Annotated in this window: 46 protein-coding genes and 2 pseudogenes; 24 read left to right on the top strand and 24 right to left on the bottom strand. The window is 65.2% G+C overall.

The window, feature by feature from the left end; genetic code table 11:
- Window positions 1-20 precede the first annotated feature (20 nt).
- The 3 genes from ACPZMI_RS12890 to ACPZMI_RS12880 all read left to right on the top strand — a co-directional run bounded on the left by ACPZMI_RS12890 (window position 21) and on the right by ACPZMI_RS12880 (window position 3,225).
- A complete protein-coding gene (locus tag ACPZMI_RS12890) occupies window positions 21-707 on the top strand; it encodes an SDR family oxidoreductase (RefSeq protein WP_426352360.1) in 687 nt (228 codons plus the stop codon).
- Window positions 708-827: 120 nt separating this feature from the next.
- Window positions 828-2,183 (top strand): 8-oxoguanine deaminase, encoded by a 1,356-nt coding sequence (locus ACPZMI_RS12885; RefSeq protein WP_426352359.1) that lies wholly within the window; start codon window positions 828-830, stop codon window positions 2,181-2,183.
- Window positions 2,184-2,277: 94 nt separating this feature from the next.
- Entirely contained in the window at window positions 2,278-3,225 is a 948-nt protein-coding gene (locus ACPZMI_RS12880) for an adenosine deaminase (RefSeq protein WP_186666079.1), read from the top strand.
- 32 nt (window positions 3,226-3,257) lie between these two features.
- Here the strand turns inward: ACPZMI_RS12880 and ACPZMI_RS12875 are convergent, their stop codons facing one another.
- On the bottom strand, window positions 3,258-3,971 hold the full coding sequence (locus ACPZMI_RS12875) for an ArsR/SmtB family transcription factor (protein WP_186666077.1): 714 nt from the start codon (window positions 3,969-3,971) through the stop codon (window positions 3,258-3,260).
- A 526-nt stretch (window positions 3,972-4,497) separates the two neighbouring features.
- Here ACPZMI_RS12875 and ACPZMI_RS12870 point away from each other — a divergent pair.
- Window positions 4,498-4,695, top strand: coding sequence for a hypothetical protein (locus tag ACPZMI_RS12870; protein ID WP_238343432.1), 198 nt, complete (start codon window positions 4,498-4,500; stop codon window positions 4,693-4,695).
- Here the strand turns inward: ACPZMI_RS12870 and ACPZMI_RS12865 are convergent.
- Together ACPZMI_RS12865 and ACPZMI_RS12860 are read right to left on the bottom strand one after the other, a co-directional pair.
- Window positions 4,646-5,827: a multidrug effflux MFS transporter gene (locus tag ACPZMI_RS12865; RefSeq protein ID WP_288376637.1), complete on the bottom strand. Its 1,182-nt coding sequence runs from the start codon at window positions 5,825-5,827 to the stop codon at window positions 4,646-4,648. The two genes, ACPZMI_RS12870 and ACPZMI_RS12865, sit on opposite strands and share 50 nt — an antisense overlap.
- Before the next feature lie 125 nt (window positions 5,828-5,952).
- Window positions 5,953-6,150: a heavy-metal-associated domain-containing protein gene (locus ACPZMI_RS12860; protein WP_186666072.1), complete on the bottom strand. Its 198-nt coding sequence runs from the start codon at window positions 6,148-6,150 to the stop codon at window positions 5,953-5,955.
- A gap of 147 nt (window positions 6,151-6,297) precedes the next feature.
- Between ACPZMI_RS12860 and ACPZMI_RS12855 the strand changes: the two genes are divergently transcribed.
- From ACPZMI_RS12855 to ACPZMI_RS12835, 5 genes and pseudogenes are all read left to right on the top strand, one after another.
- Window positions 6,298-6,684: a hypothetical protein gene (locus ACPZMI_RS12855; RefSeq protein WP_186666071.1), complete on the top strand. Its 387-nt coding sequence runs from the start codon at window positions 6,298-6,300 to the stop codon at window positions 6,682-6,684.
- A gap of 53 nt (window positions 6,685-6,737) precedes the next feature.
- Window positions 6,738-9,140, top strand: a complete 2,403-nt coding sequence (locus tag ACPZMI_RS12850) for a heavy metal translocating P-type ATPase (RefSeq protein WP_426352358.1) — start codon at window positions 6,738-6,740, stop codon at window positions 9,138-9,140.
- Window positions 9,137-9,541 carry a Cu(I)-responsive transcriptional regulator gene (gene cueR, locus ACPZMI_RS12845; protein ID WP_186666067.1) on the top strand — a complete coding sequence of 135 codons (405 nt, stop codon included), beginning with the start codon at window positions 9,137-9,139 and terminating at the stop codon, window positions 9,539-9,541. The genes ACPZMI_RS12850 and cueR overlap by 4 nt, the downstream gene beginning before the upstream one ends.
- A gap of 190 nt (window positions 9,542-9,731) precedes the next feature.
- Window positions 9,732-10,820 (top strand): annotated as a pseudogene (locus tag ACPZMI_RS12840) (HAMP domain-containing protein); the annotation flags it as partial.
- A 90-nt stretch (window positions 10,821-10,910) separates the two neighbouring features.
- Window positions 10,911-11,678 carry a methyl-accepting chemotaxis protein gene (locus ACPZMI_RS12835; RefSeq protein ID WP_370671049.1) on the top strand — a complete coding sequence of 256 codons (768 nt, stop codon included), beginning with the start codon at window positions 10,911-10,913 and terminating at the stop codon, window positions 11,676-11,678.
- 43 nt (window positions 11,679-11,721) lie between these two features.
- On the opposite strand, the gene ACPZMI_RS12830 is transcribed toward ACPZMI_RS12835, so the two are convergent.
- The 3 genes from ACPZMI_RS12830 to ACPZMI_RS12820 all read right to left on the bottom strand — a co-directional run bounded on the left by ACPZMI_RS12830 (window position 11,722) and on the right by ACPZMI_RS12820 (window position 16,113).
- Window positions 11,722-13,857 carry an autotransporter outer membrane beta-barrel domain-containing protein gene (locus ACPZMI_RS12830; protein WP_426352357.1) on the bottom strand — a complete coding sequence of 712 codons (2,136 nt, stop codon included), beginning with the start codon at window positions 13,855-13,857 and terminating at the stop codon, window positions 11,722-11,724.
- A gap of 150 nt (window positions 13,858-14,007) precedes the next feature.
- A complete protein-coding gene (locus tag ACPZMI_RS12825) occupies window positions 14,008-14,796 on the bottom strand; it encodes an AraC family transcriptional regulator (RefSeq protein ID WP_153774057.1) in 789 nt (262 codons plus the stop codon).
- A 39-nt stretch (window positions 14,797-14,835) separates the two neighbouring features.
- Window positions 14,836-16,113 (bottom strand): acetyl-CoA C-acetyltransferase, encoded by a 1,278-nt coding sequence (locus ACPZMI_RS12820; protein WP_186708565.1) that lies wholly within the window; start codon window positions 16,111-16,113, stop codon window positions 14,836-14,838.
- Between the two features lie 120 nt (window positions 16,114-16,233).
- On the opposite strand from ACPZMI_RS12820, the gene ACPZMI_RS12815 reads away from it, so the two are divergent.
- The 7 genes from ACPZMI_RS12815 to ACPZMI_RS12785 all read left to right on the top strand — a co-directional run bounded on the left by ACPZMI_RS12815 (window position 16,234) and on the right by ACPZMI_RS12785 (window position 23,061).
- Window positions 16,234-17,628: a 3-oxoacyl-ACP reductase gene (locus ACPZMI_RS12815; RefSeq protein WP_426352356.1), complete on the top strand. Its 1,395-nt coding sequence runs from the start codon at window positions 16,234-16,236 to the stop codon at window positions 17,626-17,628.
- A 2-nt stretch (window positions 17,629-17,630) separates the two neighbouring features.
- Window positions 17,631-18,482, top strand: a complete 852-nt coding sequence (locus tag ACPZMI_RS12810) for a MaoC family dehydratase (protein ID WP_411383321.1) — start codon at window positions 17,631-17,633, stop codon at window positions 18,480-18,482.
- Window positions 18,483-18,591: 109 nt separating this feature from the next.
- Window positions 18,592-18,897 (top strand): MazG-like family protein, encoded by a 306-nt coding sequence (locus ACPZMI_RS12805; RefSeq protein WP_186666055.1) that lies wholly within the window; start codon window positions 18,592-18,594, stop codon window positions 18,895-18,897.
- Window positions 18,894-19,643 (top strand): methyltransferase domain-containing protein, encoded by a 750-nt coding sequence (locus tag ACPZMI_RS12800; RefSeq protein ID WP_186666053.1) that lies wholly within the window; start codon window positions 18,894-18,896, stop codon window positions 19,641-19,643. The genes ACPZMI_RS12805 and ACPZMI_RS12800 overlap by 4 nt, the downstream gene beginning before the upstream one ends.
- Before the next feature lie 22 nt (window positions 19,644-19,665).
- Window positions 19,666-20,298 carry a DUF4136 domain-containing protein gene (locus ACPZMI_RS12795; RefSeq protein WP_186666051.1) on the top strand — a complete coding sequence of 211 codons (633 nt, stop codon included), beginning with the start codon at window positions 19,666-19,668 and terminating at the stop codon, window positions 20,296-20,298.
- Between the two features lie 18 nt (window positions 20,299-20,316).
- Window positions 20,317-20,877 carry a DUF4136 domain-containing protein gene (locus tag ACPZMI_RS12790; protein WP_426352355.1) on the top strand — a complete coding sequence of 187 codons (561 nt, stop codon included), beginning with the start codon at window positions 20,317-20,319 and terminating at the stop codon, window positions 20,875-20,877.
- A 219-nt stretch (window positions 20,878-21,096) separates the two neighbouring features.
- The gene (locus ACPZMI_RS12785; protein WP_426352354.1) at window positions 21,097-23,061 is read left to right on the top strand and encodes a pilus assembly protein TadG-related protein; all 1,965 of its coding nucleotides are present in this window, start codon (window positions 21,097-21,099) and stop codon (window positions 23,059-23,061) included.
- On the opposite strand, the gene ACPZMI_RS12780 is transcribed toward ACPZMI_RS12785, so the two are convergent.
- Window positions 23,046-25,685 (bottom strand): ATP-binding protein, encoded by a 2,640-nt coding sequence (locus tag ACPZMI_RS12780; protein ID WP_426352353.1) that lies wholly within the window; start codon window positions 25,683-25,685, stop codon window positions 23,046-23,048. The genes ACPZMI_RS12785 and ACPZMI_RS12780 overlap by 16 nt on opposite strands.
- Entirely contained in the window at window positions 25,682-26,125 is a 444-nt protein-coding gene (locus tag ACPZMI_RS12775; protein ID WP_186708559.1) for a TadE/TadG family type IV pilus assembly protein, read from the bottom strand. The genes ACPZMI_RS12780 and ACPZMI_RS12775 overlap by 4 nt, the downstream gene beginning before the upstream one ends.
- Before the next feature lie 76 nt (window positions 26,126-26,201).
- On the opposite strand from ACPZMI_RS12775, the gene ACPZMI_RS12770 reads away from it, so the two are divergent.
- Window positions 26,202-26,672, top strand: a complete 471-nt coding sequence (locus ACPZMI_RS12770) for an A24 family peptidase (protein ID WP_426352352.1) — start codon at window positions 26,202-26,204, stop codon at window positions 26,670-26,672.
- 122 nt (window positions 26,673-26,794) lie between these two features.
- On the top strand, window positions 26,795-27,571 hold the full coding sequence (locus ACPZMI_RS12765; protein ID WP_426352351.1) for a response regulator transcription factor: 777 nt from the start codon (window positions 26,795-26,797) through the stop codon (window positions 27,569-27,571).
- A 51-nt stretch (window positions 27,572-27,622) separates the two neighbouring features.
- Here the strand turns inward: ACPZMI_RS12765 and ACPZMI_RS12760 are convergent, their stop codons facing one another.
- The 8 genes from ACPZMI_RS12760 to cpaB are packed head-to-tail and all read right to left on the bottom strand — an operon-like array spanning window position 27,623 to window position 35,072.
- Complete coding sequence (locus ACPZMI_RS12760; RefSeq protein ID WP_186666045.1) at window positions 27,623-27,883, bottom strand: DUF3613 domain-containing protein; 261 nt, start codon at window positions 27,881-27,883, stop codon at window positions 27,623-27,625.
- A 17-nt stretch (window positions 27,884-27,900) separates the two neighbouring features.
- Window positions 27,901-28,602: a tetratricopeptide repeat protein gene (locus tag ACPZMI_RS12755; protein ID WP_186721874.1), complete on the bottom strand. Its 702-nt coding sequence runs from the start codon at window positions 28,600-28,602 to the stop codon at window positions 27,901-27,903.
- Window positions 28,603-28,612: 10 nt separating this feature from the next.
- Window positions 28,613-29,500, bottom strand: coding sequence for a type II secretion system F family protein (locus tag ACPZMI_RS12750; protein WP_411383327.1), 888 nt, complete (start codon window positions 29,498-29,500; stop codon window positions 28,613-28,615).
- Between the two features lies 1 nt (window position 29,501).
- Window positions 29,502-30,383, bottom strand: a complete 882-nt coding sequence (locus tag ACPZMI_RS12745; RefSeq protein WP_186708553.1) for a type II secretion system F family protein — start codon at window positions 30,381-30,383, stop codon at window positions 29,502-29,504.
- The gene (locus ACPZMI_RS12740) at window positions 30,380-31,636 is read right to left on the bottom strand and encodes a TadA family conjugal transfer-associated ATPase (protein WP_411383328.1); all 1,257 of its coding nucleotides are present in this window, start codon (window positions 31,634-31,636) and stop codon (window positions 30,380-30,382) included. The genes ACPZMI_RS12745 and ACPZMI_RS12740 overlap by 4 nt, the downstream gene beginning before the upstream one ends.
- On the bottom strand, window positions 31,633-32,823 hold the full coding sequence (locus tag ACPZMI_RS12735) for a CpaE/TadZ family protein (protein WP_186666039.1): 1,191 nt from the start codon (window positions 32,821-32,823) through the stop codon (window positions 31,633-31,635). Before ACPZMI_RS12735 ends, ACPZMI_RS12740 begins: the two co-directional genes overlap by 4 nt.
- Window positions 32,820-34,106 (bottom strand): type II and III secretion system protein family protein, encoded by a 1,287-nt coding sequence (locus tag ACPZMI_RS12730; RefSeq protein ID WP_426352350.1) that lies wholly within the window; start codon window positions 34,104-34,106, stop codon window positions 32,820-32,822. Before ACPZMI_RS12730 ends, ACPZMI_RS12735 begins: the two co-directional genes overlap by 4 nt.
- Before the next feature lie 18 nt (window positions 34,107-34,124).
- Window positions 34,125-35,072, bottom strand: coding sequence for a Flp pilus assembly protein CpaB (cpaB, locus tag ACPZMI_RS12725; RefSeq protein ID WP_426352349.1), 948 nt, complete (start codon window positions 35,070-35,072; stop codon window positions 34,125-34,127).
- A gap of 283 nt (window positions 35,073-35,355) precedes the next feature.
- On the opposite strand from cpaB, the gene ACPZMI_RS12720 reads away from it, so the two are divergent.
- A complete protein-coding gene (locus tag ACPZMI_RS12720) occupies window positions 35,356-35,532 on the top strand; it encodes a Flp family type IVb pilin (RefSeq protein ID WP_065861672.1) in 177 nt (58 codons plus the stop codon).
- A 48-nt stretch (window positions 35,533-35,580) separates the two neighbouring features.
- A complete protein-coding gene (locus tag ACPZMI_RS12715; RefSeq protein ID WP_186708547.1) occupies window positions 35,581-35,991 on the top strand; it encodes a response regulator in 411 nt (136 codons plus the stop codon).
- A 19-nt stretch (window positions 35,992-36,010) separates the two neighbouring features.
- Here the strand turns inward: ACPZMI_RS12715 and ACPZMI_RS12710 are convergent, their stop codons facing one another.
- The 3 genes from ACPZMI_RS12710 to pbpC form a co-directional block, all read right to left on the bottom strand.
- Window positions 36,011-37,681 (bottom strand): ShlB/FhaC/HecB family hemolysin secretion/activation protein, encoded by a 1,671-nt coding sequence (locus ACPZMI_RS12710; RefSeq protein ID WP_426352348.1) that lies wholly within the window; start codon window positions 37,679-37,681, stop codon window positions 36,011-36,013.
- 137 nt (window positions 37,682-37,818) lie between these two features.
- Window positions 37,819-39,387 (bottom strand): collagen-like triple helix repeat-containing protein, encoded by a 1,569-nt coding sequence (locus ACPZMI_RS12705; RefSeq protein ID WP_426352347.1) that lies wholly within the window; start codon window positions 39,385-39,387, stop codon window positions 37,819-37,821.
- Between the two features lie 252 nt (window positions 39,388-39,639).
- Window positions 39,640-42,000, bottom strand: coding sequence for a peptidoglycan glycosyltransferase PbpC (pbpC, locus tag ACPZMI_RS12700; RefSeq protein WP_426352346.1), 2,361 nt, complete (start codon window positions 41,998-42,000; stop codon window positions 39,640-39,642).
- Between the two features lie 59 nt (window positions 42,001-42,059).
- On the opposite strand from pbpC, the gene ACPZMI_RS12695 reads away from it, so the two are divergent.
- Window positions 42,060-42,353 carry a hypothetical protein gene (locus tag ACPZMI_RS12695; RefSeq protein ID WP_054894193.1) on the top strand — a complete coding sequence of 98 codons (294 nt, stop codon included), beginning with the start codon at window positions 42,060-42,062 and terminating at the stop codon, window positions 42,351-42,353.
- Window positions 42,354-42,411: 58 nt separating this feature from the next.
- Here the strand turns inward: ACPZMI_RS12695 and ACPZMI_RS12690 are convergent, their stop codons facing one another.
- Window positions 42,412-47,313 carry an alpha-2-macroglobulin family protein gene (locus ACPZMI_RS12690; protein ID WP_426352345.1) on the bottom strand — a complete coding sequence of 1,634 codons (4,902 nt, stop codon included), beginning with the start codon at window positions 47,311-47,313 and terminating at the stop codon, window positions 42,412-42,414.
- A 204-nt stretch (window positions 47,314-47,517) separates the two neighbouring features.
- Here ACPZMI_RS12690 and ACPZMI_RS12685 point away from each other — a divergent pair, with 204 nt between their 5' ends.
- Window positions 47,518-48,855: an MATE family efflux transporter gene (locus tag ACPZMI_RS12685; protein ID WP_426352344.1), complete on the top strand. Its 1,338-nt coding sequence runs from the start codon at window positions 47,518-47,520 to the stop codon at window positions 48,853-48,855.
- A 42-nt stretch (window positions 48,856-48,897) separates the two neighbouring features.
- Here ACPZMI_RS12685 and speA read toward each other — a convergent pair whose 3' ends face one another.
- The 4 genes from speA to ACPZMI_RS12665 all read right to left on the bottom strand — a co-directional run bounded on the left by speA (window position 48,898) and on the right by ACPZMI_RS12665 (window position 53,142).
- On the bottom strand, window positions 48,898-50,811 hold the full coding sequence (gene speA, locus ACPZMI_RS12680; protein WP_153774079.1) for an arginine decarboxylase: 1,914 nt from the start codon (window positions 50,809-50,811) through the stop codon (window positions 48,898-48,900).
- A 152-nt stretch (window positions 50,812-50,963) separates the two neighbouring features.
- On the bottom strand, window positions 50,964-51,335 hold the full coding sequence (locus ACPZMI_RS12675) for a translation initiation factor Sui1 (protein ID WP_186666026.1): 372 nt from the start codon (window positions 51,333-51,335) through the stop codon (window positions 50,964-50,966).
- A gap of 209 nt (window positions 51,336-51,544) precedes the next feature.
- Window positions 51,545-52,078 (bottom strand): NUDIX hydrolase, encoded by a 534-nt coding sequence (locus tag ACPZMI_RS12670; RefSeq protein ID WP_186666024.1) that lies wholly within the window; start codon window positions 52,076-52,078, stop codon window positions 51,545-51,547.
- A complete protein-coding gene (locus ACPZMI_RS12665; protein ID WP_186666022.1) occupies window positions 52,075-53,142 on the bottom strand; it encodes a DUF2333 family protein in 1,068 nt (355 codons plus the stop codon). The genes ACPZMI_RS12670 and ACPZMI_RS12665 overlap by 4 nt, the downstream gene beginning before the upstream one ends.
- A 250-nt stretch (window positions 53,143-53,392) precedes the next feature.
- On the opposite strand from ACPZMI_RS12665, the gene ACPZMI_RS12660 reads away from it, so the two are divergent.
- Entirely contained in the window at window positions 53,393-55,009 is a 1,617-nt protein-coding gene (locus ACPZMI_RS12660) for a diguanylate cyclase (RefSeq protein ID WP_426352343.1), read from the top strand.
- 1,550 nt (window positions 55,010-56,559) lie between these two features.
- Window positions 56,560-57,084 (top strand): annotated as a pseudogene (locus tag ACPZMI_RS25430) (methyl-accepting chemotaxis protein); the annotation flags it as partial.
- Window positions 57,085-57,257: the final 173 nt, after the last annotated feature.

Here is a 57,257-nt window from a genome sequence, read left to right as displayed (position 1 = left end):
AGCGACTTCGGAGCGTCCACATGTCCACAAGCAAAAACGCCCTCATCATCGGCGCCTCCCGCGGATTGGGACTGGGCTTGGTACAACGCCTGCGTGAAGACGGCTGGAACGTCACGGCTACCGTGCGCGATGCGAGCAAGCCCAGCGCCCTCAACGATGTCGCAGGTGTGCGCATCGAATCTTTGGAAATGAACGATACCGCTTTGCTCGACCGCCTCAAGCAGCGTGTGCAGGGCGAAATCTTCGACCTGGTGTTCGTCAACGCCGGGGTCATGGGGCCGTTGCCGCAAGATCTGGAAACCGTACAAGAATCGCAGATCGGCGACCTGTTCATGACCAATGCCGTAGCGCCCATCCGCGTGGCACGTCGGCTGGTCGGACAGATCCGCGAAAACACCGGGGTGCTGGCGTTCATGAGCTCGGGCCTGGGTAGCGTGACCAGCCCGGATGGCAACGAGATCTGCCTGTACAAGGCCAGCAAGGCTGCACTCAACTCGATGATCAACAGCTTCGTGGTGGAGTTGCAACGCTCCGACCTGAGCGTGCTGGCCATGCACCCAGGCTGGGTGAAAACCGACATGGGCGGCGAGAACGCGGAAATCGACGTGTTCACCAGCACACGCGGCATGCTCGACCGGATCAACGAGCAAAGCGGCCAGGGCGGCCTGCGCTTTATCAACTACAAGGGCGACGCCCTGACCTGGTGAATTGAAAGCCGCGTGGCGAGGCAGTAGACTCGATGCCTCGCCTCGCGGCGGACCTGGATCAGCAGACAGGACAACACTGAGCTGGCTAACCCTGAACCCACTTTCAGAGGAGCCGGCACCATGCCTGCGACCCGTATCTGGTTGAAATCCCCCCTTGCCATCTTCACTGCCAATGACACCGATGCCCGCGGTGGCCTGGTCATCGAAAACGGCCGCATCAGCCAACTGCTCGCCCTCGGCGAACAACCCAACACCCCCTGTGACCAAGTGTTCGATGCCCGTGAGCACGTGGTGCTGCCCGGTCTGATCAACACCCACCACCACTTCTACCAGACCCTGACCCGCGCATGGGCTCCGGTGGTCAACCAACCATTGTTTCCCTGGCTCAAGACCCTTTACCCGGTGTGGGCACGGCTGACCCCGACCAAACTGGCGCTTGCCAGCGAGGTTGCATTGGCCGAGTTGCTGCTGTCAGGTTGCACCACTGCCGCCGATCACCATTACCTGTTCCCCGAAGGCCTGGACCACGCCATCGACGTACAGGTCGAAGCCGTGCGCAAGCTCGGCATGCGCGCCATGCTGACCCGCGGCTCGATGAGCCTGGGTGAAGCAGATGGCGGCTTGCCCCCGCAGCAGACAGTGCAACAAGGTGAGGTGATCCTGGCCGACAGTCAGCGACTTATCCACAGTTACCATGAGCGTGGCGAAGGCGCGCGCATCCAGATCGCCCTGGCGCCCTGCTCACCCTTCTCGGTCACGCCAGAGATCATGCGTGCCAGCGCCGCCTTGGCCGAAGAGCTGGACGTGCGCCTGCATACCCACCTGGCCGAAACACTCGATGAGGAAGACTTCTGCCTACAGCGGTTCGGCCTGCGCACCGTGGACTACCTCGACAGTGTCGGCTGGCTCGGCCCGCGCACCTGGCTGGCCCACGGCATCCACTTCAACCCCGACGAAATCACGCGCCTGGGTGCTGCCGGTACCGGCATCTGCCATTGCCCGAGTTCGAACATGCGCCTGGCCTCGGGGATCTGCCCAACCGTCGAGCTCGAAGCTGCCGGAGCCGCAGTCGGCCTGGGTGTAGACGGCTCAGCGTCCAACGATGCCTCGAACATGATCCTCGAAGCACGCCAGGCCCTCTACCTGCAACGCCTGCGCTACGGCGCCGAGCAGATCACGCCCGAGCGCGCGCTGGGCTGGGCAACCCGCGGCTCGGCACAACTGCTGGGCCGTGGCGATATCGGCGAGCTGGCGGTGGGTAAGCAGGCGGACCTGGCCCTGTTCAAGCTCGACGAGCTGCGTTTCTCCGGCAGCCACGATCCGCTGTCCGCGCTGCTGCTGTGCGCGGCGGACCGGGCTGACCGAGTCATGGTCGGCGGCCACTGGCGCGTGATCGATGGCCAGATCGAGGGACTCGATGTCCAGGGCCTGATCGCCGACCATCGTCAGGCGGCAGCCGCACTGATTGCCGGTTGAAGCACAGCGGGGCTGCTGGGCAGCCCCGCCCTACCGAATAGCGCGTAGCCCTGTAGAATGTCGGCCAACCGTACCTGATTCGAGATCACACCCCATGTATGACTGGCTCAATGCCTTGCCCAAGGCCGAACTGCATATGCACCTGGAAGGTTCGCTGGAGCCGGAACTGCTGTTCGCCCTGGCCGAACGCAACAAGGTCGCCCTGCCCTGGGCCGACGTGGAGACGCTGCGCAGCGCCTACGCCTTCAACAACCTGCAGGAGTTTCTCGACCTGTACTACCAGGGCGCCGACGTGCTGCGCACCGAGCAGGACTTCTACGACCTGACCTGGGCCTACCTGCAACGCTGCAAGGCACAGAACGTCATTCACACCGAACCCTTCTTCGACCCGCAGACCCATACCGACCGGGGTATCTCCTTCGAGGTGGTGCTCAGCGGTATCAACCAGGCGCTCAAGGATGGTCGCGAGCAACTGGGCATCAGCAGCGGCCTGATCCTGAGCTTCCTGCGTCACCTCAGCGAGGAGGAAGCCGAGAAGACCCTGGACCAGGCCCTGCCGTTCCGCGATGCCTTCATTGCCGTGGGCCTGGACAGCTCGGAGAAAGGTCATCCACCAAGCAAGTTCCAGCGCGTCTTCGACCGCGCCCGCAGCGAAGGCCTGGTCGCCGTTGCCCACGCCGGCGAGGAGGGCCCACCCGAATACATCTGGGAAGCCCTCGACCTGCTGAAGATCAAGCGCATCGACCACGGCGTACGCGCCATCGAGGATGAGCGGCTGATGCAACGCATCATCGACGAGCAGATTCCGCTGACCGTCTGCCCACTGTCGAACACCAAGCTCTGTGTGTTCGACCATATGAGCCAGCACAACATCCTCGACATGCTCGAACGTGGGGTCAAGGTCACGGTGAACTCCGACGATCCGGCCTACTTCGGCGGCTATGTCACAGAAAACTTCCACGCTTTGCACCAGCATCTGGGCATGACCCAGGAACAGGCAACCCGCCTGGCGCAGAACAGCCTGGATGCACGCCTGGTCTGAGTCGCGAGCACAACCGGTGTTACAGGGGCACTTCAGCCCACCTGTAATGCCGGCACCCTCGCGATACGGTTGATCTCCTGAATACCCAAGGTGGAAATCTGCATCACGCGCGATCCCTCCTGCTCGCGTATCCAGCCAGACTGCATGAACAACCTGAGCATCGCCTGCCCGACACCGCCGCCCAGGTGGGGGCCGTTGTCACTCCACTCACTGCTGTGACAGACCACACATCCACCGCGCTGGCGGGGCGCCAGCGCATCGATATAGACGCCAATTGCAGCCAATTGCACACGCCCTTCCAGGCTCACGGTAGGATGCAGGTCATTGCCCTCCAACCAGCCGGCGGCCACCATGCGTCGATAAAGATCGACCGCAATCTCGCCCCCCAGGTGGTCACCACAACGTCGCGCCCTGCGCAACGACAGCGGCACCTGCAGGGGCCTGACCGATGTTTGGCATTCGGCACGGCCACCAAGCTGCACGCTGGCCAGTGCCTCGACCGCGGCGATCACCTCGGGGGTGGCCAGTCGAAAATAGCGCTTGCGCCCACGCGCCTCGAGGCGCAGCAAGCCAGCAGCCGACAATAAAGACAGGTGGGCGCAGGCCGATGATGGAGTGACGCCGATCATGAGCGCCAACTCATCAGCGTGCCGGGACGAACCATCGATCAAGGCCCAGAGCATGGCACTGCGCTTGGGCTCGGCCATCAGACCGGCGATCTGACTGATACTGCTGACTGCTTTCATGCTCCATCAACTCCATGCAAAGTCACGTTTCTTGTCCAATGGCCATCCATGGCAGTAGGAATCGCCAGAGGTTGCGGCATATAGGTGTAGGTGCAGCCTGTCAGGCTGTATGGGAAGCCCCGCCTGATGGGGAAACCGCTCTCGCTGCAAGGGCCTGCGGGGACAAGTATAAGCCGCCGAAAGCCCTGTACTAGGTGGGTTTGGCCACCGGTTTGCGGCACAAGGCCGAGGGTAGCGGCACCCTTGGCGATATAGGGAAATGCCAGTGAATGACGAGCGCTACCAGCATCCCCTCTAGCATCCCGGACATAGCCACATCCACTGCCAGGTAAAGGCCACAAGAGCGGAACATTGCCGACATTAGGGTTCCACAAGTAGGGCAAGGAAAAGCGAAGGTTCGTATATTGATTGAGTCAGCCCATCGCCCCGGGGGTGACCGTCAGTCAGGACGTCGTCGCGGCACATGGCGGGCAATCGGTACAGCGCTACACTGGATTCGCTCTCACCCCGACAGGAGGATGCCGCGATGAAGATTGTCGTCAGTACATCGAACCGCCACCCCAACTGCCCCTGGCAGGTACAGCTCGATCAACATGTGGTGAGTTTTCGCAGCGAGGCGGAGGCCCGGGCATTCGTCGCCGTTCTGGAGACACGCCTGAAGGCCCCTCACCCCCTCATGCAGCCTGCCTGGACTGAAGGCGTCGAGTCAGCATCGCGACATTGACCACCAACACACCGCACAAGCTGATCACCAAGGCCATCGGCACTGCGCTGCCATCATGCAGGACACCCACCAGCGCCGCGGCCCCTGCGGCGACGCTGAACTGCAGGCTGCCCATCAATGCCGACGCGCTGCCGGCCCTGGCACCCTGCCCGTTCATAGCACAAGCCGAGGCGTTGGGAATGATGCAGCCCAGACTGGCGATGCACACGAACAGTGGCACCAACAATGGCCACAACTGCGTCGGATGCAGCAGCGCCACCCCCAGCAGCACTACCCCTGCAGCCAGGTAGAGCCATACCGCTCGGGCCAGCAGGAAGGCTGGGCCGCGCTTGGCCAGCAGCCGGGCGTTGACCTGGGCACAGAGGATGAAACCGGCAGCATTGGTGCCAAACAGCCAGCCGTAATGCTCGGCCGGCACGCCATAGAGCTTGATGAACACGAACGGTGAACCGGCGATATAGGCGAACATGCCGGCGATGGCGATGCCACCCGTCAGCGCATGCCCCAGGAACACCCGATCGCCCAGCAGCCGCAGGTACTGGCGCAAGGCACCCGACAGCGGCTGGCGCGGCACGTGGGCTGGCAGGCTTTCCGGCAGCCCCAGGCTCACCGCCAGCAGGCAGGCGGCGCTGAACAGGCTGAGCACCAGGAAGATCGACTGCCAGCCGGACACATTGATCAGGACGCCGCCGAGCATCGGCGCGAGAATCGGCGCGAGCCCCATCACCAGCATCAATTGCGAGAAGGCTTTGGCGGCCCCCACGGCGTCGCATTTGTCGACGACGATGGCCCGCGACAACACCATTCCCGCACACCCACCCAGTGCCTGGATGAAACGCGCCACGACCAGCGTGTCGAGGTCAGGGGCGTAGGCGCAGGCGAGCGACGCCAGGGTGAAAAGGCTGATACCGAACAACAGTGGCTTGCGTCGGCCGAAACGGTCGGCGATCGGACCGTAGGCCAGTTGGCCAAGCGACAAGCCAAGGAAATAGGCCGCCAGGGTCGTCTGGACGTGCTGTTCATCAGTGCCGAAGGCCTGGGCCATGGCAGGGAAGGCGGGGAGATAGAAGTCGATCGCCAATGGCGCGAAGGCCGAAAGAGCGCCGAGGATCAATAGGGTGCGCAGATTCATCGGAAATCCATAGCAGGCTAAGCAACGGACTAGTCTAACTGCACTGGAGGCGGCCTGGTATGAAAAGCTTTGTAACAGTTACACCTGAAAACGGTGGTCCCTGGAGCAGGCACCACCGCGAGTCGTCAGGCCGGCTCGGCCTGGTAACCCTCTTCACGGATCGCCTCCAGGATCTGCTGCACCCCGAGCTGGCTCTGAACCCGCACCTGCCTGGCCCCCAGGTCGACCTCCACCTGCGCTGTCGCATCCTGCTCCTGAACCGCACGGGTCACCGCCTTGACGCAATGACCGCAGCTCATGCCCTGCACATTGAAGACTTGCATCGGAACTACCTCCATCTGGGTTTTGCAGAGAGTTTCAAGCTTGCCATCATGGCAAGGTCAAGTTCTGCACAAAACGGCCGGGCTGGAAATCCGCGTGCGGCTCGGCCAAGCTGCGCTTTTGACGACTCGCCAACCAGGAGAAGTTTCATGATCAGGGCAGCATTGGGCCTCGTCGGACTGCTGAGTGCCGTGGCCGTCGTGCCACCGGTCAGCGCCGAGGGCAATTCGGACTACAGCGTGCTGATCATTTCCCGGGAGCGCCTGGAGGTAGCCACCAACTGCGAAATCGGTGTCTACCTCAACGACCAGCTCTCCGGGCGGGTGTTCCAGGAACAATCGACCTCGTTCAACCTGCCGCCAGGGCCGGTGGACGTGCGCCTGCGCCTGCTGCCCGGGCAGGTGCCCGGTTGTGCACCCGGCGTGGAGGACCAGCGCAGCACCCGCCTCAACCTGCAGGCGGGCCAGATCAACAAATACCGGATCGCCGTGGGCCAGAATGGGCTGGAATTGAAGCGAGCCGGCCTGGGGTATTGACCTTACCAACATGGCAAGCTTGATGCTGCAGGCTCGATCACGGAGGAAAGCCCATGCCCGCATCAACCACCTTCGACCTGCCGATCGCCGGCATGACCTGCGCCAGTTGCGTGGGTCGCGTCGAGCGCGCGCTGCGTAAAGTCAACGGCGCCGAACAGGTCAGCGTCAACCTTGCTACCGAACAGGCCAGGGTCCAGGCCCCGGCCGAAAGCCTGCCGGAGCTGCTCGAAGCGGTGCGCAAGGCCGGCTACAGCGTGCCGAGCCGCACCCTTGAACTTCAGGTAGGCGGCATGACCTGCGCCAGTTGTGTCGGCCGCGTCGAACGCGCCCTGGGCAAGGTGTCCGGGGTCGAGCAGGTCAGCGTGAACCTGGCCAGCGAACGCGCGCACCTCAGGGTACTCGAAGGCGTCAGCGACGACGCCTTGATCGGCGCCGTGGAAAAGGCCGGCTACAGCGCCAGCCTGCCACGTACCGCCCATGACGATCGCCACGATGCGCAGCGACGCCTGCGCAACGAACGCCTGGCGGTGATCGCCGCCCTGCTGCTGGCCCTGCCCCTGGTTCTGCCAATGCTGGTGCAGCCGTTCGGCTTGCACTGGATGTTACCGGCCTGGGCGCAATTCGTGCTGGCAACCCCGGTGCAGTTCATCCTCGGGGCACGGTTCTACAAGGCCGCCTGGAAAGCCGTGCGTGCCGGCGCAGGCAACATGGACCTGCTGGTCGCCCTTGGCACCAGCGCCGGCTATGGCCTGAGTCTGTACGAATGGTCCCAGGCCCATGCGGGCATGGAACCTCACCTCTACTTCGAAGCCTCGGCCGTGGTAATCGCCCTGGTGCTGCTGGGCAAATACCTGGAAAGCCGCGCCAAACGCCAGACCGCCAGCGCCATTCGCGCACTCGAAGCCCTGCGCCCCGAGCGCGCCTTGCGCGTGATCGACGGCCGCGAGGAAGATGTAGCGATCAGCCAGCTGCGCCTGGACGACCTGGTACTGGTCAAGCCCGGCGAGCGCTTCCCGGTCGACGGCGAGGTGATCGAAGGCAGCAGTCACGCCGACGAAGCGCTGATCAGCGGCGAAAGCCTGCCAGTGCCCAAACAGCCCGGCGACAAGGTCACCGGCGGTGCGATCAACGGTGAAGGCCGCCTGCTGGTGCGCACCCTGGCCCTGGGCACCGAAACCGTACTCGCGCGGATCATCCTCCTGGTCGAAGACGCCCAGGCGGCCAAGGCACCGATCCAGAAGCTGGTCGACCGGGTCAGCCAGGTGTTCGTCCCGGCGGTGCTGGTGCTCGCATTGATCACCCTGGTCGGCTGGTGGCTGGCCGGTGCACCGCTGGAAAACGCACTGATCAACGCTGTGGCCGTGCTGGTGATCGCCTGCCCTTGCGCTCTGGGCCTGGCCACACCGGCAGCGATCATGGCCGGCACCGGTGTGGCAGCCAGCCATGGCATCCTGATCAAGGACGCCGAAGCATTGGAGCGAGCCCATGCGGTCAATCGCGTGGTCTTCGACAAGACCGGCACCCTGACCTCCGGCAGCCCGCGCATCGTCCACAGCGAGGCCGTCGTCGGCGACGCACACGACCTGCTGCGCCTGGCCGGAGCCCTGCAACGCGGCAGCGAACATCCGCTGGCCAAGGCCGTGCTGGATGCCGGCGCTGAGCAAGGGCTGGAGATTCCCCTGGTGAGCGATAGCCAGTCGCTCACCGGGCGCGGCATCGCCGGTACGGTCGAAGGCCGGGTATTGGCCCTGGGCAACCGGCGCCTGCTCGACGAAAGCGGCCTTGAGCCAGGCAATCTGCTCGACAGGGCCCAGACCTGGGAAAGCGAAGGTCGCACCCTGTCGTGGTTGATCGAGCGCGCACCACATGCCCGGGTGCTCGGACTGTTCGCCTTCGGTGACAGCCTCAAGCCCGGTGCCGAGCAGGCGATCGCGGCACTGCACGCACAGGGCATCAGCAGCCACCTGCTGACCGGCGACAACCGCGGCAGCGCCAAGGTGGTCGCCGAGGCGCTGGGCATCGACGATGTGCACGCCGAAGTCTTGCCAGCCGACAAGGCCGCCACCGTCAATGCACTCAAGCAGAACGGCGTGGTGGCAATGGTCGGCGACGGCATCAACGACGCCCCGGCCCTGGCTGCAGCCGACATCGGCATCGCCATGGGAGGTGGTACGGACGTGGCCATGCAGGCCGCTGGCATCACCCTGATGCGCGGCGACCCTCGCCTGGTGCCCGCAGCCCTGGAAATCAGCAACAAGACCTACGCCAAGATCCGTCAGAATCTGTTCTGGGCGTTCATCTACAACCTGATCGGTATCCCGCTCGCCGCCTTTGGCTTCCTCAACCCGGTCCTGGCTGGCGCCGCCATGGCGCTCTCCAGCGTCAGCGTGGTGAGCAACGCCCTGTGGCTCAAGACCTGGAAGCCCACCGGCATCGCTTCGAAGGAGACGCCATGAACATCGGCCAAGCCGCCCGGCGCAGTGGGCTCAGCGCCAAGATGATCCGCTACTACGAGTCCATCGGCCTGCTCAAGCCGGCGCTGCGCAGCGACAGCGGCTATCGGCTGTACCAGCAGGAAGACCTGCACAGCCTGGCGTTCATCAAGCGCTCGCGCGACCTGGGGTTCTCACTGGAAGAAGTCTCCCGGCTGCTGACGCTCTGGCAGGACCGCCAGCGCGCCAGCGCCGACGTCAAGGCACTGGCGACACAGCATATCGACGAACTGAACCGACGGATCGAAGAGATGGTGAGCCTGCGCGACACCTTGAGCGAGCTGGTCGCCCACTGCCAGGGCGATGACCGCCCAGACTGCCCGATTCTCAGGGACCTGGCGAACGAAGGTGGATGCTGTCACTGAACGCTGGCGTGGGCTGCCTGACAACCCACGCCAGCATTTTGGTATGCCATATTAGCCATACCTGGCCAAACCGACCTTAAAATCAAGTTTCATCCAATAAATACGGGAGTTTCACTCAGATATTCCTGCGCTCTGCCGATGACCTGCATACCAGTTTCATGCGTCGACAAGAAAAAATCCGGGAGCGTGGATGAACATCAAGCAAAAATTGACCTGGGCCTTCGCCGTCATTGCGGGCCTGCCCATCGTCTTGGTCGCCACCGTGGTGGTGCTGAACCTGCGAGAAGAAGCGCAGGACGACTTCCTGGATGGCAGCAGCCGGGAAATCCGCCAGGTCGGCAACGCGATGAACATCTTCTTCCAGGGCATTGCGCAGAACGTCGAGTACCTCGCCAGCCAGCCCTTGGTCACGGCCAGCGCCGACAACCTCAAGAAGTACATTGCCGCCGACGCCGCGCAGATTCCCCTGGGCGAGCAGGACAAGGCGCTGTACGACCAGTTCACCCGCCTGGCCCAGAGCCACCCCGACTACGCCTACGTGTCCTACGGTATGAAAGACGGCGGCTATGCGTTCTGGCCCGGTGACCCGAAGATGGCCAGCTACGACCCGCGCACCCGCCCCTGGTTCCAGGCCGCCATGGCCAGCCCCGGCAAGACCCTGCGCACCGCGCCCTACTACTGGGCCGGCGACGACGCCGTGCTGGTCAGTACCGTGCGCACCGTGGCCAACCAGCTCGGTAGCCCGGGCGGGGTGGTCAACATCGACGTCTCGCTCAAGGGGCTGACCGAGATCGTCAAGCAGATCAAGCTGGGTGACAGCGGCTACCTGATCCTGATGGAGAACAACGGCAACGTCATGGTCGACCCGCGTGACGCGAGCCACAACTTCAAGCAGCTGGAGAGTTTCGGTGGCGGCTACGCCGAACTGGCCAAGGCCGGCAAGGGCCTGGCCGAAGTGACCCTCGATGGCGAACGCTACATGGCCAACATCTACCCGGACGAGCGCCTGGGCTGGACCTTCATCGGCCTGATCCGTCAGGACGAAGTGATGCAGACCACCACCCGCCTGACCTGGCTGATCGGCACGCTCGCACTGGTGCTGGCGGCCGTCTTCGCCGTGGCTGGCGCCGCCTTCGCCAAGCTCATCGTACGGCCGATCAACAGCGTCACCAGTGGCCTGGAAGACATCGCCCAGGGCGAGGGCGACCTGACCCGCAACCTCGAGGTACGAGGCAGCGACGAAACCGCGCAACTGGCCAACTGGTTCAACCAGTTCCTGGGGGCGATCCGCAGCCTGATCCAGCACATCGGCGGCGCGGCCGGCAAGATCCTCAGCACCTCGGCCAGTTCCACCCGGGTGTCCGGCGACATGGCCGAAGCCGCTGGCCGTCAGCGCGAGGCGGTGGACATGGTATCCACCGCCTTCCACGAAATGGTCGCCACCGCCAACGAAGTGGCGCGCTCCTGCAGCCAGGCCGCACAGTCGGCCGACAGCGGCCAGCAACAGGCACGCGAGGGGCAGCAGCAGATCGATGCGGCGGTGCAGAGCGTCGACCGCCTGAGCCAGGAGATCGAGCAGTCGGCGCAGTCGATCCAGCAACTGGAGCGTGACAGCAACGCGATCCAGTCGATCCTCGGCACCATCCGCTCGATCGCCGAACAGACCAACCTGCTGGCCCTCAACGCCGCCATCGAAGCGGCTCGCGCCGGTGAGCAGGGCCGTGGCTTTGCCGTGGTAGCCGACGAAGTCCGCGCCCTGGCCAAGCGCACCGCCGACTCCACCGCCGAGATCGACGGGCTGCTGGGCAACCTCGCCAACCGCACCGCCGAGGTGGCCGAACAGATGCATGCCAGCCTTGAAGTGTCGCAGCAGTCTGTCAACCGCATCGGCCTGGCGCGCGACAGCTTCGGGCAGATCCGCGAGTCAGTGGACATCATCCGCGACATGAACACCCAGATCGCCACCGCCGCCGAAGAGCAGCACCAGGTGGCCGAGGACATCAATCGGCATATCAGCCAGATTCACGGCGATGCGCAGTTGGTGGCCGAGCTTGCGCAAGCGGCGCGGCAGGACTCCCAGAGCCTGGAAGGGTTGTCCAACGAGCTGGATGCGTTGGTGCGGCGGTTCAGGACCTGAAGTTCACGCGCCACACTGCAAACCTCGGTGTGGCGCGCCACACTCAGAACGAGTGGCTCAGGCCGAGGTTGATTCCATAACGCTGATCAACATTGCGCCCGCGGGCAGCCTCTACCTCCGTGCTGATTGTCCAGCCTGACAGCACCTCGGACGATACGCCCAATGCCATCTCGGTGCGCCCGCTGCTGAACCTGTTGTCGAGTTCATGACCGTTGAGGCTGACCCTGCGCGTGCCGCCCAGGTTGTCCATCACCGCGATGCGGCCGTGGGTCGACATTTCCAGACCATTGTTCAAGACGATGACGCGCCCCCCCTTGATACCGAGCGTCCCCATGTTCAGGTGTTGGTTGGATGACTCGACCTCAAGCCCATTACTCAAGCTGCTGCGCTGCCCTTGCACGATCGCGGCACTCAGTTGTACAAAAGGCTGCACATACCAACCTTGATCAAGGCTCAAGCGACGACCAGTCTCCAGCGTGAGCCCATACCCCCCCTGACGGCGATTGCCGGACACCTTGCGTCCATCGTGAGCCCGGGCATCGATGGTGCCGTCAAACAGGTTGAGCTTGAGCGCAGCATCGGCGTAGTAACCGGAGTTGTCGCCCCAACCGGCATACAACGCGGAGAAGTAGCTGTTCAGTGTTGCAGATGAGCCGCGCTGCAGGCCAATCGCCGAACGACTGAGCCCCACTGCCGCACCGACCCGCCAAGTATCATCGAGCAAAGTATCAGCGCCCAGGGCAAAGCCACCAACGCGCTGGGTATAGCGGGTGCCGACTGCACTGTCGACATCAAAGCCGGTCGTGCCGGTATGCATCCACAACCCGGCTGAACCACCATTGGTCCGCATTTTTTCGAGGCGTCCGACAACCCATCGGGACTCGACCTGCGACGCGGCTTCAAGCGAACTGTCGAACGCCATCGCCGTCTCACCGGCATTGCTCAGTCTCGCCTTGCCCCGCATGTCGACCTGTGGCCGCAAACTCCACTGGTCGCCTTCGCGGACCAACTCGTGAGCAAAGGCCCCTGCATCGACCGGGCCGGATGCCAGATCGAACGTCGCATCACCACTGCCGATTCCGACCACCGGCCCCTGTGGCTCATGGCCAGAACTTGCCAGGTGCAAGGCAAAGCTGCCGCTGGCATGACTGTCTATCTGCAAGCGGCTATGGTCGAGCCAGAACGTACCCTCTCCTTGCAAGGTGTCGGCTCGCAGAATACTGCCTGACTGCACGACTACCGAACCCTGGCGCAAGTCGAGAGCACCGACCTGAGCATCCGCCATCGTTTCCCACCTGGACTGCGCGCCAATCTGCAACTGCTGGACATTATGTAGCTGGCCTCGTAAGTGCGCCGCATTGTCCAGGGTGATATCAGCACTGGCACCCTGCTCGACGCGGATGTCGCCTTCCAGGCGACTGTTGCTCACGTGAAGCGAGGCCTCGCCGCCCTCGATGACCTCAAGCAGCACGCCGTTGGCGCCTTTGAGTTGGCCTCCGTCGGCGACCCGGATGTCCACCTGTGCGTCACGAACCACTACCGCACTACCCTGCTGCCCCTCGATCAGACTGGCCTGAACAACGACCTGATTGGGCAGATCCTTTTGCCAGAACTCCGGTGTACCGACTTCCAGACCGACGTCCCCCGACACCACGGTCCCTTCATGCAAAGCAAGTGTTCCGCCCTTGAGTACAACACCTGCTCTGTCACCGTGGATGCGCGAACTGCGCGCGTGCAGATCAGCCGAGTCCAACTCCACCCCAGTGGTGGCACCGCGCACACTGCTGCCGCTCAAGATCGCCGTAGACGTCAAAGTGTCATCGCCCAGCGTTCCAAGGGCCATCCCGATGGAGCCTGTGCTGACTACCGTGGCATTGGTCAGGTTGACCGCACCATCCACGATGCTGATCGCAGCCCTGTCGGTCGAACTCACCTTGGCTCCCTCGACGTTGACCTGACCGCCGTCGAATCCAGTGATACGTCCGGTCTCGGCGCCCGGGCGCACGTCAAGACGCGCCCCGCTGCCCAGGTGCCAATCCTCGACAGGGTCTCCAGGGGAGACCAGCGCAAACTCGCCAGGCCCCAAGTCCGCGGCATTGGCAGCCAGACTTGCGCCCAAAGTGAACGTCAGGGTTGCCGCCAGCGGATGGCGCCGCAGTAAAATTAGTGATCCAGTCATGGAAATGCCTCTCAGGATATTGGCTCGAGAGGCGGACGTTACGTTGGAGCAAAAGGAAGATCGGTCAGACAGTTCCGTATTGATCGTGAGAAGCGAGTTGTTCGCATTGACCGTTCGAAATAACGTCGGATAAGACTTGGTCGGTCGTCGTTAGAAACGAAGCTCCCCAGGCGTCGCACCGAACAGTTGCTTGAACGCCGCGATATAGGCCGATGTCGAGTCATACCCGCAGCCTAGTGCTGCATCGGTCACGCTCTCCCCCGCCTCCAGCAACGCCAGCGACGACAACAGCCGCATGCGCTGGCGCCAGTTACGGAAGCTCAGCCCCGTCTCACGCTGGAACAGGCGCATCAGCGTCTTCTCCGAGCACCCCAGTTGCAGCGCCCATTGCTGCAGGGTCTGCGCCTGGTCGGGCGCGGCGATCAACTGATTGCACAGCGCGAGCAACCCGGCATGGCGCGGCAGCGGCAGCGAAAACCCCACCTGCGGCAACGCCTGCAACTGGTCGAGCAAGACGGCTACCAGACGCGCCTCGGCGCTGTCGCCTTCGGGATACGACGCGGGCATCTGGCAGAACTGCTTGATCAGCTCCCGCGCCAGCGGCGTCACTTCGAGTACCCGGCATTCGTCGGCGGCCCAGGTACAGGCATCGCGACGCACGTACAGGCTGCGCATCTCGGCCTGCATCGAAGTCACCACTTCGTGTTCGAGGCCAGCCGGAATCCACACCCCCCACTGCGGTGGCGCGAAGTAGCTGCCATCGCTGGTGTAGACCCCCAGCACACCGCTGATCGCGTAGGAAAACTGCACCCAATCGTGCCGGTGGCGCGTGGTCCAGGAGCCCGCGCCGAGGCTTTCGGCACGGGCGTAGAGTGGCCTGGGCAGTTGCTCGAGGTCGGGGATGGCGCGGGGGGCGGAAATCTGTCCGAGGGTCTGCATGGCACTGTTTTTTGTCTTGGATCGGACAAGGTTAACACCTCAGCGCTCGACGATCGCCGTCACCCCCTGCCCGCTCGCCGCACAGATCGAGATCAGCCCGCGTCCCTTGCCCGCCGTGGCCAGCAGCTTGGCCATGTTGGCCAGGATCCGCCCGCCGGTGGCGGCGAAGGGGTGCCCGGCGGCCAACGAGCTGCCCTTGACGTTGAGTTTGCTGCGATCGATCGTCCCCAATGCCCCCTCCAGCCCCAATGTCTCTCGGCAGTACCGATCGTCCTCCCAGGCCTTCAGCGTGCAGAGCACCTGGGCCGCGAAGGCCTCGTGGATTTCGTAGTAGTCGAAGTCCTGCAGGCTCAGGCCATTGCGCGCCAACAGCCGCGGCACGGCATGAACCGGCGCCATCAGCAGCCCCTCCTGGCCTTTGACGAAGTCCACCGCCGCGGTCTCGCCATCGACCAGATAGGCGAGTACGGGCAAACCGCGCGCCTCGGCCCACGCCTCGCTGCCCAGCAACACCAACGAGGCGCCATCAGTCAGCGGCGTGGAGTTTCCGGCAGTCAGGGTGCCCTGGGCACCTTTGTCGAACACCGGTCTGAGCTTGGCCAACTGCTCTGGGGTGAGGTCCGCACGCAAGTTGTTGTCGCGGGTCAGGCCGAGGTAGGGCGTGAGCAGGTCGTCATGCCAGCCTTCGGTGTAGGACGCGGCCAGATGGCGATGACTGAGCAGTGCCAGTTCATCCTGTTCGGCGCGTCCGATCTGCCAGGTCTGAGCCATGCGTTCGCAGTGCTCGCCCATCGACAGCCCGGTACGTGGCTCGCCATTGCGTGGGAACTCAGGCTTCAGAAAACTCGGACGTACATTCAGGAAGGGCCTCAGGCGCTCGCTCAGGGTCTTGCCCCGGTTCGCCTGCAGCAAGACCCGGCGCAGCCCTTCATTGATGGCGATCGGCGCGTCCGAAGTGGTATCGACGCCACCAGCTATGCCGCTGTCGATCTGCCCGAGGGCGATCTTGTTGGCCACCAGCAGCGCCGCCTCAAGGCCGGTGCCGCAGGCTTGCTGGATGTCGTAGGCGGGTGTTTGCGGCGACAGACGCGAACCCAGCACACATTCGCGGGTCAGGTTCATGTCGCGCGAGTGCTTGAGCACCGCGCCCGCCACCACCTCGCCCAGGCGCTGGCCATGCAGGCGGTAGCGCTCCACCAGGCCTTCCAGGGTGGCGGTGAGCATTGCCTGGTTGCTGGCAGTGGCGTAGGCGCCATTGGAGCGGGCGAAGGGGATACGGTTGCCCCCCAGGATCGCGACCCGTCGAGGTGAGTGCATGCGCTGATTCCTCCTGAAACAATTTGATCCGATTGGATGACGGTCTCAAAGCCCGTCACTTCGGCTAGGTTGGCTACAGCCTAGGCGTTTTTGCCACATTCGAACGACCTTGCCACAAACATGGTCCACACTTGCATGCTTGCCTTAAGGGAGACCCGCACCATGAGCGACCGCTATCTCGGCTTTGCCAACTCCAACCTCGGCCGCCGCCTGGTCGACGCCCTCGGCCTGCCGCGTCCGGCGCCGCTGGAGCGCTGGCAGGCCGGGCGCCTGCGCCCGATCGAAGGCGCACTGGTGCTGGGCGGCGGGCCGCTGGTGCGCAAGGTCGAAGCCATCGCCCCGGCACTCACCGACGAGTGCTACAGCTTTGCTGGCGAAAACCTCGCAGCCCCCGCCTGGGTCGCCGGGCTCGGCCCGAAACTCAAGGCAGTGGTGTTCGATGCCAGTCATCTGTCCGACAGCGATGAGCTTCGGCAGTTGCGCGAATTCTTCCAGCCGCTGCTGCGCAGCTTGGCGCCCTGCGCCCATGTAGTGATCCTCGGACGCCCTCCCGAACAGGTCGAAGCCCCCCAGGCCAGCGTCGCCCAGCGTGCCCTCGAAGGCTTCAGCCGCTCGCTGGCCAAGGAGCTGCGCAACGGCGCAACGGCCCAATTGCTGTATGTCGCTTCCGGCGCGGAGGATCAGCTCGAAGGTGCGCTGCGCTTCTTCCTTTCACCCAAGAGCGCGTTCGTGTCCGGGCAGGTCCTGCGCCTCGAAGCCTGTACAAGCCAGGTACAGGACTGGACTCGGCCCCTGGCCGGCAAGCGTGCGCTGGTCACCGGCGCCGCCCGTGGCATCGGTGCGTCCATCGCCGAGACCCTGGCCCGTGACGGCGCCGAGGTGGTCCTGCTGGACGTGCCGCCGGCACAGAAAGACCTCGATGCCCTTGCCGCACGTATCGGCGGCCAGGCCCTGGCGCTGGATATCTGCGCCAGCGACGCCGCAACCCAATTGCTGGAAGGCCTGCCGGCGGGCATCGACATCGTCGTGCACAATGCCGGTATCACCCGCGACAAGACCCTCGCCAACATGACTCCGGAGTACTGGGACGCGGTCATGGCCGTCAACCTCAAGGCCCCTCAAGTGCTGACCCAGGCCCTGCTCGATGCCGGCCAGTTGCACGACAATGCGCGCATCGTGCTGCTCGCCTCGGTCAGTGGCATCGCCGGTAACCGTGGCCAGGCCAACTACGCCGCGAGCAAGGCCGGCCTGATCGGCTTCGCCCAGGCCTGGGCGCCGAGGCTTGCCGAGCAGGGCGCCAGCATCAATGCCGTGGCCCCCGGTTTCATCGAAACGCACATGACCGCCGCCATGCCCATGGGTCTGCGCGAGGCTGGCCGTCGCCTGAGTTCATTGGGCCAGGGTGGGCGCCCACAAGACGTCGCCGAGGCTGTCGCCTGGCTCGCCCAGCCCGGCAGTGGTGCGGTCAGCGGCCAGTACCTGCGCGTCTGCGGGCAAGCACTGATGGGGGCATGAACATGAACCGGACATGGCAGGACCTGCACACCCCCGAGACCCGCACCAGGCTTTATCTGCGAGCGCTCGGCAAGCGCAAGATCAGTGGCGACCGCCTGCCCACAGGTGGCCTGCGCTGCTTCCTGCGGGTCGACCCAACGAACCTTGCGGCTTATCGTCGCCTGTGCCACTTCAGCGACGAGGGTCGCCTGCCGCCTACCTATCCGCACGTGGTCGCGTTCAACCTGCAATTGCAGCTGCTGACCGCCAGCGACTTTCCCTTCCCGCTACTCGGGCTGGTGCACCTGCACAACGAGATCCAGGTGCTGCGCCCACTGGGCGCCATCGAGGGCCTGCGCTTTGCCGTGCATGCCGACAACCTGCAGGCACATGCAAAGGGTGGCACCTTCGACCTGATCACCGAGGCCCACGACGGGCTGGGGCTGCTCTGGCGCGAAACCAGCCGCATGCTTGTGCGAGGGCTGAAGCTCGAAGGCGAAACGCACGAGAGCAACGATGAGCCGACCAGCGAAGCGCCGGAAGTGACGCGCTGGTACGCCGACAGCGATATCGGGCGACGCTACGCCAAGGTCTGCGGCGACTACAACCCCATCCACCTGAGCGCGGCGAGTGCCCGGCTGTTCGGTTTCCCCAAGGCCATTGCCCATGGCATGTGGAACAAGGCCATGGCGCTGGCGGCGCTGCGCGGGCATCTGCCGGTGGCGGGTTATGGGTTCGCGGTGGATTTCCACAAGCCGGTGCGCCTGCCGTCGGAGGTGGTGCTCGGCGCAAGTGCCGCAGGGCCACAAGGGCAACTCAATCTGACGGGACACGGGGGCCTGCTGCACATGACCGGCAAATGGAGCGCCCTGTAACCGGTCAAGCGCACGCTGAGCCCTCCCCTTGGCCCCCAACAATGGCCTCCAATTCACTTGATTTGCTCCCTGGCGCACCTGAAGCTATGCGCCAGAAGGAGAGCCCTCGATGAACCTGCAAGAACTGACCGATCGCCTGCACCAGATCCGCGACAACAACGACTGGCGCGGCTTCCACAGCCCTAAGAACCTGGCCATGGCCGCCAGCGTCGAGATGGCCGAGCTGGTGGAAATCTTCCAGTGGCTGAGCGAAGACCAGTCACGCCAGCTTGCCCCCGAGCAGCTCGCCCACGCCGGCCAGGAAGTCGGCGATGTGGTGCTCTATCTGTTGCTGCTGTGCAGCGAGCTGGGGCTGGACATGGAAAGCGTGGTGCGGGCCAAGCTCGCCGACAGCGAGAGGCGCTTCGCCCGATGAACGACCGTCATTTCGATGAGCTGGCCAGCCGCTTCGCCGAGAAGATCTACGGCGGGGCCAAAGGCGCGATCCGCCTGGCGGTGTTGCAGGCCGACCTGGCCGAGAGCCTGCCCGACCGCCCCCTGCGCATCCTCGACATTGGCGCAGGCCTGGGCCACATGGCGCTGTGGCTGGCGCAGCGCGGGCACCAGGTGACCCTGGCCGAGCCCGCCGCGCCGATGCTCGACGGCGCCCGCGCGCGCTTCGCCGAGGCCAACCAGCCCGCCACCTTCATCCAGGCCCCCTGGCAGGACCTGCTCGGTCAGCTCACCGAGCCCTTCGATGTGGTGCTGTGCCACGCGGTGCTCGAATGGCTGGCCGAACCGCACAGCATCCTGCCGGTGCTGCACCAACTGACCGCACCAGGTGGCTGGCTGTCGCTGGCGTTCTACAACCGCGACGCGCTGGTCTACCGCAACTTGCTCAAGGGTCACTTCCGCAAGCTGCGCAGCGACCGTCTGGCCGGGGAAAAACAGAGTCTCACCCCGCAAAAACCCCTTGATCCGCGAGAACTGCGAGCGCAACTTGAACCCTTGTGGCAGGTCGAAAGCGAGAGTGGCGTGAGAGTGTTCCACGACTACATGCCCAAGGAGTTCCAGGACAAGGCCGAACTGCTCGACCTGCTGGAAATGGAACTGGCCCACCGCCGGCACCCAAGCTTCGCCGGGCTCGGCCGTTACCTGCACTGGACCTGTCGCCCACGCTGATCTCGCCTGCCGGGAGGAATACATGCCGTACCGTCTGTTGTGCCTGGCCTTGCTCCCCTTCGCCCTGGCGGCGTGCCAGAGCAGCAATCCCTATGTCGCCAGTTCCCGGCCACTGCCACCGGCTCCGCCCCAAGCCGCGACCACATTCGACGCCAGCGCCTACCCGGCCGCGCCACGTGACTATGGCCGCTACCGCAGCTGGAGCTGGCGCAACGGCCAGTTACCCAGCGGCAGCGCCAATGCCGACCCTGCGCAACTGGCCGATGCCATCAGCGGTGCGCTCGACCAGCACGGCCTGCGCCCGGCACGCGGCGCCAGCGGCGACCTGCTGGTCAGCGCCAACCTGCGCCTGGAACGCCGCCTGCGCCAGGTCCGCGATTACGACTACGACCCCTACTATGGCCCTGCCCCCTACGGCGGCATCGGCTATGGCGGCTACCGCAACGGCTATGGTGCCTACGGCAGCGTACCAATCGTGCGCACCTACGAAGTCGAGGTGATGGTGGTGCGCATCGACCTGTTCGATGCCCGCAACGGCCAGCCGGTGTGGAGTGCCAGCGCCGAAAGCGGCAGCGACAAGGGCTCGCCACGGGACCGTGAAAACGCCCTGCGCGAGTCGGTGCGCAAGGCCCTCAGTGGCTACCCTCCCAGTTAACGCGTCAGGAGAATCATCATGTTGCGCCGTCTCGTTCTGCTGTCCTTCGCGTTGCTGGTCGCTGCCTGCTCCAGCAACAACGTCACCCAGGATTTCGATGCCAGCCGCGACTTCGCCGCCTACCGCAGCTGGGCCTGGCAGGAACCGGCGCTGCAATATCGCCCGGACGATCCGCGGATCAAGAGCGACCTCACCGAGCAGCGCATCCGCCAGGCTGTGGCCGACCAGCTCGACCAGCGCGGCCTGCGCCCGGCCCAGGGCACGGCCCGGGCGGATGTCAGGGTGCGTGCCTACCTGATCGTCGAAGACCGCCAGCAACAGATCACCACCAACTACGGCGGTGCCTGGGGCGGCTACTGGGGAGGCTACTGGGGCGGGCCGATGTACAACGAGACCCGCAGCGTCGACTACAAGGTGGCGACCATCCAGGTGGACCTGTTCGATGGCCGGGACGGCAAGCTGGTCTGGCGCGGCAGCGCCGAACAGGTCATGAACAACTACCCGCCGAGCCCGCAGGAGCGCAATGCGGCGATCCAGAAGACGGTGACCCAGGTGATGAGCAACTATCCACCGCACTGAAACTCAACGCCTATCTGTAGGAGCGGCGGTTCGCCGCTGCGACTTGCCCGCGAACACGGGCGTAGCCCGTGCCAAGCAGCGCGGTGTTTTTTTCGCGGGCAAGCCCGCTCCTACAACCGGGCGGCGTGAAGGCTGAGAAAAGGCAAGATGCCATCACCCTGACTACACTCCTGTAATCGCAATCGCGATGCCTGGCCTTCGGCCTGCAAAGGAGTGCCCGTGGTTTGCTCTTCCGCTGCGCGCCAACGCGGCGCGATCGGCCTGATGGCCGTGATCACCCTCGGTATGGCCCTGCTGTTCCTGCTGCTGGCAATCGACAGTGGGCGGCTCTACCTCGAACAACGCAAGCTGCAGCGCATCGCCGACATGGCGGCGCTGGAAACCGCCGGGCAGTTCGCCGTGTGCATCGGCACCGGCCCACAGGCCACTGCGATCGCCCGCACTGCTGCCACCCGCAACGGACACGCCCCTGGCAACCCACTGCAGGCCACTTGCGGCTACGTGCAGACCGGCGCCAACAGCCTGCGCAGCTTCACCCGCGACGACAACCGCAACGAAGCGATCCGGGTCGATGTCAGCAACACCGTCACCACCAGCGTCGCGGCGGGGGTGTATGCCCTGATCCAGGGCAATGGCGTGCCGCTGACCACCACCCTGCAAGCCCACGCTGTCGCTTCAGCGCCGCTGCCGCCGCAGGCAATGCTGAGTATCCGCACCACTCTCGCCACGGTCGATTCGCGTCAGTCGGTGCTGCTCAATGCCCTGCTTGGCGCCCTCGGCGGTGGCGTGCAACTGGACCTTGCCGGTTGGCAAGGCATCGCCGCCACCGACATCAAGCTGCTCAGCTACCTCGACCAATTGGCAGTCGACCTCAATCTCACGGTTGGCGACTACAAGCAGCTGCTCAACGCCAACGCCACCGCCACCCAACTGCTGCAGGCGGCGGTCAAGGTGTTGCAACAAAGCGGCGCGGCGCTGGAGGTGGTGACCAACCTGGGCAAGGTCGCCCTGGGGGCCGGCAACGGCACGCTGGTGCGCCTGGGCGATATCCTCGACATCCAGAACGGCACCGCCCAGGCTGGCCTGGATGCCAGCATCCAGTTGCTGCAACTGGTCCAAGGCGTGATCCAGCTCGCCGCCAGCGAAAGCGCCGCCAACGTCGACCTGCCGCTCAACGTGCTCGGCCTGGTCAACGGACGGGTGCGCCTGAAGGTCATCGAACCGCAGCAGATCTCCTCGGTCGGCGACCCGCGTACCGACGAACTGCGCGTACACACTGCCCAGGTGCGGGCGATGATCTCCCTCGACCTGCCCTTGCTCGATGGCATCTTCGGCCTGGTCAACGCCGTGCTCGACCTCGCCGCACCGCTGACCAACGTGATCAACAACCTGCTCAGCCTGAACCTCGCCGCCACCGTGCAATCAGTGCTCTGCCTGCTCGGCGTGCCCTGTACGGTCAGCGATATCGTCCTGGTGCCCGGCAAGCTGCACCTGGACATCGGCCTGGAAGTCGCCGAAGCCAGCACCCGCCTCAATCCTGCAGCCCCCGATACCTTCAGTTGCTCACCCAAGCGCCTGACCACCCGCAACCAGAGCTCGGCGGTCAAGATCGCGGTGGGCCAGTTCGCTTCCCCGGACGAGTTCTTCACCAACGGCACCACCGCCGTGAAGGCGCTGCCGCTGATCGACATCGGCACCAAGCGCTGTACCAGGTTGTTGATCCTGCCGCTGGGGGACTGCGAGCCGCGCATTCCCTTCGTCGGCGGCGGCATAGGTTTGCGTGTGGACAGCAAGGTGCTGGGCAGCGGCGCCCAGGAGCGCGCACTGACCTTCCAGGCCCCTGCCAGTGTGCCGCCGAACATCGGCCTCAAGCCTGCCTATCTGCCCATGAGAACCGCCAACGACAACGTGGTCGGCAGTCTCAGCGACACCCTGCTGGGCATTCACCTGGAAGCCTACCGACCGACCGCCAACAACAGCGGCCTGGGCCAGGTGCTGGTGCTGGTGGGTGGGGTACTCGATGGCGTCAAGGCGATACTCGAGCCGCTGATCAAAGGCCTGCTCAGCCCGCTGCTCGACCCCTTGCTGAACGTGCTGCTGAAAGTGCTGGGCATCGACCTGGTCAACGCCGAGGTCGGCGCCAACCTCAGTTGCTCGACAGGCCGTGCTCAACTGGCACTGTAGAGCGGCAGCAGTATGCAAAAGCACGCGCCCTCGGGGCCGTTGAGTGCCTCGAGGCTGCCGCCCATGGCCTCGACGATGCCATGGCTCACCGACAGTCCCAGGCCCGTGCCGACACCCGCGGGCTTGGTGGTGAAGAATGGCTCGAAGATGCGTCCGAGCAAGCGCGGATCGATGCCGCCCGCGTTGTCCTCGACCCGCAGGCAGACGCGCCCCTCGACCTGCTGTTGGCTGACCCGGATGGCCGGTGCCAGGGCTTGACGTTCGAGCAACGCGTCGCGGGCATTGATCATCAGGTTGATCAACACCTGCTCGAGCTGGTCCTGATGCCCCTGCACCGCCAACGACGACTCGGGCGACGCGATATGCACGGCCACACCCTTGCCCCGAAGCCCCTCGGCCAGCAACGCGACCGCACCCTCCACCGCGTTCCAGGCCACGAACACCTGACGCTCCGGTTCAGAGCGACGGCCATAGACACGCATGTGCTCCACCAGACGCGCCGCCCGCTCCACCTGGGCCTCGATACGGTGCAGCTTGTCGGTCAGGTAATCGGTGTCCGCTGCGCCGTTCTCCAGGCGCTTCAAGGTATTGGCCACAGCCATGCGCATCACGTTCAGCGGCTGGTTGATCTCGTGCACCAACCCGGTCGCCAGCTCGCCGAGGGTCGCCATCTTCGCCCCCTGCAGCAACTGGCGCTGGCTGCGGCGCACCTCGGTGTTGTCACGCCCTACAGCCTGGATTTCCAGGAGCTGCCCCTGCGCGTCGAACAGGCCGCGGTCAGCCCACACCCACCAGGCGTTTTCCCGCCCCGGCAGCTGCAGGCAGACTTCTGCATTGCTCAATGGGCGCTCCGGGGTCAGCGTTGCCAGACGCTGCAGGAACGCGCTGCGTTGAGCGTCGGACATCCACTGGCCAAGGTTCATGCCGGCAAGCTGCTGCGGCGCACACTCCAGATGGTCGGCCAGCGGACGGTTACCGAACAGCAGTTCGAGGTCGGGACGATAGCGGCAGATCATCGCCGGCGAATCCTCCACCAGCACCCGGTAGCGCTCCTCGCTGTGGCGCACGCGCTCGGCGGCCTCGGTCGCCTCGCTGACATCCAGCCACAGCCCGACCACCTCCACAGGCTGACCGAGGTCGTCGCGCAGCAGACGGGCTTCATCGAGTACCCAGTGATAGCCGCCCGCCTGGTCGCGCAGACGATAGCGACAGCGCGCCTGGCCATCGCGCAGCAGCGTACGCGTGCGCTCCAGCCACAGGCTGCGGTCATCGGGATGCACTGCCAACCCCGGCTGACGGGCCAGCTCGCTGTCGCTGGGCCAGCCCAGCAGCGGCGCCAGGCTGGCACTGAAGAACTCGCTGTGCAGCGCACCCTCGGCATAGCGCTGGATGTAGATCACTGCCGGTGAGCTGGCGATCAGGTTCTCCAGCCGTGCACGGGCGGCGCCCGCCTGCAGCTCCTGGGCCTTGAGCGCGCTGATGTCGAGCAGAAAGCCGCGCACCTGGCGACCCTGCAGTTGCCCCACCCAGTGCAGCCAGCGCGGGCTGATCTGAGGGGCGTGCTCCTGCAGGCGCAGACTGAGGCTCAGGGCACGGCCTTCGAGCAGTTGCTCGAGCGCCAGTTGCGCGGCCTCGCGATCTGCCGGGTGCACCCGCGCCAGCCATTGCTCGACGGTGATTTCACGTGGCAGGTCGACACTGGCCGCCAAGGCTGGGTCCAACTGCAGCGGCCCCTGCAGTGGCCACTCCCACCAACCGGCGCCCAATTGCCGCTGCAGCGCGTCGAGGTGCTGGTCGCTGCGCTGCAACTGGCGCTGCCGAATGCGCGCCAGCAACGGGTCCAGCAACGCCTGCAAGAGCCACTCCTGCGCCTCGTGCACAGGCGGCGTCCCGCTCGCCACACACAGCACGCAGGCCTGGATATCCGGCCCCAGCCGGTAGGGCAGCAGCGAAACCGGCAAACCGCCGCACAAGACTTGCAACTCGGAACGCTCGGACGCATCGAGTTCACCCCGTAGCGCGAACCTCTCAAGCCACGGATGCAGCTGCCCGTCGTCGGCCCAGGGCCAGTCATCGCCACTGTCGGCATGACTGCGCCAGACGCCGGCCTCAAGCAGCATCAGGCGCACCGAATCGACCTGCCAGTGCTCGACCAGGCGCCGCAACTGCTCGCCGGTCACCTGCGCCAGGCGCTCCTCGCCACACTCGCGCACCGCACGGCCGATGTCGCCAGCCAGGCGCTGCAGGCTCAAGCGTTGCGCTTCGTGGTCATGCGCGCGCAACAGGTCGCCGATATCGAACAACTGCAGCAACCAGCCCTCGGCCTGACGCTGCAGCCAACCGCGAGTGTGCAGCGCATGGCCGTGCACGGTACGAAAATCCAGATCCAACGGCTGCCCCTGCCAATCGGCAGGATCGCCTTCGAGTACCAGCCAGCTATGGTGCTGCAAGTAGTCCTGCATCCGTGTGGCGTGGTGGGTCGGCATGGCCAGCAGGGTGCGCAGCGGTCCGGACAGACGCAGCACCTGGCCCCGCTCGTCGAGCCACACTTGCAGGCCAACCGCCAACGGCGCCTCGGCTACCGCTGCCTGGCCCCCCAACCAGCGATCGAACACGCCACTCACAGTTGCAGGCTCGCTTGGGCCTGCAGGCGCTGGGGCAGCCGCGGCACTTCGCCGATCAGCGGCAGCACCAGCACCGGCATGACATTGGTCAGTTTGTTTTTCGGGTAATCGATGGTCACGGTCAGCAGGTTACCGGGCGCCAGTACGATCCGCGCATCGGTGGCGGGCTGAAAGTCCAGTGCAGCGGGCATCCAGCTCAGTTGCTGAGTGATCACCTGGCGCGCCAGGTTCTGCACATCGGTGGCATAGGTGGCGCTGTTCGGGTCCAGCGCCACGCAGCGGCGCACCGCCTCGCTGCTGGCCTGGTTGAACGACTGCAGCATGAGCATCGGCAGGCTGTAGCTGACCAAGCCATAGAACACCGCGAAGAAGATCATGAAGACTGCGACAAACTCGATGGCTGCCGCGCCTTTTTGCCGTACTGCCGGGCTTGCTCGCATGATCACGTCTACCCTGACTAGAAGTCCTGAGTGACAGCATAGAACCCGCTCAACGAATAGGGATGGCCATTTGCCAATGCAAAGCATTGTTCTCCTGATGTGGCTTGCCTTGTGCACCGAACAAGATGTCCGTGAACGACAGATCTCCAACACCTTGACCCTGGGTGTCGCAGCCTGCGCCCTGGTCTGGCTGTTCGCCACCGGGCACAGCTGGATCGGTGCCGATGCCAGCGATGCGGGCTGGGCCTTGGCCATCGTCATGCTGCTGACCCTTCCCGGCTACATGCTCGGCCGCTTCGGCGCCGGTGATGTGAAACTGCTCGGCGCCCTGGCTCTGGCCACCAGCCACCAGTACGTGCTCGGCACCTTCATCGGTGCAGGCGTGACAGTGCTGGTGTGGATGCTTGGCCGACGCCGCCTGTGGACCCTGGCCAACCCCAAGGTGAAGAAGCGCCTGCAGCGCCTGGCCGAACAGGTGGGCGACAAGCAACCGTTCGCACCCTACGTGCTGGCCGGGTTTCTCCTGACCGCCGTCTGGATCCAATGAATGACCAGTGGGTCGATTCCGCGTGTATAGACCTTGTACATAATTGCAAAGTGCGACTACTTTTCTAAACGGCCAGGCTGTCTGGCCAACGGAGCGGGGCCCGTACCAACAGGGAGTTGAACGTGAACAAGTCTGCTAGTGAGGTGAAAGTACTGGTTGTGGACGATCAGCCGTTGATCGTCGAAGAGCTTTGCGAATTTCTCGAAAGTGCGGGCTACCACTGTGTGCCGGCGCACTCCACCGCGCAGGCCATCGAGCGCTACGGCGCGGACGAGTCCATCGGCCTGGTGCTGTGCGACCTGCACATGCCCGAACAGGACGGCATCGCGCTGATGCGCGCACTGAAGAACATCGCCGGGCAGCAGCGGCTGTTCGAGGCGATCATGCTGACCGGCCGCGCCGACAAGCAGGATGTCATCCGCGCCCTGCGCGAAGGATTTTCCGATTACTACCAGAAGCCCATGGACCTGCCAGAGCTGCTCGAAGGCCTGCGCCGCCAGGAAGCAGCGCTGATGGAGCGGCGCCGCAACTTCCGCGAGCTGGGCAGCCTGAACCAGCGCCTGCAGGAGCTGGCCGAATCCATCGACGACCTCTACCACGACCTGGAAAAGGCCCGCGGCCAGGGCACCCATCGCCGGGCCGGTGACGTGGAAGAACTCGAGGGCGAGCTGCCACCGGTGTTCGAAAAGCTCTCGCCGCGCCAACTGGAAGTGGCCAAGCTGGTCAGCAAGGGCAAGACCAACTACCAGATCGCCTGCGAGCTGGGGATCACCGAGAACACGGTGAAACTCTATGTGTCGCAGGTGCTGCGCCTGACCCACATGCACAACCGCACCCAACTGGCCCTGGCCCTGACGCCGCGCTCATCGGCGCTGCACCAGCGGTTCACTACCCACTAGGCCGTTCACAGCTGCAGGCGCGGTGGTCCGCCGCGCCTGCAGGTCTCGCGCTCAGTTGTTCGAAGACGTCACCTTGGTCCAGCGATAGAAGTCCGGGATCACGTACTTGTAGGTGTCCAGCCAGCGTTGCATCGACTGGTCACGCTCCCGGGCCGTCTGCACCTGCAAACGGTTCGACGCCTGCTCACCGCTGGACTGCACTCGCAGCAACGCCTCGGTGGCCGTCTGCGCCTCTGGCTGGCGAGGTGGCTCCTGGGCCATCGCCAATGACACGCCGGCACACCCGGCAAGCACCATCAGATATCTGAACATGACCACCCTCCTCCCGCTCAATTGACCACCGCCTCGGCACCATTGGCCAAGGCAATGGGTCCACGCCCGGTGGATTTCACCTGCCTGGCCCGCGCCTGGGCATCGGCGAACTGCTCGGGGCGCAAGTGCAGGCGGCCGACCAGATCGGTCGCCTGTTGCCAGTTGTCCTGTACCAACGACAGGGTCACCAGGTTGACCGCCGCCAAGGTGTTGTCATCCTTCAGCTCGATGGCCGTGAGAAACTCGAAGCGTGCCTGCTCGTAGCGCCCCAGGTTCATCAGCACCACGCCAAGATCGTTGCGCACGCGCTCGTCAGTGGGCGCCAGGCGCACCGCGCGCTGCAGGTTCTGCAAGGCCTGCGCATCGTCGCCACGCGCCGAGGCGAGCTGGCCCAGCCCATGTTCACCTTCGGCCGCCAGGCAGCCACCCAGCAGGCTGCGGTACAAGGGCTCGGCCTCGCTGCGTCCCAGCAGGCGCGAGACCCTGGCCTTGCGCAGACGCACCTGGTCGAGGGTGTTGGGCAGCTGCTCGAGGTGAGCCAGGCTGGCGTGCGGTCGTCCCTCGTTGAGCATCTCGTCCGCCAGGTTCAACGCCAGTTGCTGGTCGGCATCCGGCTTGCTGCAGCCCGGGCCGCCGAACAATGCCCCCAGCCCCTGCGTCGACTGCCCGGCACAACCGCCCAGCAGCAGCATGCCGGTGAACAACAGGATCTTTTTCATCCTTCTCCTCCTAGACGCCCAAAGCCCGTGCCAACGCAGTAAAACCTGGCCCGGCCAGGACGATGAGCAAGGCCGGGAACAGGAACACCATCATCACCGCCGACATCTTTGCCGACATCTTCGACACCCGCTCCTGCAAGTGCGTGAGGCGTCGATCATCGAGCAGCGCCTTGAGCGCCAGCAGCGACTTCATCCCGCCACTCCCCTGCACCAGCAACTGCTGAAGGATCACGCAGGTGTCGGAGAACTCATCCACTGCCAGCACCTGCGCAGCTTTCTCCAGCTCCGGGCCGAGCGACAGCCCTGAATCCACCCGCTGCAACACCTGACGCAGCTCCTCGCTGATCTCGGGCACCAGTGTCCGCCCTTCCTGGCTGAGCACACGTAACGCCTGCTCCACGGCCAGCCCCGTCTCGAAGAGGATGCGCAGCAGCGGAATCATCAGGCTGACCTCCTGCGCGATACGCTGTTGCCGGCGCGTGGCTGCCAGCGCCAACAGGCGCTTGGGCAACAGGTAGCCGATCACCAGTGCGCACACCGGCAGCACCAGCCAATGCAGGGCATCGACGCCGATGAAGGCATGCTGCAGCAGCAACGCCAGCCCCATGGCCAGCAACGGCAATCCCAGTTGCACGGCGGCGAACAGCGCGCGCTGGCGACTGCGACGCCAGCCAATCCGCTCGAGCAGGCCCTGGGTTTCCCCGTCGAGCGTCTGCAAGCGTTGCCCCAGCGGGCTGCTGCCCAGCCAGTGGAGCATGTCGCCCAGGCGTTCCTCGCGGGCCAGGCGCCCTTGCAGCCGCCGCGCAACCAGGTAGCGCGCACGTAACTGGCGCGAGGCCTGCAGCCCCAGCAACAGGGCGGCGACAAGCAGGCACAGCGCGCAAATCAGCAGGGCCATGTCAAAGACTCCTCATCATGCGCCACAACACCAGGCAGCCGAGCGCCTGCAGGGCAAAGGCCAGGAACAGCAGCCACTGCCCGCTGCTGTCGCGCCACAGGCTCATCAGGTAGTTAGGGTTGACCGTCAGGAAGTAGCCGACCATGAACAGCGGCAAGGCCCCCAGCACCCAGGCGGTGACGCGGGTTTCGCCGGTCATGGCCTTGAGCTGGCGCGCGCCCTGCTCGCGTTCGCGGATCAGCTTGATCAGGTTTTCCATCAGCTCGCTGGCATTGCCGCCGTAGCGCTGGTTGATGCGCAGGCCCAGGGCGAACAGGCGCAACTCGTCCTGGTCGTACAGCTCGGCCAGCTCGCTCAGCGCATCCTCCAATGGCACGCCCATCTGCACATTGCGGCGCACACGGCCCATGGTCGAATGCAACGGTTCGCGCGTGCCGTCGATGCCGCCGAGCACCGCATCGCTCAGGGTCCGACCGGCCTTGAGGCTGCGCACGCTGTAGTCGAGCAGACCCGGCAGTTGCTCGACGAGCTGACGCATGCGCCGGCGGCATCGCCAACTCAAGTACAGATAGCCCGACAGCGGCGCACCGAGCAGCACCATCAGGCCGGCCAGCCAACCGGCCAGCAGCATCGCCAGCAATGCCAGCGCGCCCCACATCAGCAACCAGCGCTGCAAACGCACATCAGCGCTGACCAGGCCGGCCCGCTGCAGCAGCGGGTCGAGCCAGTCGCGCCGGGCGCTGCCCGTTCGAATCGCCTGGTAAGCGCGCCCCAGACGCTGCAGGACGCGCTCCTCGCCGCGCTTGTACAGCCCCAGGCGAAACAGCAGCAGGGCGCACCCCAGCAGCAGCGGTGCCAGCGCCAGCAGCAACGGCCCGATCACGCCACACCGTCCTGGCGCAGCTTGCTGCCTGCCGGGTTCGGCGCCTCGCGCAGGAAGGTCTCACCACCGCGCCGGTCGAGGCGGAACAGGGTGTTGGTCACATACACATCCTCACGTATGCCGACCACCTCCAGCACTTCGCTGACGCAACGCCGACCATCCGGCAAACGCGTCAACTGGATCACCACATCCAGTGCCGCGCAGATCATCTGGCGCAAGGTCTTCTCGGCGATCTGCCGGCCACTGAGGCCGACCAGGGTTTCCAGGCGCAGCAAGGCATCCTGCGCGGTGTTGGCGTGCACGGTGCTCATCGAGCCGTCGTGGCCAGTGTTCATCGCGGTGAGTACATCGAGCACCTCGGCGCCGCGGATCTCGCCAAGGATGATGCGGTCAGGACGCATGCGCAGGGCGTTGCGGATCAGCTCGCTGGGCTTGATCTCGCCATGGCCCTCGGCGTTCGGTGGGCGGGTTTCCAGGCGCACCACGTGGGGGTGATGCAGTTGCAGCTCGGCAACATCCTCGATGGTCACCAGGCGCTCGCGCGGCGCGATCATCTGGCTAAGGATGTTGAGCAGCGTGGTCTTGCCGGTGCCGGTGCCGCCGCTGACCAGGATGTTGCAACGACGGCCCACGGCGCGTTCGAAGAAATCGAAGATGGCTTGATCGATCGCGCGGGTAGCCAGCAGGTCGGCACTCTTGAGCATGTCCTGGCGGAACTTGCGGATCGACAGGCACGGCCCGTCCAGCGCCACTGGCGGGATGATTGCGTTGACCCGGCTGCCATCGGGCAGGCGCGCATCGACCATCGGCGAAGATTCGTCCAGGCGTCGTCCCAGGGGCGCGAGGATACGCTGCATGACCCGCTCGACATGGTGCGCATCGATGAAGCGCAGGTCGGTCTGCTGCAACAACCCGGCCCGCTCGACGAACACCCGGTGCGGGCCGTTGACCAGGATCTCGGTGACGCTGGCATCGCGCAGCAGCACTTCCAGCGGGCCGAAGCCGGTGAGTTCATCGACCAGTTCCTCGGCCAGGCGCTCCATTTCGTAGCGCGACAGCGCCAGACGCAAGCGCCCGACGTAGTCTCCCACCTGTTCGAGGACGAACTGGGTCAAGGCCGGGCGTGCGCCTTCGAGCAGGTTGCGCCCGCTGTCCTCGATGGCATCGATCGCGAAGCGGTGCAGCGCACGCTTGAGGGCATGGGGGTCGCCCGACGCGTGGCGCTGACCGCCAAAGGGCTCATCGCCACTCATTTGCTACCCCACAGCCGACGCAGCCAGGGGAAGCTCGGTGGAGCGAGGTTTTCCGAGCGCCGCGCCAGGCGTTCGCCGAGGGCACGCAGGGCCTGGGTCAGGCCTTCGCGCGGGGCCAGCTCGAACAGGCTCAGGCCCTGGTTCTTAACGTTCAGGCGCACTTCGGGGCAGTCCGGCATCACCTTGAGCAGCGGCAGACCATAGCGTTTGGCGAGCGCCTCGGCATCCGGGGCGACATTGCGCAGGAAGCGGTCCACCAGCAAGCTGGCATGCTCAAGCTTGATGCCGCGGTCGCGCCACAGTTCGAGGACTTCCAGGTTGCGCCGGCAGTCCAGGATGTTCTGGTCGGTGTAGACGATCAGCTTGTCGCAGTGGCTGACGATGGTGCGCAACGCTTCGCTGTCGGCGTGCCCGGTCAGGTTCACGACGATGTGCTGGAAGTGCTGGCGCAAAGCACTGAGCAGCATGTACAGCTCGGCGGCGCTGGTCTGGCGCAGCGGATCATCGTTCTCGGCATAGCTCAGCAGGCGCAGGCCGCCCTTGTCGCGGGTGAAGGCACTGTCGATCAGCGTGGTGTCGAGGCGGCGCAGGTGGCGCAAGGCATCGCCGAAATAAAATGATGCCTCCAGCCCGAGCAGGGCCAGGCTGTCGCCACGTGGCAAGCCCAGGTCGAGCAGCAAGGTCTGCTGGCCGCTTTCCTGCACCACCCGCGCCAGGTGGGTGGTCAGCAGCGCACCATCGGCGCCGCGCTGGGCGCCATAGAGCACGGTCAGGCCACCCAGGCTGGGGTTGCTGGTGACCGTCGGCAGGCGCTTGCCGAGCCTGCGCACCAGCCCGGCCACCTCGCTGGCACGCGAGCCGTAGGCGACGAAATCCCGCGCGCCGGCGCGCATGGCGTGCAACACCAATTGATTGTCCATGCCATCGCCCAACGCGACGATGGCCAGCATCGGCTTGGCCTCCAGCACCCCTTCGATCAGCGCACACTGGCTGACCAACTGCTCGCGGTCGAGGCCGATGAACACCAGGTTGCTGAACGTCACATCCACCAGCGCCAGCAATTCGTCGAGGGTGCCAGCGCTGGCGCCGATCACCTGCCCCTGCGGCGCCAAGGCGTCCTGCAACCATTGCAGGTCGTCTTCGTTGCGGGTGATGGCCAGGTAGGTCTGGTTGAGGCTGTCGTTCATCGTGATAACCCCCCATGGCCTTCGAAGTTGCCGTTTTCCAGGAAGAACAGCTGGCCCCAGCTCGGGTCGTAGGTGCGCAGCGCCTCACCCGGCAACTGCGGCAGGCGCGCATTGGCCGCCAGCGGCTGGACCAGGTGCGGGGTGACGATCATCAGCAGCTCGGTCTCTTCACGCACCAGCGCCGACTGGCGGAAGAACGCGCCGAGGATCGGCAGGTTGCCCAGGCCGGGGAGCTTGTCTACCGAGGAGCGGGTGTTGTTGCTGACCAGGCCGCTGATGATGAAGCTCTCGCCATCGGCCAGGGAAATGCTGGTGTCGGTGCGGCGCACGCTCAGCCCTGGCACCAAGGTGCCGGCGATGTTTACCGCGTTGTTGTAGTCCAGCTCGCTGACCTCGGGAGCAACCTTCAGGGTGATGCGGTCGCGGCTCACCACGGTCGGTGTCAGCGCCAGGCGCACACCGAACTCCTTGTATTCGATCGACACGTTGTCGCTGCCGGAGCTGGGCACCGGGACCGGAATCTCGCCACCGGCCAGGAAACTGGCAGTCAGGCCACTGAGCACGGTGAGGCTGGGACGCGCCAGGGTGTAGGCGAATCCGCTGTTCTCCAAAGCGTTGATCGCCGCCAGGAACTTGCTGCTGCCACCGCCCCAGACGATGTTGAAGACGCCATTGTCCAGCGGGATACCGGGGCGCACATCGGCGTAGGTCACCGAGTTGGGCGTGGTGCCGGTTTGCACACCGGGCACGTAGTCAGGTCGCACGGTGGTGTTCGGCACGGTGCCAGGCGAACCGAACAGGCTGTTGTTAGAGCCTTTGAAGAACAAACGCGCCCCCGCCTCCTTGTACTTGTTGCGGCGCACTTCGACGAAGCGGATATCGGCCTGCACCTGGCTTGGCAACTGCGCATCCTGGGACGGCAGCAGGCTGCCTTCCGTCATGTCGGCACTGGCGCGCCCCTTGACGAACAGCATGGCCCGGTGCGGCGCCGACGCACAGGCGGTCCACAGCATCAACGTGGTATTGCCCGGCCCCACGGCGGTCAACAGCACCGCACGATCGCCGCTGGCCTGCACGTCGGCGACGTTGGGCTCACCCACCGCCACCCGGCTGATCGCCAGCGGCAGGCGCAGTTCCTGCTGCAGGCCCTGGTCCATCTCGATCACCGAGGGCAACTGGCCGAAAGCCTCGCACCCTTTCACCGCCGCCTGGGCGTGGGGCAGCCATGCCGCCAGAAGCAGTGCACAGCACGCATCTCGGAAACTACGCTCGGAACGTCGCATCGCTGCATCCTTGCCTGGTCAGGGGGTCTTGTCGGTGTCGGCAGCCTTGGCGCCACGAATGATCTGCATGCTGGGCGCAGCGTTGGCGGGAGCAGTGCTGGCCACGGGAGACTGGGACAATTGGCTGAAGCGATAGAGCTCGCGCCCGGCGCTCTCGACCTGCGGCCGCGCCTCAGGTTCGGCCCAGTAACGGGCCAGGCGCTGTTCATCGGCGCTGCGTACGGCCAGGCGCAGGGTGCCGGCCTGGGCAGCGAGCATCAGGCGGCTGGCCAGCGCCTCGGGCACGGCCAAGGTCACGGTGCGGGTGCCGCCGGCGCTGCCTTGGCTCCCGTGCTGTTCGCGCCGAGCCGTTTCTTCCTCGACGGTTTGTGCCGGGCGACCATCGTTGGCCAACCCCATCTGCTCGCCGACACTCAGCACGCGCAGGGCCGGCAGCACCACCTGGGCTGAAGACTGTGGGTTGTTGTTCTCCTCGCGCAGAAACAGCAACACATCCACGTAGTCGCCCGGGCGCAGTTGCCCGGCAGCCCCCACCACATCATCGACGCCCACGGCCACCGCGCGCTCATGGGCACGAATCATCCGCGCCAGTGGCCCGCCCGCCTGGAAGCTCGCCTCGTCCAGCCAACTGCCTGCCGACAACGGACGCGCGCTGGAGCGACCGAGCACCTGGTCGATGCGCTGGAACGCACCGGCAGGCACCACCTGCAGGCGCTCGAGCAACACATCGTCCTCGGTCAGCGGCGTGTTCGCCGGTAGCGCCCTGCGCAACACGACGATGGAGGTACGTGCCGGCTCAGGCGGTTGGGGAGGTGCGACGATCACCTCGGCAGGCGCCTCGGCAATCGTCGGGGCAGGACTGACGGGGGGTGTGGCCGGACGGCTGAGCACCAGCCCCCAGTAACCTGCGAGTACTGCGCCGAGAAGAAACAGGACAGCCAGGACCATGGTCAAGCGACTGCTCATCTCCGCCTCCCTGCGCTATTGCCGTGATGGCAAAAGGTAACTATTTCGCTATTGAACGGTAGCGCAGACCTCACCGTTCGCCATGAGCGGAAACGGGATTTTTTCGTCTGGCACGCGGACTTGCAGGGAAAACAGGCACTTAGAAAAAGCCTCGGCTTCCAATACTTTAGGGTTAATGCCTTTTTACATTTGCAGGCTTCACCAGCTTGGCAATTCTATGATGGCAAATGGACGTTAATTAGCCACGTCCTTACCCCGCGCCCTCGGCGCAAGGAGATGTGCCATGCAACTGCAGCAGATCCTTCAGCACTGCAAGAACTTCATTACTCGCAAAGACGGCGCTTCCGGTATCGAGTACGCGTTGATTGCCGCAATGGTCGCGGTGGTGCTGGTGCCGTTCGTACCCGCGATCTCCGGCAAGATCACCACGATGTTCACCGCCATCTCCGGGGCGCTATGACCTTGAGCAGCACGCCGCAGCATAACGCCAGGCGAACAGGAGCCAAGCATGTCGAACTCTTCCTCGCGCCAGCAGATTCTTTTGGTGGACGACGAGGAAGAGGCATTGCAGGAGCTGGCTGAACTGCTGGAGAACGAAGGTTTCAAGTGCCACACCGCAAACTCGGTGAAGGCCGCCCTGCAACAGCTCACCCGCTACCCTGATGTGGCCCTGGTGATTACCGACCTGCGCATGCCCGAAGAAAGCGGCATCGGCCTGATCAAGCGCCTGCGCGATCACACCGCCCGCCAGCACCTGCCGGTGATCGTCATGTCCGGCCATGCCGACATGGACGACGTCAGCGACCTGCTACGCCTGCATGTGCTCGACCTGTTTCGCAAACCGATCTACCACGCCCGCTTGCTGGAGACACTCGACAACCTGTTTCCCAAGGCGGTTATGCAGGTGGTGGGGCGGTAGGCCGCAGGAGCAGCCTCCCCTACAACTGATAACTGAAACTCACCGTAAACCGCGGCCGCCGGTTCAGGCTGTCGAGGGCGATGTCCGACATGGGCTTGGCCACCTCCAGCGCGATGTTGTAATAGCGCGCATCGCCAAACCGCACCCCCACCGCCGCCGACGACATCTTCGCCTTCTGCACCTCCAGTTCGTTGAACCAGGCTCGCGCGGTATCGAGCACCACATAGGGCTGCAGCACCTTCAGCCACTGGCCCTCACGCTGGATGCTGTAGTTCAGCTCGTAGGCCAGGCCCCAACCCTTGTCGCCGGAGGCCTGGTCACTGGGGTAGCCACGGCCGAAGTTCTGCCCGCCGAACACCGCCCGTTCGCTGTCGGGCAAACTGTCGTTGCTCCAGTACCCAGCAGCGGACACGACCCCCTGCCAGTGCTCGAGGAAATTGTCGCTCTGCACGCCGGACAGGCGCAGGCGCAGGAAATCCAGGTCATAGCCTGCATTGGTGCGTGCGCCAAAATGGTCGAGGCCCTGGTAGACCCCGGCGCTGAGGATGCGCAGGCGCCTGGCCTCGGCCTTGCGCCAATCGCCCTCGAACGACAGCGCGCGAATGTCGGTGTGGCTGTCGAGCTTTAGCGGGAAACCCACGACCTGGTAGTCGATCTGGTCATTGACCGCATAGAAGCGCCCGACCACATCCAGCCATTCGGTCGGCGAGGCGATCAGCGCCTGGCTGAGCCCGATCGAGTAACGCTCGTTCTCGCGGTGCTGGGTCAGGTCGATGCCGTTGCCCAGGCGAATGCGCGCCTTCGGGTCGCTGCGATAGCGCGATGCCGACAACAGCAGTTGCGTGCCTTCGTCATCCACGAACTGGCTGTAGTCGAGGCGGTAATAGTGTTCCTTGTCCTCGCCCGGCGGCGCCAGCACGCTGGCGCTCAATTGCTCGGCGAAGCGGGTCTGGGCATTGCTGCTGGCCCCCAGCAGCGCCTGCAGGTCGTCACGGTTGCCATCGCTGAGGTTGAGGGTCGTGGTGAAGGGCTTGCGCGAAGCCTGGGCGATCAGGCGCGTGGCGCCGTCGGTGGTGCCCGGCGGGGGCACTTGGGCCTGGAAGGTGACGCCGGGGATACGGCTGATCAGGCTGGTGTAGCGCTCGAAGGTCTTGCGCGTCAGCGGCCGCTCGGCCTTGAGCTTGTTCACGAGGCGCTCGACATAGCCCGACGCGGAACCGATATCGCCCTGAACCTCATAGTCGCGGATGTAACCTTCCACCAGCACGACCCGCACGCGGCCATCGGCGAAGTCTTGCGGCGGAAGATAGGCGTAGGACAACAGGTAGCCGTCCTGCTGATAGCGCTGAGTCAGGCGTCGGGTGACCTCGATCAGTTCAGCGAGGGTCACGCTGCGGTCGAGTATCGATTGGTAGTGCTCGCGCAGATCTGCCAAGGGGTAGACGGTCCCGCCCTCGAAACGCACCTTGCGCACCAGGACCTGGGTGTTCATCTGCAATGGCGTTTGTTGGGGTGCCGCTGGTGCCGGCACATTCAGCCCGGGCTTGCCGGGACGGTAGGCGTCCACCGGCAGGTTCGGCGTGGGCAGGCGGCGTTCGGTTTCGTTGCTGTTGAGAAAACTCGGCAGGGGTTCGGCGCGGGCCACGCAGGCCCAGGACAGCGCCAGCATCGTCACCAGCAGTGGACGCATTCGGACACTCCATGATCCTGTGGAACCCAGGGCGCCCGGTTCGAGCGCCCCTTGTCAATGCAAGCGTAGGTGCTGAGCAGGCTGTCGTCTAACCAGGCGCCCGGCGGATCCGCGAAAAAGATCCGCCGGGCAGTGGATCAACGCTGCGCGCCACCCAAGGCCCCGGTCACACCACCGAGTACGCCGCCGAGCCCACCACCCTGGCCAGCACCGCCATTGACCAGCGTGCCGGCCTGGCCAACGGTGCCACCGACTGCGCTGACCGTCGCGCCCACCTGGCTGACTACCGGGTTGCCAGTGGCCGCGCCGAGCTGGCTGCCTGCACTGGCCACCGCACCACCCACCTGATTGAGCAACCCGGCGACCGGCGCACCGACGCCCGTCGCAGCGCCAACCTGCTGGGTGACACTGGCCACGCCACTGACGACCGGCGCCACACCGGCGCTCACCTGTTGCGTTACCGCTGCCACCGGAGCACCTGCTGCAGTATTGGTGACGCCATTGCCACCGAGCACGGTGCCGAGCGCAGCAACGGTATTGCCAACCTGCCCCGTGCTGCCACCTGCCGACACCACTGCCGGATTGCCAGTGCCCGCCGCCAGCCCGCTGCCCGCGCCAGCCACCACGCCGCCGACGGTTTCCAGCAGGCCCGTGCGTGCACCGCCGGTTGTCGGGGCCAGGCCGCTGGTGGTGCTGACAGTGCTGCCTACGTTGCTCACCGCTTGCCCGAGCGTACTGGTCAATGGATTACCGTTGCCGGCACCTGCAACCTGTTGCCCGGCCTGGTCGAGTGCACCGCCGACCTGGTTGAGGGTCTGGTTCAGCGGGCCTGCGAGCCCGGTTTGTCGGGTGACGTTGGCGGTGGTGTTTTCCACCAGCGATACCACCGGTACCAACGCATTGCTCACCCCTTGGGTGGCACCAGCCAGCGGCCCGTTGGTGCCGATGGGGGTCAGCGTGTTGCCCAACATGGTGACGGCCTGGCCGACACGGTCTACACCTTGCCCGGCGCCTGCCACCACTTGATTGACCAACGGAATCTGCTCGACCGGTGAATTCGTTGCCAGCCCACCTACGCCCTGCCCCAGGCCGGATACGCCGGTCCCCAGGTTGGAGGTGGCCGCACCCACCACGCCCAGCGTGGTACCGACGGCATTGTTTCCGGTGCCCAGTTGCCCAAGGCCCTCGCTCAGGCCGGAGCCGACACTGCTGACTGCATCACCCGTGGACGACACCAGCGAACCCACGCCGCCGGTCAACGAAGTGTTCCCCGCCACAGGCAGCGAGCCGATCACCTCACCCAGGTTGCTGACACCATCGCCCAGGCCGGAAACGGTATTGCCGACCTGGCCAACGACCTGACCGGTGACCAGCGGAGTCGGCGTATTACCGCCACCGGTACCACCATCACCACCGCCTGGCGTTCCGCCACCGTTACCAGGATTGGTACCACCGCCTCCCGTACCATCTCCTCCACCACCACCGCTGCCTGCGCCGTTGCCACCACCCGCCATACCGCCGCCATCACCACCGCTGCCGCCCGTTCCGTCGGAGCCGCCGCCTGCACCTGCACCAGCGCCACCATCGGCGGACGAGCCATCAACCTCGCTGTGATGACCACCACCACCGCTGCTGCACCCGGCAAGCCCAAGGGCCATGACCAGCGCCAATGCCGTACTCGCTTTCATCCAAACCTGAGTTTTCATGGGCGACTCCCGCACTGCTTTGTTGTTGGATAGGCGCGCTGGCCAGGCTGGCCAGCGTTATGCCTTCAGTCAGCAGTGAAGCTCTGGCGGTTCGACGGCGGTAGGTCGTAAGTTGGTATTAATACGGCGGGATAAGGTGCTGAAGCCGATAAAAAATCCATGAAATTCAGCAAGTTGAAATATTCGCCCGAATGGCTGACCGAAAGGTTTAATACCATGTCATTAGTACAAGGAAACGCTGGCTGAGAGAGGCTACTCCGCCACCTGGAACTCGACCCGTGCCGTCTCGCCGCTCTCATCCAACGCACTCAACTCGATGCGTCCTGACTGCTCGAAACGCACCAGCAGGCTGTCCTGCCCTTCGGTCTCGCCCAGCGGCCGGCCATTGAGGAACCACCAGCGTCGCCCTGCTCCACCCAGTGCCGATACGTGCAGTTGCAGCGGCTCGTGGCTGGTCAGCGGCCGGCGCAGGTTGTCGCCTGCCCGTACACCGACGATCGACAGCGGTGGCGCGCTGGGCGCTGCCTGCGGTGGACAGTCAGGATCGACCATCGGCAGCCGCGCACTACGCCGCTCTACCCGTGGCAGCCACGGTTCCAGAGGTGCAGGCCAGAGGGCAATTTCCTGCGCTTTCGCCCCCCGACAACTGGCATCGACCCGCAAACCACGCGCGTTGACCCACACCGTTTCGCGCAGGCCCAACCCCAGCGGCTGGTCGGCAGCCTGCAAGGTCGGCGGCGTGGTGCCGTCGAGGGTCCAGGCAAAACGCTGGCGGCGGCACTGCGGATCCTGACGACTCATCGGCTGCCCCAGCGGCCAGCAGATCGCTGCGACGCCGACACTGCCCGGCACGTTTTCCACCGGCACGGCAATGCCGCGCTGGCTGTCGCGATTGCTCAACAGGTCGTGCACCTGCAGCATCAGCGGCGCTGCCGAAGCCAGGCCGAACTGGCCCGGCACCGGCGTGCCATCGGGTCGGCCTATCCACACACCAATGATGTACCGCGGCCCGACCCCCACCGACCAGGCATCGCGAAAGCCATAGCTGGTGCCGGTTTTCCAGGCCAGTTGCGGGCGCTGCACAAGCTCGGCGTGCGGGTCGCGGTCCGGGCGCGCCTGGCCGCTGAGAATACGCCGTACAATCCACGCCGAACCCGGCGACAACAGGTGCCGCTCCAGCAGCGGATCCTGGGGCTGCAGGCGGATCTTCGCGCTCTTGCCCTCGCGGGCCAACGCCGCATAACCGCCGACCAGGTCCTCCAGACGGCTGCCGGCACCGCCGAGAATCAGCGATAGGTTCGGTTCGGCCAGCGGCGGCAGTATCAGCGGCACCCCACCGATACGCATCTGCGCGGCAAAGCGCTTGGGCCCATAGGCTTCGAGCAACTGAACCGCTGGTAGGTTGAGCGACAACGCCAGCGCCGAACTGGCCGACACCGGCCCGCTGAAGCCCATCGAGAAGTTGCCCGGACGGTAGTCGCCATAGCGGCGCGGTACGTCCTGCAGCAGCGATTCGGAGTGGATCAGCCCATCGTCCAGGGCCATGCCATAGAGAAACGGCTTGAGGGTCGAGCCGGGCGAACGCAGGGCATGCACCATGTCGACATGGCCGAAGCGGCGCTCATCGCCCAGGTCGATGGACCCCAGGTAGGCACGCACGGCCATGGTCTGAGCCTCGACCACCAGGATTGCCGCCGAGGTGCGCTCGGGCAAGCGTGCACGCCAACCGAGCAGCAAGTCTTCGAGACGGCGCTGCAACGACGCATCGAGCGTGGTGCGGATCAGCGGTGGGCTGTCCGCCGTGTTCAGCCGCCGAGCCAGCAGTGGCGCCAGCGCCGGCTCCTGGCGCGGGGCGAGCAGCAAGGGCTCTTCGCGGGCCTCGGCAATCCGCTGCTCAGGCCACACCTGGTAATCGGCCAGGCGTTGCAGCACCTTGTCGCGGGCACGCTGCGCACGCTCGGGATGGCGATCCGGGCGCAGGCGGCTGGGCGCCTGGGGCAGTACGGCCAGCAATGCCGCCTCGGCAGGCGTGAGGTGCTTGGGCGACTTGCCCAGGTAAGCCCAACTGGCGGCGGCGACGCCCTGCAGGGTGCCGCCGAAGGGCGCGCGATCGAGGTAGATCTGCAGGATCTCGCGCTTGGACAGGTGCCACTCCAGCTGCGCCGTACGCCACAACTGACGGAGCTTGCCGGCCAGGGTGCGATCATGGGGGTCGAGCAAACGTGCTACCTGCATCGACAGCGTGCTGCCACCGGACACTACGCGTCCGCCACGCAGGTTCAGCCAGGCCGCGCGCGCCAGGGCCAGCGGGTTGACCCCGGGATGATCGTAGAACCAGCGATCTTCGTAGGTGAGCAGCGCCTCCAGATACAAGGGCGATACCTCATCGGGGCTGACCGGATAGCGCCACACGCCGTCGGCATCGGCGAAGCGCCACAGCGGCGTGCCGTCCTCGGCGAGCACCACCCGCGCCAGGTCGTCACCCGGCATCGGCAACGGCCACAGGCGATCCGCCAGCCACAGCAAGACGACGCTCGACAGCACAGTAATGCCGACACCACGCAAGATCCTTGCGCTGCGCGTACGCGGGCGAACTATGCTTGCGCCTGGCATCGGGAACCGACCCCATCGAACGATGGCCAAAGGCTTGGGATGATCATCAGGAAGCAGCTATGCATGTAGAAGGGTTTTTCGAGTGGTTGGGCCAGGCGCTGGGCGCGGTGATCAAGTTCATCGTCGATATCATGAGCGGGCTGTTCAATCTGCTGGCCAATGCCGGCGGCAATTTCATCGACGGGCTGGCGCGCACCTTGGGCATGGACACCTCGCTGGTCAGCATCCTTGCGCTGATCGTCGGGCTGATGCTGCTGTACTCGGCGATCCGGGCGTTCATGCGGGCGTCGATCGTGATGGGCATCATCTGGCTGGTGCTGGGCTTGTGGGTGTTGAGCTGGATCATTCACTGACCCGAGGCCCGCCATCCATGAACCTGTGGGAGCGGAGTCACCCGCTCCCACAGTCGCATCAACGGCTACGCACCACCATCTCGCCCTGACTATCCCCCACTGCCTGCAGGTTCGGCCGGTACATCGACTCTACCTGCGGCGGCGGAATGCGATAGCTGCCCGGCGTTACCGCACGCGCCAGGTACAACAGGTGCGTGGTGCCGTAGCTGTCGAGCTTGAGGGCGGCCACATAACGGTCGTCGCGGTACTCCTGGTGCACCACGCTGGCGTTCTGCATCGATTCGCGCCACTGCTTGACGGCACTGCTGGCGTTGTCGAGGCTGGCGGCGCTCTGGGCCAGGTTCTGGTTTTCCAGCTCCAGACCCGCCGGCAGCAGGTCGACCACCAGCGCATCCGGCACCTGGCTCTGGGCCTTGAGCGCCAGGTGCACCAGCACCAGGTCGCCACTGCGCAGGTTGCGCAGGTCCAGGGCCTGGCCGTTCATGCCCAGGTACTCGCGACGGATCTCCATACCATTGCTGCTGGCCGCAGGCGCCTGCCGCGGATAGCCGGACAGGGTCAACTGCTGGTACAGCGTATCGCTGCCCTGGTTCTGGATGCTCAGCGGCGATGCCAGCAACGGGCCTTCGAGCTTCATGCCCGATTCGGTGTTGTTGAACTCGCGAACCTCACCAGCGCTGTCCAGACGCGCCTGCCAGTTGCCTTCGGGCTTGCCCAGCAGGCCGCGACCGGCGAGGAACAGCGCATTGCGCTCCTGGGTCGACAGCCAGCGGTTGGAGGCCAGTTCGTCGGACAACGCGAACAGGCGTTGATCGACCTGGTTGCTGGCCAGGTTGTTCTCCTGAAGCAGCGCCAGGATCAGTGCCTGGTCACGCACGGCGCTGCCGTAGTCGGCCAGCCAACCCTTGCCACGGCCTATCGCCAGGCCTGCCTGCAACGCCTGCTGCGAGCGCGGCTTGTCGCCCATCTTGTCCAGAGCCACCGCCAGTTGCACCAGCGGCAGGCCGGAGCGGGCATCGCTGCGGCGTTCGAACAGGCTGCGCAGCGCACCCAGCGGCGCTTGCTGACTGCGGGCAAGCACCAGCGCGGCGTAGGCCTGCACGGCAAAGCGGGTGTGTTCGGCGTCCTGGCTGTAGTCGACCTCGATCAGGTTGCGTTCCTGCAGGTAGCGCAGCAGCCGCTCGTTGGCCTTCTTCAAGGCATCGGCAGGCACGCCGTAGCCTTGCTCACGCGCACGCAGAAGGAAGTCGGTGACGTAGGCGGTGAGCCAGTACTCTTCCTCGCTGTCCGAACTCCACAGGCCGAAGCTGCCGTTGTAGCGCTGCATGCCCAGCAAGTGCTCGATGCCCATTTCGATCTTGCGCTTGCGCACATCGGTCGGCTCACCCTTGATACCCAGACGCTTGAGGCTGTCGGCATCGGCATAGAGCGAGGGATAGAGGCCACTGGTGGTCTGCTCCAGGCAGCCGTAGGGGTAGGCTTCGAGGGCACGGATCTGCTCGGCCAGGTTCAGCGGTGGGCGGCTCGACAGCGCAAGGCTGGCTTCAAGGCCTGCCGGCTCGAACTCGGCCAGCTCGTTCTCGGGCAGGGTCCAGGGTTGGTCCTTGAGCGCCACACGGTAGTGCTTGAGCATCGCCGGATACGCCGGGCGCACACCCAGGGTCCATTCGCGCTCGAAGCCGGTGGCCGTCTCGCCAGGCAACTGCAGGCCATCGACACGCACGTGCACCTTGCCCTGCCCCAGGCCACCGCGGGCCTGCACCGGAATCATCAGCGTGCTGCGCTGGCCTTCGGCAAGGTTGATGCTCTGCTGGGCGGCACCTGCGAGGTCGAGTTGCCCGTCGGTGGTCACCTGCACGTTGAGCTGCTGGGCACGGCCAGACAGGTTGGCCAGGTCCAGGGCCAGGCGAGTCTGGTCGCCACCGGCGAGGAAGCGCGGCGCCGACAGCTCGGCGATCAGCGGTGCAGCGACGACCGTCTTGCCTTCGGCCATGCCGAAGTGCTCGTCGGTCCAGGCCTGCGCCATCAGGCGCAGTTCGCCGTTGAAGTCGGGGATATCGACTGTGGCCTGCCCTTCGCCCTTCTCGTCGAGCGTCACCGGCAGGCTCTGCTGGGCGACGATGGTGACCGTGGTGTTCGGGCGCTTGCCACCCTTGGCCATGGCGGCGTCACCCCCGAAGGCCAGGCTCGCCAGGCGGCCCTGGCCGGCTTCGATCAACTGGCCGTAGATATCCAACTGGTCGGCGCCGTAGGCCTTGCGACCGAACAGGCTGGCGAAGGGGTCGGGGGTTTTGAAGTCGGTGATGTTGAGGATGCCCACATCCACCGCAGACAACAGCACATGCACCTGCTTCGGCACGCTGCCGTCGGCATTGACGGCCTTGAACTTCACGGTCAGGGGCTGCTTGGGGCGCATCTTCTCCGGCGCCTGCAGGCTGACCGCCAGCTTGCGCTCGGCGCGGTCCAGCGGCAGGTGCAGCACACCGACGGCGCGCTTGGGCGTGGCATTGACCTTGCGCTCACCCGGACGAATCACCAGGGCGCTGATATAGAGGTCGTGGCGGGCCCATTTCTTGTCCAGCTCGACCTCGAAGGTCTTGCCTTCGGCAGGTACGTCGATCTCCCGCCACCACAGCGGACCGTCGCTGGACTCGATCATCAGGTAGCCGCTGCCGGCCGCAGGTGGCGTGACGGTAACCTTGGCGGTGGCACCGTCGGCGTAGGAAGGTTTGTCCAGCGCCAGCTTGACCTGGTCAGGGCGTACTGCCCCACCTTCGGCGTTGTCCTGGGCGCGGTAACCGGCCCAGAAGCGCTCGCTGGATACCAGCCCGGTTTCGGGATCTTCGACCTCGACGCGGTAAGGCCCCCACTCCACCGGGAAGGTCAACTTGGCGGTGGAGCCGGCCTTGACGCTGACGGTTTCCTCGCTCTGGGTGAGGAATTTCTCGTTGTAGTTGTAGCTCCAGCCATCGCTTTGCGAGTAGTTCCAGTAGTAGTCGCGACGCTCGCGGATCAACCGCACCTTGAGGTCGTCGGCGGCGAGCTTGTTGCCGTCGCGGTCGGCGACCAGCACCTCGAACTGCACCGGGGCATCGCTGTCGGTCTCTTCGCCATCGAACAGGCCGCGCAGGCCCGGCAGGCGATCAGCCGGCCAGATCGGCTGTTCCAGACGCCGGGTGATGGGGCGACCGCCAGACTCCTGCAGGCTGGCCTGCACGGTCAATTGCAGCGGCGAGCGGGCCTCGGCCCAGCGGCTCTCGATATCGACGGTGGCCTTGCCGGCCTGGTCGAGGGTGACTTCATCGAGTTCCAGGTCCTGGGTCAGTTCGCTCTCGGTAACCGAGCCGAACTGATAACCCGGCAGCGCCGGTACGGCTTCACGCAGCGGGCGGATGTAGGCCTGGCCGCTCAGGCGGTTGCCGGCAGCTGGCGCGCCATAGAGATAGCGGCCATTGACCTGGATGCGTGCGGTTTGTTCGGGGCTGAGGGGGGTCTTGCTGCCCTTGAGCTCCAGCGCCAGGCGCTCGGGCAGGAAGTCCTCGACGAGGAATTCGTAGACCTGCTTGCGGCCCCCGCCGAGGTCGAGCAGCAGTTGCCAGCGCCCGGTCGGCGCCTCGGTAGCCAATTGCAGCTGATATTGGAACAGGCCGTTCTGGTCGGCCTCCCAGACGAACTTGCGGCTGACCTGCTCATCAGGGCGACGCACTTCGACCGTCACCGGCTGAGCCTTGACCGGCTTGCCGTCCTGGTCGCGCAGCAGGCCGTTGAGCAGTACGGTTTCGCCGGGGCGATACAGGTCACGCGGGCCAAAGATGAAGAACTGCAGCGGATTGGCTTGCGGGCCGGTGATGTCGAATTCGGCCAGATCCAGTGCGGCGGTGTTCAGGCGCAGCAGCGTGGTGTGCACGCCCTGGGTGGCGATCAGGGTGTCGGCCTTGGCCGTGATCGGCAACTCGGCATGGCCCTTGCCATCGGTCTTGGCCTGGGCCAGCAGCTTGCCCTTGTCGTCGTGCAGCTCGAGGGTCACGTCGCTCAGGGCCTTGCCGCCCTCGAGGGCCTGGGCGAACACGTCCAGGCGGTCACGGTAGCGGTGCGCGGACACGCCGATATCACTGAGGGTGAACAGGGTCGCCGGTTGCGAATAGTCGTAGGTGCCGGAGGCGCGCATCACCGCCAGGTAGACGCCCGGCTCCTGCAACGGCTTGATCCCGGCGATCGGCAGCAGTACGGTTTCGCGAGTATTGCGTGCAGGGTTCAGGTCGAAGCGGCCGCTGTAGACCAGCTCGGCCATGTCCAGGGTTTCCTTGGACTGGTAGTAGTACAGGCTGCTGTTTCGGCCCCAGTTGACCAGGAAGGTCGAGAGCATTTCCGGTTTGATCCGGAAGAACTCGACATCGACCTTGTCGACGTTCAGGGCGATCACCGGCAGGCCTTCGGCCAGGCGGGTGGGCAACAGGGAGCCACGGCTGGCAAAACCGATGGTCGGCTGCATGTCGCGGGTTTCCAGGCGGCTGACCGACTCACCCTGAAGCGTCTTGCCGTTGACCGCGAGCAGGCCCTTGTCGACGGTCAGCACCAGCTTGCGCTGCGGCTCGAGGTGGCGCAGACGCAGTTCCATCTGGTTGTCGGACAGCTCCCAGGCGCCGTCGAGCTTGCCCTTGACGGTATCGACCAGGTGCACCTTGGCGGCGAAGTCCTGGTTGGCATCGAGCGGCACCGAGAAGCTGATCGACAGGGTACTGGCACCGTCGAGCTGGACCTCCGAGACGTCCAGCACGTTGAGTTCACGGTCGGCGTAGCGCTTGGCGAGCGCTGCCGGGTCCTCGCGCTTGGCGGGCTTGGCTTCGGCAGGCACGCTGGCCGCGGGCTTTTCAGCCGGCGCGGGGGTGTCCTTGGAAGAGGAATCACAGGCACTGAGCAGGGCCAGCGCGCAGGCCAGCAACAATCCTTTGTTGAGCATAGGAGAGAGGACTCTTCGGCAGCAGGGTGGTGAGGGCAGAAACTATAGCGCAACGTCAGGCAGGCTACCTGCGCTGCAATGGCAAATGAGACCGCGTTCGCACGGATTGGTTGCCTGGCCGGTACAATGGCCAGCAGCCGAAAACCGGGGCCGCCGTGCGCCCCTTCGCGGGCAAGCCCGCTCCCACAGGATAAGCGCAATCGCATGCCCTCACTGCTCAACGACTGGCACCACCGCCTCACCCACCGCAAGGTCTGGGCCTTGGCCGCGCCGATGATCCTTTCGAACATCTCGGTGCCGCTGGTGGCACTGGTCGACAGCACGGTCATCGGCCATCTGCCCCACGCCCACCAGCTCGGTGCCGTCGCCGTTGGCGCCACACTGTTCACCTTCATGGTCGGCCTGATGGGGTTCCTGCGCATGGGTTCGACCGGTTTTGCAGCCCAGGCCGCCGGTCGCGCCGACGGCGCCGCACTACGCCAGGTGCTGGTTCAGGGACTGCTGCTGGCGCTGGCGTTCGCCGTGCTGATCGGCCTGCTCGCCCTGCCCCTCAGCCAGTTGGCCCTGCAGGCGATGCAGCCCAGCGAGGCCCTGCAAGCCTCGACCGAAGCCTTCTTCCATACCCGCCTGCTCGGCCTGCCGGCGGCACTGGCCAGCTATGCCCTGGTCGGCTGGTTCCTCGGCACCCAGAATGCTCGTGCGCCGCTGGCGATCCTGCTGACCACCAACCTGCTGAACATCGTCCTCAACCTGTGGTTCGTGCTCGTACTGGACTGGGGCGTACTCGGTTCGGCGCGGGCCTCGGTGATCGCCGAATGGAGCGCGGCGCTGCTGGGCCTTGCCCTGACCCGCCCTGCACTGCTTGCCTATCCGGGACGCATCGCCTGGGCTGCGCTGAACCGCTGGCAGGCCTGGCGCCCGCTGCTGGCGGTCAACCGCGATATTTTTTTGCGCAGCCTGGCCTTGCAGTTGGTGTTCCTGCTGATCACCGTGCAGGGCGCGCGCCTGGGTGAAGCGACGGTCGCGGCCAACGCCCTGCTGCTCAACGGCCTGCTGCTCACCGCCTACGCCCTGGATGGCCTGGCGCATGCGGTCGAGGCCCTGTGCGGCCACGCCATCGGCGCCCGACAACACGACACCTTGCGCCGTTCGTTGGTGGTCGCCTGCGGCTGGTCACTGATCGTCAGTCTGGTCTTTGCCGGGCTGTTTCTGCTGGGTGGGCACTTGTTCATCGACCTGCAGACCGACATCCAGAGCGTGCGTGACGCAGCCTACCCTTACCTGCCTTACCTGGCGCTGCTGCCGCTGGTAGCGGTGTGGAGCTATCTGCTGGATGGCCTGTTCATCGGCGCTACTCGAGCGCGCGAGATGCGCAACGCGATGCTGGTATCGGTGGCGATCGCGTTGCCGCTGGCATTCGCCCTGCGAGGGTTCGGCAACCATGGATTGTGGCTGGCGTTTCTCGGGTTCATGGGATTGCGCGCGGTGACGCTGGGGTGGGTGGGGTGGCGGTTGCAGCAGCGGGGAGCGTGGATCGATTGAAACAGGGCCGCTCCCGCAAACCTTGCAGGAGCGGCCCGCCGATCACGACGACAGGTACGAAGACCGAGTCAGGCCCAGGCGCAGCGCGTCGAGGAACTGGGTCCGCTCACGGGCGCTGATCTTGGCGCTGGCGACCTTGTCGCGGTAGTGGGTCATCAACTCCTCCGGCGACAGGTGCACGTAGCGCAGCATGTCCTCGATGGTGTCGTGGGTCTCGATGCCAGCGTGGTACACGCTGCCGTCGGCGTTCTGGTAGATGTTCACCGAGTCGGTGTCACCGAACAGGTTGTGCATGTCCCCCAGGATTTCCTGGTAGGCGCCGACCAGGAACACGCCCAGCAGGTAGTCCTCACCTTCGCGTACCGCATGCACCGGCATGCTGGTCTCGATGCTCTGCTCGTCGACGTACTGGTTGATCTTGCCGTCCGAGTCGCAGGTCAGGTCCTGCAGCACCGCACGGCGCATGGGCTCTTCGTCCAGGCGGTGCAGCGGGATGATCGGCAGCACCTGGCCGATGGCCCAGGTGTCGGGCAGGCTCTGGAATACCGAGAAATTGCAGATGTACTTGTCGGCGAGCTTGTCGTTGAGCTCGTCCAGCACCTGGCGGTGCGAACGCTGGCGAGCCTTGAGCGAGTTGTGCAGGCGACGGCACACAGCGAAGTAGCATTGCTCGGCCAGGGCTTTCTCGGAGAGGCTGATCTTGCCATCGGCATACTGCGCGGCCACGTCACCCATGTAGTGGGTGGCACGCCAGTAGGTCTCGGTGACCATCTCGATGTCGGTCGGGCCGAGCAGGTCGGCCAGCCACTGCACGGTCTCGGGCAGCGCCTCCTTGTTCTCGATGGTCGGCACTTCGTCGTTGTGGCTTTCGACGTCGGTGACCTGGATCACCAGCATGGCGTGGTGCGCAGTCAGCGAGCGACCGCTCTCGGAGAAGATATGCGGGTGCGGCAAGCCCTGGGCGTCGCAGAACTCCTTGAGCATCCCCACCACCACGCCGGCATAGTCATCCATGTCGTAGTTGATCGAGCTGGCGTTGCGCGAGTGGGTGCCATCGTAGTCGACGCCCAGCCCGCCACCGACGTCGATGTGATCGACCGGCAGGCCCAGGCCGCGCAGCTCGCCGTAATAGCGGATGGCTTCCTTGAAGCCGTGCTGGTAGTCGGCGAGGTTGGCGATCTGCGAGCCCATGTGGAAGTGCAGCAGGCGGATACCCTGGTCCAGCCCGGCATCACGGAAGCGGCTGACCACCGACAGCAATTGCGCAGCCGACAGGCCGAACTTGGATTTCTCGCCCCCGGTGTCGGCCCACTTGCTCGAAGCCAGCGACGACAGGCGCACGCGCAGGCCGACCTGTGGCTTGACCTTGAGCTCGGCGGCTTCCTCGATCACCAGGGCGACCTCGGATTCCTTCTCGATGACGATGAACACGTTGTGGCCCAGCTTCTGGCCCATCAGTGCCAGGCGGATGAACTCACGGTCCTTGTAGCCGTTGCAGACGATGGTACCGCCCTTGGGCGCCAGCGCCAGCACGGCCAGCAGCTCGGGCTTGGAGCCGGCTTCGAGGCCGATGGAGACGTTTTGCGTGGCGATGATGTTCTCGACCACCGCCTCCTGCTGGTTGACCTTGATCGGATAAAGGGCCGTGTACTGGCTCTGGTACTCCAGGCGCGCGATGTTGGCGTCGAAGGCACCGGTCAGTTGGCGTACGCGGTCCTGCAGGATGTCCGGGAAACGGACCAGCAGTGGCAGCGACAGGCCACTCTGGCGCAGCTCGTCAACCTGCTCGAAGAGGTCGATCGGCGCGCTGTCGGGGCCGTTGGGGCGCACTTCGACACGCCCGGCTTCATTGATGGCGAAATAACCAGCGCCCCAATGGCGGATACCATAAACACTGCGGCTGTCGGCCACGGTCCATTGGCTGCCATCGTCTTTGCGTGTGCGTCGTACGGACATTCAAGTCCCCTATAGATAAGTCAAGACACTGCCCCGCGGTGGGTGCGGGCGCAGTGTAGAAGCTGAAAATGACGATTCGTCCGTCCCCGGGTAGACCCCGGCAACGGAAACGAGTTTAGAAAGCGCTCGGCAAAAATGCCTGCGGGCAACACTCAACCGCCGGACTTCTTCGCCTTGAAACCCTGCTTGATCAGCTCGGCGAGCAGCAGTTCGACGTGATCACCCTGGATCTCGATGACACCGTCTTTCAAGGCACCACCGGTGCCGCATCGCCGTTTGAGCGTGCTGGCGAGGTCCTTGAGCTGCTCGAGCGGCAGCGGTACGCCAGTGATGGTGGTGACGGTCTTGCCACCACGCCCCTTGCTTTCACGGCGTACCCGGGCAATGCCATCGCCTTCGGGGATCAGTTGCTGCTTGCAGACACACGCGTCCACCGGCTGGCTGCAGTCGGGGCAGTGCCGACCAGCGTCGGTGGAAAACACGAGACCGCCGAGGGCGGAGAAGGAAGAAGCTTTCTTGGCCACTTTTGTTCCTCTTGCTGAGGACAAAAACTGGTCGGACCACAGGGGGACTGGACCGACCGCGAAGCCCCACTCTGGCAGGGGCGGCGCTACTGTCGCAGGTGTTGCGACAGCCCGAAAAGGGCGCGCAGTGTAACGATAAATTCCTGGCTTGCTAAGTACTGGATTGCGGCATTTTGCGAATGTTTTGCGACGTGGGGGAGCGCTGACGGCTACAGGCTCGCCTTGTACCGGCGCAACGCCTCCAGCGAGTCCGGACAGAAGTCCTTCTCCCGGCTCTCGGCCTCTGCCTGTTCCACAGTGACGAAGCGCGCCTCGATCACCTCTTCAGGCTGCAGCCGCAGCGGCGCGTCGGACACCGCCGAGAACACCGCGCACCACAAGCGGTTGCCCAACTGATCGAAGTAGAACTTCTCGTGAAAACGCAACGCGACGCCAGCGATGCCCAGTTCCTCTTCCAGCTCGCGGGCCGCAGACTCGGCGTATTCCTCGTGCACCCCGACCATGCCACCGGCCGCCACATCCCAATACCCGGGATACAGCGCCTTGCTCAAGGTGCGCCGGTGCACGCACAGCTCGCCCTGGCTGTTGAACAGCAGGATGAAGGTACAGCGCCCGATCAACCCTCGCTCGCGCAACTCGGCCCGCGCCAGGGCGCCAAGCGGCTGGTCGTGTTCGTCCACCCAGGCCACCAGCTCGGCATCGGAGGCCGCGCGGTGCGCGACCTCGGCGGGATTGATGGTCATCCTTGCGAGAGCAACTGACGCAGGTCGATGACTGCGGCGTTGGCCCGGGAGATGTAGTTGGCCATCACCAGCGAGTGGTTGGCCCACATGCCGAAGCCACTGCCGTTGAGTACCATCGGGCTCCACAGCGGCTCCTGCGAAGCTTCCAGCTCACGAATGATCTGACGCACGCTGACGGTGGCGTTCTTCTTGGCCAGTACGTCGGCGAAGTCGACCTCGATGGCGCGCAGCAGATGCGACAGCGCCCAGGCCTGGCCGCGGGCTTCGTAGAAGACGTTGTCGATCTGCAGCCATGGCGTCTCGACGATCTCCTCGTCGACCTGCGGTGCCTGGCCGGCCTGGACGGTTTCGGTCTTCAGGTTGCTGTTGAGCTTGACCCGGCCGACGCTGGCCGACAGGCGTTGGGACAACGATCCCAGACGCGTGGCAACGTCGCCCAGCCAGTTGTTCAGGTTGTCGGCGCGGGTATAGAAGATCGCGCCTTGGTCGCCAGCGGCCAGGCGCACCTGGTAGCGGTTGAGCGACTTGATGCCCTCCTCGAACTCCGACTCGCTGGAAGGGAGGATCCAGCTCTTGTTGTCGAAGTTGAAGCGCGGCTCGGCCTTGGCCAGGTCGGCGTCTTCGGTCGATTGCGACTGCGAGCGAGCGAAGTCCTTGCGCAGCGCACGCGACAGGTCGCGCACCTGGACCAACACGCCATATTCCCAGCTCGGCATGTTGTCCATCCACAGCCCCGGCGGGAAGCGGTCGTTGGAGATATACCCACCCGGCTTGTCGAGCAGGGTGCCGGCCACTGTCTTGAGGGTTTCGATGGTGGTATAGCCAACCACCATCTGCTGGCCGTTACGCTCGGCCGCAGCCTGGGCATTCTGTTGCACCGGGAACAGATCAGGCTCTTCGCTCCAGTACCAGCCAAGGCCGATGCACACCAGCAGGTACAGGCCGATCAGGGTGCCCAGGGCGCGGCTCCAGAGGCCGCCGAGGTAGCTACGGGTGGCAGCGCCACGGCCATCGACGCGCTCGGGGCGCTCGGCCTTGGCCTCACGGTTTTTCCAGTCCAGCATGGCGTTGTCCTTAATCAATCATGACGGTTCAGGGGCTTGGACCACAGGCCTCGGCCAGGGTGCCACGGCAAGCCCGCGTCCCAGCACTATAAAGCAGACGCCGCCATACGCATAAGCGACCAATGGGTCGGGAACTGAATAATCGGGCCTGAACGCTTTGTTGACCCACAGCACTCGCGAGCAGGAAAAGACCTGCTAGCATAGAGCCATCATTGAACCTGCACACCAACCTCCAACAAGCAGTCAGGACATGACCCAGCCAGCCGAGCCCAGCCACGAGCGCTTGAAGCAGCATTTCGCCCAGCGGGTCATTCACCAGGCCCGACAGATTCTCGAAATCTGGCAGCGCCTGCAGCGTGGCGAGTGGTCGAGCGCAGGGCTGAGCGAACTGGGCGATGCCAATCTGCGCCTGCAACGCTACGCCGACCGTTTCGAGCAGCCCGAGCACGGCAGCCTGTCGATTGCCATCGGACAGACGCTGAGGGCCATCGAAGCGAACAGCACGCGGCTCAACTCCGAGCTGATCGGCGAGCTCAATCGCCTGATGCAACGCCTGTCGCGCACCGGCCTGCGCAAGGGCGACCAGCTCGATCATGTGCCTCTGCCACCCTTGCGCAAGCCGGTGTACATCCTGCTGCAGGACCATGACCGCGCCGAACGCCTGGCGCAACAGCTGGAGTTCTTCGGGTTGGGCGTGCAGGCACTGGGCAACGCCGAAGCCTTCCGTGCCTCGATGAGCGAACGCCTGCCGTCGGCCATCGTCATGGATGTCGACTTCAGTGGCCCCGGCCAGGGCCTCAAACTGGCCGCCGACGCCCAGCAAGGGCTGGAGCTGCACATCCCGCTGCTGTTCTTCAGCCTCCACGAGACCGACACCCCGACCCGCCTCGCCGCCGTGCGCGCCGGAGGCCAGGAGTTCCTCACCGGCACCCTGGAGGCATCCAGCCTGCTGGAGAAGGTCGAACTGCTGACCAGCGCCACCCAATACGACCCGTTCCGGGTGCTGATCATCGATGACTCGCGCGCCCAGGCCATGCACACCGAGCGCCTGCTCAACGGCGCCGGCATCATCACCCGCACGCTCACCGAGCCGATCCGCACCATGGCCGAGCTCGCCGACTTCCAGCCCGACCTGATCATCCTCGACATGTACATGCCCGACTGCACCGGCACCGAACTGGCCAAGGTGATCCGCCACAACGACCGTTATGTCAGCGTACCGATCATCTACCTGTCGGCCGAGGACGACCTGGACAAGCAGCTCGATGCCATGAGCGAAGGTGGCGACGACTTCCTCACCAAGCCGATCCGCGCCCGTCACCTGGTCACCACCGTGCGCAACCGCGCCGCCCGCGCCCGTCATCTCAAGGCGCGCATGGTGCGCGACAGCCTGACCGGGCTGTACAACCACACCCACATCCTGCAACTGCTCGAAGACTGCAGTTTCCGCGCCCGCCGCGAGGAACAACCACTGAGCTTCGCCATGCTGGACATCGACCACTTCAAGAAGATCAACGACCGCCATGGCCATCCCATGGGCGACCGGGTGATCAAGAGCCTGGCGTTGTTCCTCAAGCAGCGCCTGCGCAAGACCGATTTCATCGGCCGCTATGGCGGCGAGGAATTCGCCATCGTCATGCCCAACACCGGCCTGGAAGCTGCGCACAAGGTGCTCGACGAGATCCGCCGGCGCTTTGCCGAAATCCACTATCCCGCCCAGCCGCACGACCTGCAGTGCACCTTCAGCGCCGGGGTGGTGCAACTCGATGACGCGCTGGATGCGCTGACCATGGCCAGCGCGGCGGACGAGGCGCTGTACCGGGCCAAGCACGCGGGGCGCAACTGTGTGGTGAGGGTCGAGCCCTAGACTGGCACTCTGCCACTTTTTTATGGCGCCACCCCGTCGTCGTCATCACCCGGTCACAAAATCGCAATAACTTCAGGCACCTACCTCTCCATTCCCGCAGGAAGTTCGCGGCTATGCGCCTGAAGTGGCTGACCAATTTCAACACCCTCTTGCTGGTGACCGTGTGCTTTGCCCTGGGTGCAACCCTGTGGTGGTCGCAGCGTGCGCTGGAGCGTCCCTATCAGATGATGGAGCGCTACCTGGGGCTGTCCCAGCAGTTCCAGAACGAGACCGCCGGCAATATCCAGGCCTACCTGGCCAGCGGCGACGCCCTGCGCCATGCCTCGGCCATGGAGGCCAACAAGCAGTTGCACAGTGCCCTCGGAGAATGGCCAGACGCACTGGCCGCCAAGCTGCGCCCGAGCCTGGACAGCCTGCAGGGCTTTACCGCCAACGAACTGCTGGCCGCCGGCAAGCTGGCCGGAGACCCGCAGGCATTGCTGCTGCAGGCCGAGCGCGAACTGGGCGCCAACCTGGAGCAACTGGCCGGCTATGCCCGCGACAGTGGCAACGCCGAGGCGGGTCGCTACCTGGCCCCACTGATGGACGCCTCGCTGCACCTGGGCCGCCTGGCACTGGCCCGCGACAAGCTGGTCAGCAGCGGTCGCGCGGAACTGGCGGACGAAGTGGAGCGCGAACTGCAACAGATCCGCGCCCAGGCGCAGATCATCGACAGCCTGCCGTTGCTGGGGGTGACCCGCGCGGCCGAATCCAACGCCGACGACTTCGCCGCGATGATGGGCCTGCAAAGCCAGGGCAGCGAGCAGAAGGAGGACGTTGCCGTCGGCCTCAAGCGTGAACTGCAAAGCTTGCTCGGGCGCTATCCGGCCGAACTGCAGCGCACCCGTGAACAGATCGAACGCCGCGCCGCACTGGCCGCCAGCACCAGCGAGCGCCTCGAAGCTGTGCAGAAGGCCATCGCCGGACTGGAACCTGAAGTGCGCGGTCAGCACGCCAAGATCGCTGGCGAGGTCCGGGTCATCCAGGGCCTGATGATCGGCCTGATTCTGCTGATCGCCCTGCTCATCGACACCTTGCAGCGCCGCCTGACGCGCACCCTTACCAGCCTTGCGCCAGCCTTGTCGCGTTGGGCCGAGGGCGATTTCGCCCAGCCCGTCGCCCTTGGCAAGACCAACCTTGAACTGCACGACATCCAGGAGTCGCTCAACCGGCTGCGCCAGTACCTAGTGACCCTGGTCGGCACGATCCGCCACAACGCCGAGCAGGTCGCAGGCAGCAGCCATGCCCTGGCCGGCATGAGCAGCGCGCTGCATGACGGTGCCGAGCGCCAGGCGGGCGATACTGCACAGATCCGCGATGCCCTGGGCGAGCTCGAGGCGACCATCCAGCAAGTGGCCGGCGATGCCAGTTCGGCCGCGGATGCCAGCCGCGACGCCGGGCGCGCCGTGGAGCACGGCCAGACGGTGATCGGCCACAGCCTCTCCGGCCTGCGAGCGTTGGTCGATGAAGTGCAGGGCAACGCGCAGTTGATCGAACAACTGGCCGAGGAGTCGGCGACCATCGGTGGCGTGCTGACGGTGATCCGCTCGATCGCCGAGCAGACCAACCTGCTGGCCCTCAACGCAGCGATCGAGGCGGCCCGTGCCGGCGAAATGGGCCGCGGCTTCGCCGTCGTAGCCGACGAAGTGCGCTCGCTGGCCCAGCGCACCACCGGCGCCACCGGCGAGATCCAGGCGCTGATCGACCGCCTGCAGCAGGCGGCGCGCGAATCGGTGAATGGCATGCGCACCCAGCTCGAACACGCCGAGGCTACCGCCAGCCAGGCTCAGGCGGCGGACGGTGCGCTGGATGAGATTGTCAGCGCGATTCGCACCATCTCCGATACAGCGGTGAGGATTGCCGACGTCACCGCACAGCAGAGCGGTGCTGTGAGCGAGATCCGCGACCACAGCGAGCGGATTCATGCGCTCGGTGAGGACAACCTGCAACGCATCGGCGAAGGGCGCGAGCAGGGTGAGCAGTTGCTGCAACTGGGGGGTGAGCTGAATACCGCGGTGCGGGCCTTCAGGGTGTGATCGGCAGGCCTGGCCCCTTCGCGGGCAAGCCCGCTCCCACTGGGTAGCGGCGAGGAAAACCTTCTGCTGGCGCGGTTCCGTGGGAGCGGGCTTGCCCGCGAAGGGGCCAGGCCTGCCGATCACACCCTGAAGGCCCGCACCGCGGTATTCAGCTCACCCCCCAGTTGCAGCAA

The organism is Pseudomonas wayambapalatensis (genome assembly GCF_049942315.1).
GTDB classification, from domain to species: Bacteria; Pseudomonadota; Gammaproteobacteria; order Pseudomonadales; family Pseudomonadaceae; genus Aquipseudomonas; species Aquipseudomonas wayambapalatensis.
This window is presented reverse-complemented; position numbering and strand designations above follow the sequence as displayed.

Excerpts from the sequence above, each read along its gene's own strand:
- ACPZMI_RS12890 (WP_426352360.1), top strand. The coding sequence starts at position 21 with ATGTCCACAAGCAAAAACGCCCTCATCATCGGCGCCTCCCGCGGATTG.
- ACPZMI_RS12885 (WP_426352359.1), top strand. The coding sequence starts at position 828 with ATGCCTGCGACCCGTATCTGGTTGAAATCCCCCCTTGCCATCTTCACT.
- ACPZMI_RS12880 (WP_186666079.1), top strand. The coding sequence starts at position 2,278 with ATGTATGACTGGCTCAATGCCTTGCCCAAGGCCGAACTGCATATGCAC.
- ACPZMI_RS12875 (WP_186666077.1), bottom strand. The coding sequence starts at position 3,971 with ATGAAAGCAGTCAGCAGTATCAGTCAGATCGCCGGTCTGATGGCCGAG.
- ACPZMI_RS12870 (WP_238343432.1), top strand. The coding sequence starts at position 4,498 with ATGAAGATTGTCGTCAGTACATCGAACCGCCACCCCAACTGCCCCTGG.
- ACPZMI_RS12865 (WP_288376637.1), bottom strand. The coding sequence starts at position 5,827 with ATGAATCTGCGCACCCTATTGATCCTCGGCGCTCTTTCGGCCTTCGCG.
- ACPZMI_RS12860 (WP_186666072.1), bottom strand. The coding sequence starts at position 6,150 with ATGCAAGTCTTCAATGTGCAGGGCATGAGCTGCGGTCATTGCGTCAAG.
- ACPZMI_RS12855 (WP_186666071.1), top strand. The coding sequence starts at position 6,298 with ATGATCAGGGCAGCATTGGGCCTCGTCGGACTGCTGAGTGCCGTGGCC.
- ACPZMI_RS12850 (WP_426352358.1), top strand. The coding sequence starts at position 6,738 with ATGCCCGCATCAACCACCTTCGACCTGCCGATCGCCGGCATGACCTGC.
- cueR (WP_186666067.1), top strand. The coding sequence starts at position 9,137 with ATGAACATCGGCCAAGCCGCCCGGCGCAGTGGGCTCAGCGCCAAGATG.
- ACPZMI_RS12835 (WP_370671049.1), top strand. The coding sequence starts at position 10,911 with ATGGCCGAAGCCGCTGGCCGTCAGCGCGAGGCGGTGGACATGGTATCC.
- ACPZMI_RS12830 (WP_426352357.1), bottom strand. The coding sequence starts at position 13,857 with ATGACTGGATCACTAATTTTACTGCGGCGCCATCCGCTGGCGGCAACC.
- ACPZMI_RS12825 (WP_153774057.1), bottom strand. The coding sequence starts at position 14,796 with ATGCAGACCCTCGGACAGATTTCCGCCCCCCGCGCCATCCCCGACCTC.
- ACPZMI_RS12820 (WP_186708565.1), bottom strand. The coding sequence starts at position 16,113 with ATGCACTCACCTCGACGGGTCGCGATCCTGGGGGGCAACCGTATCCCC.
- ACPZMI_RS12815 (WP_426352356.1), top strand. The coding sequence starts at position 16,234 with ATGGTCCACACTTGCATGCTTGCCTTAAGGGAGACCCGCACCATGAGC.
- ACPZMI_RS12810 (WP_411383321.1), top strand. The coding sequence starts at position 17,631 with ATGAACCGGACATGGCAGGACCTGCACACCCCCGAGACCCGCACCAGG.
- ACPZMI_RS12805 (WP_186666055.1), top strand. The coding sequence starts at position 18,592 with ATGAACCTGCAAGAACTGACCGATCGCCTGCACCAGATCCGCGACAAC.
- ACPZMI_RS12800 (WP_186666053.1), top strand. The coding sequence starts at position 18,894 with ATGAACGACCGTCATTTCGATGAGCTGGCCAGCCGCTTCGCCGAGAAG.
- ACPZMI_RS12795 (WP_186666051.1), top strand. The coding sequence starts at position 19,666 with ATGCCGTACCGTCTGTTGTGCCTGGCCTTGCTCCCCTTCGCCCTGGCG.
- ACPZMI_RS12790 (WP_426352355.1), top strand. The coding sequence starts at position 20,317 with ATGTTGCGCCGTCTCGTTCTGCTGTCCTTCGCGTTGCTGGTCGCTGCC.
- ACPZMI_RS12775 (WP_186708559.1), bottom strand. The coding sequence starts at position 26,125 with ATGCGAGCAAGCCCGGCAGTACGGCAAAAAGGCGCGGCAGCCATCGAG.
- ACPZMI_RS12770 (WP_426352352.1), top strand. The coding sequence starts at position 26,202 with ATGCAAAGCATTGTTCTCCTGATGTGGCTTGCCTTGTGCACCGAACAA.
- ACPZMI_RS12760 (WP_186666045.1), bottom strand. The coding sequence starts at position 27,883 with ATGTTCAGATATCTGATGGTGCTTGCCGGGTGTGCCGGCGTGTCATTG.
- ACPZMI_RS12755 (WP_186721874.1), bottom strand. The coding sequence starts at position 28,602 with ATGAAAAAGATCCTGTTGTTCACCGGCATGCTGCTGCTGGGCGGTTGT.
- ACPZMI_RS12750 (WP_411383327.1), bottom strand. The coding sequence starts at position 29,500 with ATGGCCCTGCTGATTTGCGCGCTGTGCCTGCTTGTCGCCGCCCTGTTG.
- ACPZMI_RS12740 (WP_411383328.1), bottom strand. The coding sequence starts at position 31,636 with ATGAGTGGCGATGAGCCCTTTGGCGGTCAGCGCCACGCGTCGGGCGAC.
- ACPZMI_RS12735 (WP_186666039.1), bottom strand. The coding sequence starts at position 32,823 with ATGAACGACAGCCTCAACCAGACCTACCTGGCCATCACCCGCAACGAA.
- ACPZMI_RS12730 (WP_426352350.1), bottom strand. The coding sequence starts at position 34,106 with ATGCGACGTTCCGAGCGTAGTTTCCGAGATGCGTGCTGTGCACTGCTT.
- cpaB (WP_426352349.1), bottom strand. The coding sequence starts at position 35,072 with ATGAGCAGTCGCTTGACCATGGTCCTGGCTGTCCTGTTTCTTCTCGGC.
- ACPZMI_RS12720 (WP_065861672.1), top strand. The coding sequence starts at position 35,356 with ATGCAACTGCAGCAGATCCTTCAGCACTGCAAGAACTTCATTACTCGC.
- ACPZMI_RS12715 (WP_186708547.1), top strand. The coding sequence starts at position 35,581 with ATGTCGAACTCTTCCTCGCGCCAGCAGATTCTTTTGGTGGACGACGAG.
- ACPZMI_RS12710 (WP_426352348.1), bottom strand. The coding sequence starts at position 37,681 with ATGCGTCCACTGCTGGTGACGATGCTGGCGCTGTCCTGGGCCTGCGTG.
- ACPZMI_RS12705 (WP_426352347.1), bottom strand. The coding sequence starts at position 39,387 with ATGAAAACTCAGGTTTGGATGAAAGCGAGTACGGCATTGGCGCTGGTC.
- pbpC (WP_426352346.1), bottom strand. The coding sequence starts at position 42,000 with ATGCCAGGCGCAAGCATAGTTCGCCCGCGTACGCGCAGCGCAAGGATC.
- ACPZMI_RS12695 (WP_054894193.1), top strand. The coding sequence starts at position 42,060 with ATGCATGTAGAAGGGTTTTTCGAGTGGTTGGGCCAGGCGCTGGGCGCG.
- ACPZMI_RS12690 (WP_426352345.1), bottom strand. The coding sequence starts at position 47,313 with ATGCTCAACAAAGGATTGTTGCTGGCCTGCGCGCTGGCCCTGCTCAGT.
- ACPZMI_RS12685 (WP_426352344.1), top strand. The coding sequence starts at position 47,518 with ATGCCCTCACTGCTCAACGACTGGCACCACCGCCTCACCCACCGCAAG.
- speA (WP_153774079.1), bottom strand. The coding sequence starts at position 50,811 with ATGTCCGTACGACGCACACGCAAAGACGATGGCAGCCAATGGACCGTG.
- ACPZMI_RS12670 (WP_186666024.1), bottom strand. The coding sequence starts at position 52,078 with ATGACCATCAATCCCGCCGAGGTCGCGCACCGCGCGGCCTCCGATGCC.
- ACPZMI_RS12665 (WP_186666022.1), bottom strand. The coding sequence starts at position 53,142 with ATGCTGGACTGGAAAAACCGTGAGGCCAAGGCCGAGCGCCCCGAGCGC.
- ACPZMI_RS12660 (WP_426352343.1), top strand. The coding sequence starts at position 53,393 with ATGACCCAGCCAGCCGAGCCCAGCCACGAGCGCTTGAAGCAGCATTTC.